Genomic DNA, 56,328 nt, shown 5'->3' on the forward strand with positions numbered 1-56,328 from the left:
CCAGGAGGCGAGCATCGAGATCCGGCGTCTCGAGGCCAGCGGCCCGCAGCACCGCCGCCACGCCGCGTCGCGCCGCCCCGATCGTGTCGCCGGCCGCGACCGTCACGAGATCCATGCGACCCACAGGCGGTGGATGGCGCCGAGCTGGCCGGTCCAGTAGAGCGCCGCGATCAGCACCGCGGTCGCCACCGCGAGCTGAAGCGACAGGCCCAGCAGGGTGCGCGGTTTCAGCATCCGAAACAGCCGGTGACGCCAGCGGAGCGGAAATCGCGGCTTGTGCATTGTCACATCCGATTTCCTTCGGTTGCGAGAGGCATCGGGCCGCTCGGCGCCGCGCGTCGCGTCAGGCGGCTCCGCTCTCGGCGGCGAGCAGCGCCGCGTTGTGCTCCGTCACCAGCGCGTCGACGATCTCGCCGAGCGCCTCGCCCTCCATCACCTGCGGCAGCTTGTAGAGGGTGAGGTTGATGCGGTGATCGGTGACGCGCCCTTGCGGAAAATTGTAGGTGCGGATGCGCTCGGAGCGATCGCCCGAGCCGACCTGGCCGCGCCGCTCGGCGGCGCGCTCGGCGTCGCGCTTCTGCCGCTCGATGTCGTAGAGCCTGGCCCGCAGCATCGCCATCGCCTTGGCGCGGTTGCGATGCTGCGAGCGCTCCTCCTGGACGAAGACGACGATGCCGCTCGGCACATGGGTGATGCGGATCGCCGACTCGGTCTTGTTGACGTGCTGGCCGCCGGCACCGCCCGCCCGCATGGTGTCGACCTTGAGGTCGGCCTCGTTGATGGCGATGTCGACGTCCTCGACCTCGGGCAGCACCGCGACGGTGGCGGCCGAGGTGTGGATGCGGCCGGACGCCTCGGTGTCGGGCACCCGCTGCACCCGGTGGACACCCGACTCGAACTTCAGCCGGGCGAACGCACCGGCCCCGCGGATCTCGGCGACGATCTCCTTGTAGCCGCCGACCGTGCCCTCGCTCGCCGACAGGATCTCGGTCTTCCAGCCGCGGGTGGCGGCATAGCGCTCGTACATCCGGAACAGGTCGCCGGCGAACAGCGACGCCTCGTCGCCGCCGGTGCCGGCGCGGATCTCGAGGATGACGTTGCGCTCGTCCATGGCGTCCTTGGGGATCAGCGCCAGGCGGATGTCGTCCTCGAGGGTCTTGCGGGTGTCGTCGAGCGCCGCCTTCTCGGCGGCGGCGATCTCGCGCATCTCGGAGTCGCTGGCCGGGTCGGCGGCGATCGCCGCGACGTCGTCGATCTCGCGCAGCAGGTCCTCGTAGCGCGTCACCTTCTCGACGATCGGCGCCAGCTCGGCGAGCTCGCGCGACAGCCGCGCGAACGCCTCCGGCGCCAGCTTGCCGGTGAGTTCCGCCTGGAGCGCCGCGTGGCGCGTCACCAGGGTGTCGAGTTTCTGTCGGGGCAGCATCGGGACGTTTCGAGCCCGGTTGGTGTCACAGGGTCAAGCCCTCGTCTTCGGCGAAGGCGGTCAGCTTGGCGCGGATCGAGGCGGTGCCGAGCGGCAACCCCATCAGGCCGGAGACCAGCCGCTCGGCCTTGCCGGCATCGAGATCGAGCAGCATCGCCTTCACCGGGCCGACCGAGGAGGGCAGCACCGAGAAGGAGCGGAAACCGATGGCGATCAGCGCCAAGGCGCCGATCGGCTTGGAGGCGAGCTCGCCACACAGCGTCACCGGCTTGCCGTGGGCGCGGCCGCGCTCGACGATCAGCCTGAGGGCGCGCAGCACCGGCACCGACAGGGGATCGAAGCGGTTGGCGACGCGCGCATTGCCGCGATCGGCCGCGAACATGAACTGCAAGAGGTCGTTGGAGCCGACCGACAGGAAGTCGACGCGGTCGAACAGCTCGTCGAGCTGGAACAGCAGCGACGGGACCTCCATCATGGTGCCGACCTCGACCCGCTCGGGCAGGCGGTGGCCGTGCCGGCGCAGATGGGTCAGCTCGCGCTCGACCAGGCCCTTGGCGTCGTCGAACTCCTGCACGGTGGCGACCATCGGGAACATGATGCGCAGCTCGCGTCCCGCGGCGGCGCGCAGCATGGCGCGCACCTGGCTGCGCAACAGGCCGGGGCGGTCGAGGCCGAGGCGGATGGCGCGCCAGCCGAGCGCCGGATTCTCCTCCTCGTAGTTGCGCATGTAGGGCAGCACCTTGTCGCCGCCGATGTCGAGCGTGCGGAACACCACCGGCCGGCCGCCGGCGGCGTCGAGCACGTTGCGGTAGAGCGACAGCTGCTCGCTGGTGCGCGGGAACTGCGCCGCCACCATGAACTGAAGCTCGGTGCGGAACAGGCCGATGCCGGCGGCGCCGGTCTCGGCCAGATGGGGCAGATCGACCGGCAGCCCGGCATTGATCATCAGCGTGACCGGCTGGCCGTCCTTGGTGACCGACGGCTTGTCGCGCAGGCTGAGATATTGGAGCTGCCGGCGGGCCCGCAGCCGCACCCGCTCCACATAGGCCGCCTCCATATCGGGGGTGGGACGGATGTGGACGTCGCCGGTGACGCCGTCGACGATGATGCCGTCGCCGGGGTCGGCCAGGCCGGTCGCGTTCGGCACCTCGCCGACCGCCGCGATGCCGAGCGCGCGGGCCACGATGGCGACGTGCGAGTTGGGGCCGCCCTCTTCCAGCACCAGGCCGCGCAGCCGGTTGCGGTCGTAGTCGAGCAGCGCCGCCGGCCCCATCGAGCGGGCCACCAGGATGGCGTGCTCGGGGAGCTTGTCGCGGGTCGGTGCGTGGTCGTAGCCGAGCAGCTGACGTTGCAGCCGATGGGCGAGGTCGTCGAAATCGTGCAGGCGCTCGCGCAGATAAGGATCGGTCTGGCGCAGCATGCGGGCGCGGGTGTCGGACTGCACGCGCTCGACCGCCGCCTCGGCGGTGAGGCCGGTCAGCACCGCCTCCTCCAGCTTGTGCACCCAGCCGCGATCGTGGGCGAACATCCGGTAGGCTTCGAGCACGTCGCGGTGCTCGCCGCTCTCGGCCACCTCGCCGCTCTCCAGCATCAGGTCCAGCTCGGCCCGCAGCGTCTCGATGGCGGCGCTGAGGCGGCGCAGCTCTTTCTGGACATCGTCGGCGATGAAGTTGGTGATGACGACGCGCGGTTCGTGCAGCACCACATGGCCGAGCGCGATGGCATCGGTGAGCGCCGCGCCGCTGACATGCACGGGCCGGCGCACCGCCGGCTCGGCCCCCGGCTTGGCGAGCGACAGCAGCTCGCCGGAGGCGATCATCTCGGCCAGCACCATCGCGGTGGTCTGGAGCGCCTCGACCTCTTCCTCGGAATAGGTTCGTCGCGCCCGGTTCTGCACCACCAGCACGCCGAGCGTGTTGCCGGCCCGCAGGATCGGCACGCCGAGGAAGGAGCGGTAGATCTCCTCGCCGGTCTCCGGCCGGTACGAGAAGGCCGGGTGGGCCTGGGCGTCCGACAGGTTGATGGCGCTGGCCTCGGTGGCCACCAGGCCGACCAGGCCCTCGTCGGACCGCATCACGGTCAAGTGAACGGCCTGCCGGTTGAGGCCCTCGGTGGCGTACAGCTCGAGCGTGCCGTCGACGCGGAGCACGTAGACGGAGCAGACCTCCGCCACCATGTTGGCGGCGATCAGCACCACGATCTTGTCGAGGCGTTCCTGCGCGCTGACCGGCTCCGCCATCACCTCGCGGAGGCGGCGCAGCAGCACGCGCGGACCGCCCAGCGCACCGCGCATCGCGTGGGGTCCTTCGGATCGTATCCACCAGGGCCGGCCGGGACGGCGAGGTCGGGGCCGGTTCGAAGCATCGTGCCGGGGCGGGCCGGATGCGCGACGCCAAGACGGCTATACAGAATGCGCCGTGTGCGCTGCAAGCGAAAGGCGTGCTGCGCCGCAGCTCTTTTCCTTATTGTCCAACGCTTTGCAGCAGCGCCGGCGAGACCGCCGGACCCTCCTCCGGGGTGGCCCCTTCCGGCAGCGTGAAGCACCGGCCGGGCGGGGCACGATGCTTCGAACCGGCCCGATGCCGGGCGGGCCGGCGACCGCGCCCGACGGGCCGGCGGATGTCGGCGGCGCCGCTCAGCTCTTGTCGAGGCCGTAGAGGCTGTGCAGCGTGCGCACCGCCAGCTCGGTGAAGGCGGCGTCGATCAACAGCGAGAACTTGATCTCCGACGTCGTGATGGCGCGGATGTTGACGCCGCGCTCGGCGAGCGCCCGGAAGGCGCTGGCCGCCACCCCGGCATGGCTGCGCATGCCGACCCCGATGACCGAGACCTTCGACACCTCGGCGGCGGTATCGAGGCGGGCGAAGCCGATCGAATCACGCGCCTTCTCGATGGTGGCCTTGGCCCGCTCGAAGTCGGCCGCCGTCACCGTGAAGGTGAGGTCGGTGGTCTTGCCGTCCGGCGACACGTTCTGGACGATCATGTCGACATTGATGTTGGCGTCCGACAGCGGGCCGAAGATGGCGGCCGCGATGCCGGGGCGGTCGGCGACGTTGCGGATCGCGATCTGCGCCTCGTCCCTGGAGAAGGCGATGCCGGTGACGACCTCGTGTTCCATGATCTCGGTCTCGTCGCAAATCAGGGTTCCGGGAGGGGGCCGGTGCGGATCGATGTCCTCCGGCTTGTCGAAGCTCGACCGCACGAAGATGCGGACATTGTGGGTCATACCGAGCTCGATCGAGCGCACCTGCATGACCTTGGCGCCCAGCGACGCCATCTCCAGCATCTCCTCGAAGGCGATCTTGTCGAGGCGGCGCGCCTTCGGCACCACCCGCGGGTCGGTGGTGTAGACGCCGTCGACGTCGGTGTAGATGTCGCAGCGGTCGGCCTTGACGGCGGCGGCGAGCGCCACCGCCGAGGTGTCGGAGCCGCCGCGGCCGAGCGTCGTGATCCGGCCGGTCTCCTTGTGGATGCCCTGGAAGCCGGCGATCACGGCCACCTGCCCGGCCTCGAAGCACGCCACCAGCCGGCTGCCGTCGATGTCGAGGATGCGGGCCGAGCCGTGCTGGTCGGAGGTCACGATCGGGATTTGCCAGCCTTGCCAGGAGCGGGCCGGGATGCCGAGCGCCTGGAGCGCGATGGCGAGAAGCCCCGAGGTCACCTGCTCGCCCGAGGCGACCACGGTGTCGTACTCGCGCTGGTCGTGCAGCACGGCGGCGGCGCGACAGAACTCGACGAGCTTGTTGGTCGCGCCCGCCATGGCGGAGACGACGACGGCGACCTGATGGCCGGCGTCGACCTCGCGCTTGACGTGACGCGCCACGTTCTGGATGCGATCGATGTCGGCGACGGAGCTGCCGCCGAATTTCATCACGAGGCGGGCCATGGCGGATGGGTGGTCCTTATGAGAAACATCGGCACGGGACGGATCGACAAGGCTCGCTTGGTCGAGGCTTGCATCGCCCTGATCCCGGCGCGAAAAAGCGCGTATACATAACGGCGGGGAACCGCGAAGGCAACGGCCGGTCCGAGAGGCCAGCCGCCCGCGGGGCTCCGCCAGACCCATCCGTTTCAGGAACCCGGACCGATATCGGCATGAGCATCGATCTCGACAGATCCACCACGGTCGACGCGGCCGAAATCGCCCGTTTCGAGGCCCTCGCCGAGACCTGGTGGGACCCGCGCGGCAAGATGGGGTCGCTGCACAAGTTCAACCCGGTGCGGCTGGCCTGGGTGCGCGACGCCGCCTGCGCCCGCTTCGGCCGCGACCCCAAGCGGATCGATGCGCTCGCCGGGCTGCGAGTCCTGGATATCGGCTGCGGCGGCGGCATCCTGTCGGAGCCGCTGGCCCGGCTCGGGGCCGCGGTGGTCGGGGCGGACCCGGCGGTGCCCAACATCGAGGTGGCCAAGCTGCACGCCGCCAAGAGCGGCCTCACCATCGACTATCGCAACACCACGGCGGAGGCGCTGGCGGCGGCCGGCGAGCAGTTCGACGTGGTGCTGGCCATGGAGGTGGTCGAGCACGTCGCCGACGTGCCGCTGTTCGTCTCGGTGTGCGCCGGCATGGTGAAGCCCGGCGGCCTGCTGGTCGCCGCCACCCTCAACCGCACCCTCAAGAGCTGGGCGCTGGCGATAGTCGGCGCCGAATATGTGCTGCGCTGGCTGCCGATCGGCACTCATCAGTGGGACAAGTTCGTCACCCCGCAGGAGCTGGAGAGCGCGCTGGAGCGGGCCGGCCTGACGGTCTGCGGCGAGAGCGGCGTCGTCTATAATCCGCTCGCCGACCGCTGGCAGCTCTCCCGCGACATGGACGTCAATTACATGGTGTCGGCCGAGAAGCCGGCCTGATCGGCGGCGCGCTTCGTTCGCGGGGACCACCGGACGGCGCCCATCACGCGCCGCTCGGTCCCGCGCCAAGATCAGCAGCCATCGGTACGAGAGAGCATGCCGTGAGCCTCGTGCCCCGGACGCGGCACGCAGTGCCGCGAGCCGGGGCCCAGAGCCGCAAGCTCCGCAATCGCCGCCCCTGGGTCCCGGGTCTCCGGCGCGTCGCGCCTCCACCCGGGACACGCGACCTCCAACCAGATCATAAGCACTCTCGGACTGCCCCTCCGTCATGGCCGGCACAAGGCTGGGCACGGCGAGTCAACATCAGCAGCCATCGGTATCGGTCCCGCGCCAGCGGAACTTGGCATTTCTTCAAACAGAGCCTTTGCGCGGCGCCTCCTGGTCCCGTCCCCGCGGGGACGAGCGGGGGAGCGTCTCGGCCTGCGCCGTCGCAGGACCAAGGGGGCGCGATCGGAGCCCCGACGGTCTCCCAAAACGAAACCGGCCCGCGCGAGGCACGGGCCGGTTCGTGTGTTGCGATCGGTCGGACGCGATCGGTCCGCCCAGAGCGGAATCCGATCCAACTGGATCGGACCCCGCTCTGGAAGTCCTTGCGTGATCGCATTTTCTACGGCGAACCGGGAGTCCACTTCGCCGGAAAATGCTCTAAGCGGGCTCGATCACTCAGGCCCGCGTGGTCTTGGTGCCCTGACCGGGCGTCTCTTCCGGCGGATGCTTCACGTCGTGCCAGACCTTCTCGTACGTGAAGTACATCAGGCCGGTGAGCACGAGCAGGAAGATCATCACCTGGAAGCCGAGCCGCTTGCGCGCCTCGAGATGCGGCTCCGCCGCCCACATCAGGAACGCCGAGACGTCCTTGGCGTACTGCGCGGTGGTCTGCGGCGAGCCGTCCGCGTAGGTCACGACGCCGTCCGCGAGCGGCGGCGGCATGGCGATCGCATGGCCCGGGAAGTACTTGTTGTAGTTGGAGCCGTCCGGCAGCTTGAAGTCGGCGGGCGTGTCCTCGTAGCCGGTCAGCAGCGCCGTGATGTAGTCGACGCCGGCCTCCTGGTACTGCGTGAAGATATCGAACACGAAGGTCGGGAAGCCACGCTCGTAGGTGCGCGCCTTGGCGATCACCGACAGGTCGGGCGGCGCCGCACCGTTGAACGCGAAGGCCGCCGCCTGAGCGTTCGGATAGGGCGACGGGAAGCGATCGGCCAGCCGGCCGGGCCGCTCGAACATCTCGCCCTGATCGTTGGGGCCGTCCTTCACCTTGGCCTCGGCCGCGACGGCCGCGGCCTGCGCGGTGGTGAAGCCCGGGCCACCCGGCTCCGCGAGATTGCGGAACGACAGCAGCGACAGGCCGTGGCAGGCGGCGCAGACCTCCTTGTAGACCTGGAAGCCGCGCTGGAGCTGGGCCCGGTCGAAGGTGCCGAACGGCCCCGAGAACGACCAGGTGAGCTGCGGCGGCTTCGGGGTCTCGCCGGCCGCCTGGGCGGTCCGGGTCGAGGTCGACAGGCCGACCAGCATGGCCAGCGCCGCCACGGTCGCGGCGATCACCTTCTTCTTGGCGCCGTGCTTGGCCAGCGCGTCGGCGGTGATCGACTCGGGCAGCGGCAGCGGCTTCTCCATCAGCCCGATCACCGGCAGCACCACGATGAAGTGGAGGAAGTACCAGGCGGTGAGGATGCGGGTCGCGATGAGATAGCCACCCTCCGCCGGCTTGGCGCCGAGCCAGCCGAGCAGGAGGCAGTCGGCCACGAAGATCCAGAAGAAGACCTTGAACAGCGGCCGATAGCGCCCCGACTTGACCTTCGAGGTGTCGAGCCAGGGCAGGAAGGCGAGCACGATGATCGACGCGAACAGCGCGATGACGCCCATCAGCTTGTCGGGAATGGCGCGCAGGATCGCGTAGAACGGCAGATAGTACCACTCGGGCACGATGTGGGCCGGCGTCACGCTGGGATTGGCCGGGATGTAGTTGTCCGCGTGCCCGAGGTAGTTCGGGACGTAGAACGTGAACCACATGTAGATCAGCATGAACGCGACGAACCAGAACAGGTCCTTGAGGGTCGCGTAGGGCGTGAACGGAACCGTGTCCTGATCGGACTTCGGCTCGACGCCGGCCGGGTTGTTCTGGCCGACGACGTGGAGCGCCCAGACGTGCAGCACCACGAAGGCGACGATCACGAACGGCAGCAGGTAGTGCAGCGAGAAGAACCGGGTGAGGGTCGGGTTCCCCACCGAGTAGCCGCCCCACAGCCAGGTGACGATGGTCTCGCCGAAGATCGGGATGGCCGAGAACAGGTTGGTGATGACGGTGGCGGCCCAGTAGCTCATCTGGCCCCACGGCAGCACGTAGCCGAGGAAGCCGGTCGCCATCATCAAGAGATAGATGATCACGCCGATGATCCACAGCACCTCGCGGGGCTCCTTGTAGGAGCCGTAATACATGCCGCGGAACATGTGGATGTAGACGGCGAAGAAGAACATGGCGGCGCCGTTGGAGTGCAGGTAGCGCAGCAGCCAGCCATAGTTCACGTCGCGCATCAGGTGCTCGACGGAGTTGAACGCCAGGTCGACGTTCGGGGTGTAGTGCATGACCAGCACGACGCCGGTCACGATCTGGATGATCAGCAGGAACGACAGGATCGCCCCGAAGGTCCAGAGGAAATTCAGGTTCCGTGGCGTCGGATACGACACGAAGGAATCGTACATCAGCCCGATGATGGGCAGCCGCGCCTCGAACCACTTGAGGGCGGGATGTCGCGGCACGAACTTGGAAGGTCCACTCATGGATGTGTCTCTGTCCGGAGGGCGCTGCGGTCCGGAGGCCGCGTCAGCCGATCTCGATCTTGGTGTCGGAAACGAACCGATAGGGCGGCAGCGGCAGGTTGGCCGGTGCCGGTCCCTGACGGATGCGGCCGGAGGTGTCGTAGACCGAGCCGTGGCACGGGCAGAACCAACCGTTGTACTCGCCCGACTTGGAGATCGGGATGCAGCCCAGATGGGTGCAGATGCCGATGACGACGAGCCACTGGTCGTGACCCGCCTTCACCCGGTCCTGATCGGACTGCGGATCGGGCAGGGCGCTCAGCTTCACCGACTGCGCCTGCTCGATCTCCTGCTTGGTGCGATGGGAGATGAAGATCGGCTTGCCGCGCCAGGTCACCTTGATGACCTGTCCTTCGGCGATGGGGGTCAGGTCGACCTCGATCGGCGCACCGGCCGCGATGGTGGAGGCGTCCGGGTTCATCTGCGCGATCAGAGGCACCATCGTGGCCGCCACACCGATCGCGCCGACCGCACCCGTGGCGATGAAGAGAAAATCGCGCCGGGTCGGCTCGGCTCGCAATGACGGATTGGTCACAGTCTTCGATCCCTTTCAATCGATGGGGCGGGCAAGCCGGAGGGGGGGCCAACCCGAGCAAAGCCGGCGGCGGATCGGACGCGGCGCGAACTCGCGGGAGGCGCACTCCATGCCACCTTAAATCTCCTATTGGCACCGTTTGGGCGGGGAGCGCAAGCCCGTCGGGTTGCCGAATGCGGCTGATGGCAAATAGGATGAGGCGCGGCCGGTGCGGCATGCGTTCGTGCGCATGCGTCGGTCCGGGGCGGAGGGGCGTGGAGGTGGCGGATGCGGGCGCAGGCGCGCCGGGGCGGCACGGTCGTCGGTCCCAGGGCCGACGATCGCACACGCCTCCCGACGCCGGTCGGCGGCGCCGACGAGCGAGCCACTGAAGCATGCGCATCGCTCTCTTCGAGCCGGACATCCCGCAGAACACCGGCACCATCATGCGGCTCGCGGCCTGCCTCGGCGTCGCGGTGGATCTCGTCGAGCCCGCCGGCTTTCCCACCACGGATCGGGCCTTTCGTCGTGCCGGCATGGATTATCTCGACCGGGTGCGGCTCACCCGCCACGCCTCGTTCGACGCCTTCGAGGCGTTCCGGGCCGCGCGCGGGCTGCGCCTGGTGCTGTTCACCACGGCGGCCGCCACGCCGTTCCTGGAGCACGCCTTCACGCCCGACGACGTGCTGATGTTCGGGCGCGAAACCAGCGGCGTGCCGGAGCACGTCCATGCCGCCGCGGCCGCCCGCCTCGTCATCCCGCTGCGGCCCGGACTGCGCTCGCTCAACGTCGCCATGGCGTGCGCCATGGCGGTCGGCGAGGCGTTGCGCCAGACCGGCGGTTTCACGGGTCCTGCGCCGGCGCGTCGGGAGTCTCCCGTCGCCGCTTCCGATTTAGTCTTTCGAGATTAGTCACCGAGGATATGATGCCGAACCACAACGGGCGGCGCACCGGCCGCCTGCGGACGGCCCGCACCACACGACGATATGCAGGCCCCTCGTCCGCGAGACCTCCGCAGGCCAAATCCCCGCGCGAGACCCGGAGCTGATCCATGGCCACCCCCGCCCCCGTTTCGTCCGCCTCGCCGCTGCCCGATGCCGCCGTGCTCGATGCCCGCAAGCACGAGGCCCGCGCCTGGTTCGAGCGGCTGCGCGACGACATCTGCGTCGCCTTCGAGGCGATCGAGGATGCCGCCCCGCCGGCGCTCTACGGCGAGCCGGCCGGTCGCTTCGAGCGGACGCCGTGGCGCCGCACCGACCACGCCGGCCACGATGGGGGTGGCGGCGTGATGGCGATGATGCGCGGCCGTGTGTTCGAAAAGGTCGGCGTCCATGTCTCCACCGTGCACGGCGAGTTCGCGCCGGAGTTCCGCAAGGACATTCCGGGCGCCGCCGACGATCCGCGCTTCTGGGCCTCCGGCATCTCGCTGATCGCCCATCCGTCGAGCCCGCATGTCCCGACCGCCCACATGAACACGCGGTTCGTCGTCACCACGCGGGCGTGGTTCGGCGGTGGCGCCGACCTCACCCCGATGCTCGACGCCCGCCGCACGCAGGACGACCCCGACACGGTGGCGTTCCACGCCGCCATGCGGGGCGCCTGCGCGGCGCATCCGGCGGTGGCCGCCTACGACCGTCTGAAGGCGTGGTGCGACGAGTACTTCTTCCTGAAGCACCGCAACGAGCCGCGCGGCGTCGGCGGCATCTTCTACGACTGGCTCGACTCCGGCGACTGGGCGGCCGACTTCGCCTTCACGCAGGACGTCGGCCGCGCCTTCCTCACCGTCTATCCGCGCCTCGTGCGCGAAAACCTCGCGACGCCGTGGAGCGAGGCCGAGCGCGACGCCCAGCTCGTGCGCCGCGGCCGCTATGTCGAGTACAATCTGCTCTACGACCGCGGCACCGTGTTCGGCCTGAAGACCGGCGGCAATGTCGAGTCGATCCTCTCCTCGATGCCGCCGCTGGTGAAATGGCCATGAGGTCCGATGCCGATCCGTGAGGTCGCCGTCGCGGGCTATCGATCGCTGCGCGCCATCCGCTTTCCCGTCGGGGCGCTCACCGTGTTCGTCGGGGCCAACGGGGTCGGCAAGAGCAACCTCTATGGGGCGCTTCAGCTTCTCCAGGCGTCCGCCGCCGGCACGCTGGCGCGCGCGCTCGCCGCCGAGGGCGGCATGCAGTCAGCCCTGTGGGCCGGTCGGCGGCCGACCGGCAAGCCGGCCCGGATCAGGCTCGCGGCCACCATCGAGGTCGACGGGCTCGGCACCGACTATGTGGTCGAATGCGGGCTGGCCCCGCCCACCGGGGCGGCGTTTCCGTTCGAGCCGCAGATCAAGGAGGAGAGCCTGGTGCTCCACACCGGGCGGCGGCCGCTGACGCTGCTGGAGCGGCGCGGGCCGCGGGCCACGGTGGCCGGCGAGGCGGGGCGGGCGCGGCCGCTGGGGCTGCCGTTGCTCGCCTCCGAGACGGCGCTCGGCGCGGTGCGCGACCTCGCCGGCTGTCCCGAGCTCGATGCGGTCCGCCGCGCCATGCTCGACTGGCGCTTCTATCACGACCTGCGCAGCGACCGGGCCTCGCCGTTACGTCAGCCCTGCCTCGCCGTGACGACGCCGACGCTGTCGTCCGACGGGGCGGACCTCGCCGCCGTCTTCGCGACCCTCGTCCATGTCCGCCAGGACACCATCGACCTCGACCGGGCCATCGACGACGCCTTCCCGGGCGCCCGCCTCGTCGTTCCGGAGCCCGGCCGGTGCGCCTCCTTCGGCATGATCTTCCCGGATTACCCGAAGCGGCTGTTCGAGGCCGGCGAATTGTCCGATGGGACGCTGCGCTATCTGGCGCTCGCCGGCGCGCTGCTCGGCTACCGGCTGCCCGGCTTCGTCGCCCTCAACGAGCCGGAGGCGAGCCTGCATCCGGACCTGCTGGCGCCGCTCGCCCGCCTGATCGTGCAGGCGGCGGAGCGCACCCAGGTCTGGGTGGTGACCCATTCGGAGCGGTTGGCCGAGGCCCTCGCCGCCCATGGGCGGGTGACGCCACGGACAGTGGTCAAGCGCGACGGTGCCACCTGGATCGAGGGATTGCGGCTCGGCGGCGAGTTCGACGAGGACGAGGCGAGCGGCGCAGGCGAGGCCGATTGACCGCCGCCGGTCGTCAGCCGGCGGCGTCCGGCGCGGCGGCCGAGGCGCGCGCGACGGCCGCCGTCACGATGGCGTCGAGCGTCCCCCGGTCGGCGGGGAAGTCGGCGGCGATCCAGGCCGCCTCGGCGTCCCGCATGGCGGCGCCGACCGCCGGCCCGGCGAGGCCGCGCGTCATGAAGGCGTCGGCGCGCAGCGGCGAGCGCGGCACCGCCCACCGCTGCGGCAGGGTCGTCAGGGTGCGCCACGCATTCGCCGCCGCCGCCGCGTCCGGGGCGGCGCGGCTCCAGGCGAGCAGCACGCGGTCGGTGAACGACACCGGCCCGAGCCGGTAGAGCAGCGCGCGCGCCTCCGGCTCCGTCGTCGCAGGCCCGAGCCGCCACCAGCCCGTCGCCATGGCGGCGAGCCGGCGGTGCTCGGCATTGGACAGCCGCAGCCGCTCGCGCAGCCGCTCGGCGTCCTCCTCCACCAGCACCGCCAGCGCCGCCAGCCGGCGCACCGGGTCGGGCGGCAGCCCCAGCGCCGCCTCGCGCGCCGCCATGGCGGCGAAGTCGACCGGCAGCCCGACGCCGCCGAGCACGAGCTGGAGGATGCCGGTGTCCGACATCGCGACCAGCGTCGAGGCGGCGACCGGCGCCACGAGGAGCTTCAGCATCTCGCCGCGCACCCGCTCGCGCGACAGGTTGCGCAGGCTCTCGCGGGCGACGATGCAGGCATGGAGGCTCGGCCCGTCGAAGGCGCCGTTGCCGTAGGCGGCATGGAAGCGGAAGAAGCGCAGGATGCGCAGGTGGTCTTCCTCGATGCGCCGTTCCGGCTCGCCGATGAAGCGCACCCGCCGCGCCGCGACGTCGTCGAGGCCGCCGACCGGATCGTGCAAGGTGCCGTCCGGCGACACCGACAGGGCGTTCATGGTGAAGTCGCGCCGCTCCGCGTCGCTCTGCCAGTCGCGACCGAACGCTACCTTGGCCTTGCGGCCGAAGGTCTCGACATCGGTGCGCAGCGTCGTCACCTCGAACGGCCGTCCGTCCGCCACCACCGTCACGGTGCCGTGGTCGAGGCCGGTCGGCACCGTCTTGAAGCCGGCCGCCGCGGCCCGCCGCACCACCTCGTCGGGGAGCGCCGTGGTGGCGATGTCGATGTCGCCGGGCGCTTCGCCGATGAGCGTGTTGCGCACTGCGCCACCCACCACCCGGGCCTCCTCGCCGTCGCGGTCGAGCACCGCCAGCACGGCGGCGAGCGGCTCCGCGGCGAGCCATGCGGCGTCGAGACGGCGTTGCGGGACCTCGGTCATTGCGTGGTGCCCGGCACGAAGCGCCCGTTCTCCATGTGGGCCGGCACGTAGACGGAGTTCGGCGGCGCGCCCCCGAACTCGGCCATCACCACGAAGCTGACCACCACCAGGGCGAGGGCCGCGAGCGTCAGCCAGGCGACCGTGGACCAGCGCCACGAGTCGGGGTGGAGGACGCCGGCGCGTGTCGCCATCAGAAACACGGCGTAGAGCACGAACGGCGTCAGGAACAGGGCGAGTTCGGTGAGGATCGGGCGGATCATGATCTCAATCGGTTGATGCGGAGCCCGGCGGGCGGCGTCATCGCGCATACACCCGATCGTACAGGTTGCGCAGGATGCCGGCGGTGACGCCCCAGATGTACCGCTCCTGATAGGGCATCACGTAGAAGCGCCGCCGCAGGCCCTTCCAGTCGCGGCTGTGCAGGGCATGGTTCTGCTTGTCCATCAGGAATGCCAGCGGCACCTCGAAGGCGTCCTCCACCTCGGCCTCGTTGAGCACCAGCGTATAGCCGGGGGCGACGCGGGAGACCACCGGCAGGATGCGGAACCCCGAGAAGGTGCAGTAGAGGTCGAGATAGCCGATCGGGTCGACGAGGGCGCGGTCGAGCCCGATCTCCTCCTCGGCCTCGCGCAGCGCGGCGTCGAGCGGGGTGGCGTCGATGGGATCGATCTTGCCGCCCGGAAAGGCGATCTGGCCGGCATGGCTGGGCAGGCTGGTGGTGCGCTGGGTGAGGATGACGCCGGGCTCCGGCCGGTCGACGACGCCGATCAGCACGGCGGCGGGCCGCGCCGGGATGACGCCGGCCTGCGCCCACAGCTCGGGGTCGAGATCGATGTCGCCGCGGGTCGCCGGCTGCGACGGGTCGGTGAGGGCGGCCGGCACCGCCATGTCGAGCCGTGCCCGGGCGCGGTCGAAGAAGGCGTGGCCGAGGGCGAGCGGATCGGCGCGCTCGGTAGCTGTCATTTCGGTCAGCCCCCCACCCCCGACCCCTCCCCGCCACGCACTTCGCGCGCGGGGGGAGGGGAGCCGAAGCGCCTCGACTCCCCTCCCCCCATGTGCGTCAGCAAATGGTGGGGAGGGGTCGGGGGTGGGGGGCAACTTACACCAATCAGCATCATGAAACGTCTTTCAGCTCCTCGGCTGGGGCCATCGGGAAGAAGGCGGTGCCGGAGGCGATGCCGAACATCCGGCAGCCGTCGATCGCGCGCTCCTCCCCGAGACTGACCAGATCGTAGTAGAGCGGCCGCACCAGCCGGGCCCACAGGCCGCGGCGGACATGCAGGTAGGGCTTGAGGCCGCCGGTGCCGGGCTCCGGCTCGAAGCGCAAGGCGTGCTCGGCGTCGCAGCTGACCCAATCGTCCACATTGGTGCGGAAGCGCAGCAGCGGTGCGGCACCGGCCCCATCGTCATCGGCGGCGCCGGTGGCGGACGGAACTGGCTCGCGCACCATCTCGACCGCCAGGAAGGGCACGTCGTCGACCGTGATGCCGCACTTCTCGACCGGCGTCACCAGCACGTAGCGATCGCCGTCGCGGCGGAGCACCGAGGCGAACAGCTTGACCAGCGCGGGCCGGCCGATCGGCGTGCGCTGGTAGAACCAGGTGCCGTCGGCGGCGATCCGCATGTCGATATCGCCGCAGTCGGGCGGATTCCACAAATGCACGGGGGGCGGCCCGCGGCGGGCGGCGTCGCGCGCCGCGCTCGCCAGCGCCTCGAAGCCGGTCGCGCCGGTCTGCCCTTCGTTCGCCACGGTTCGACCCGACCCTCCGGGCGACGCGCGCCCTCATGGTTGCTGCGGCCCCGACGATCGGGTCGCGATTTCGTGAAGGGGCGTTGCCCCGCCCCGACTCATCTCGATAGCCTATGGTGCATAGGTGTGAGAGGAAACGGCCGGACGCAACGGCCAGTGGCGCGGTCGATGCATGTCGATCCGACCGCCCCTCGCAGGGCGGCGGTCCCCCACGAGGTCCGGATGGAGTCCCGAATGGCGTCGAGCGGCGAGAGCCTGGAAAAGCTGGAAGACATGATCGTCCGCGCCGCCGAGACCACGGCCGGGCATGTGCGCGCCGCCCGGGCGGCGGTCGGCACCGTCATCTTCGGCCAGGACCGGGTGGTCGAGCACGCGATCGTGACGATCCTGGCGGGCGGGCACGCGCTCCTCGTCGGTGTCCCCGGCCTCGCCAAGACCAAGCTGGTCGACACCATGGGCACCGTGCTCGGCCTCGACGCCAAGCGCATCCAGTTCACCCCCGACCTGATGCCCTCCGACATTCTCGGCAGCGAGGTGCTGGAGGAGAGCCCGGGCGGCAAGCGCAGCTTCCGCTTCATTCCGGGGCCGGTGTTCGGCCAGCTCCTGATGGCCGACGAGATCAACCGGGCGAGCCCGCGCACCCAGTCGGCGCTGCTCCAGGCCATGCAGGAGCAGCACGTCACCGTCGCCGGCGCCCGCCACGACCTGCCGAAGCCCTTCCATGTGCTCGCGACCCAGAATCCGCTGGAGCAGGAGGGCACCTATCCGCTGCCGGAGGCGCAGCTCGACCGCTTCCTGATGGAGATCGACGTCGACTATCCCGACCTCGAGGCGGAGCGACGCATCCTGTTCGACACCACCGGGGCCGAGGAGAGCAAGGCGAAGCCCGCCATGACGGCCGACGACCTGATGGCGGCGCAGCGCCTGGTCCGCCGCCTGCCGGTCGGCGAGACGGTGGTGGAGGCGATCCTTCGCCTCGTGCGCTCGGCCCGTCCGGGCGCCGAAGGTCCCGAGGGCAAGCTGATTGCCTGGGGGCCGAGCCCGCGCGCCAGCCAGGCGCTGATGCTGGCGGTGCGCGCCCGCGCCCTGCTCGAAGGCCGCTACGCGCCGTCGGTCGACGACGTGCTGGCGCTCGCCGAGCCGATCCTCAAGCACCGCATGGCACTGACCTTCGCGGCGCGCGCCGACGGCGAGACGGTTCCGGGGATCATCGGCCGGCTCAAGAGCCGGATCGGATAGGCCCAATGGCGGCACCCCCCTCCGCCGTGTCGGCCCCCGCGTCGGCCGCCGATCGCGCCGCCTCCGACCGGGCCGTTCTGGATCGGGCCGGCGCATCGAGTCGGGCGCTCGCCGCCTTGATGCCGCGCCTGGTGCTGGAGGCGCGCCGCGTCGCCGCGACGGTGATTCACGGCCTGCACGGCCGCCGCCGCGCCGGGCCGGGCGAGAATTTCTGGCAGTATCGCCGCTTCGTCTCCGGCGAGTCCTCGGCCCGGGTCGACTGGCGCCGCTCCGCCCGCGACGAGCACCTCTATGTCCGCGAGCGTGAATGGGAGGCCGCCCATACGGTGTGGATCTGGCCCGACCGCTCGCCCTCGATGGCGTTCCGCTCGGCGCTCGCCCGCGACAGCAAGCTCGACCGCGCCCTGGTGATGGGGCTGGCGCTGGGCGAGGTGCTGGTGCAGGGCGGCGAGCGCGTCGGCATCCCCGGCCTGATGACGGTGACGGCCAACCGCAACGTCATCGACCGCATGGTGCAGGCGATCCTGCACGACGCCGCGGCGCCCGCCAGCCTGCCGCCGGCCTTCGCGCCGTCGCCGCTCTCCGAGGTGATCCTTTTGTCCGACCTGTGGAGCCCGATCGCCGAGATTCGCACGATGCTGGCACGGCTCAGCGCCGCGGGTGCTCACGGCCATGTGGTGCAGATCGTCGATCCGGCCGAGGAGACGTTTCCGTATGCGGGGCGCGTCGAGTTCGTCGAGCCCGAGGGCTTCGGCTCGATCACGGCCGGCCGCGCCGAGGCGTGGCGCGACGACTATGCGGCGCGCATCGCGCTCCACCGGAGCCAGATCCGCGCCGAGACCGACCGCATCGGCTGGAGCTTCGTGGTTCACCGCACCGACCGTCCGGCGACCGAGCTGATGCTTCAGCTTCATGCGCGGATGTCGGCCGGCCGCGGCGCGGCGCCACCGCCGCGCGGCGACACCACGCTCGATGCCGCGGACGCCGAGATCCGCGATGTCGAGATGCTCGAGGCCGGGCCGAACGCCGCCGTCGGCGACGCGAGGCCCGCATGATCCCCGGCCTGCCGCTCGCCTTCGCCCAGCCGCTGGTGCTGCTCGGCCTGGTCGCGCTGCCGATCCTGTGGTGGCTGCTGCGGCTGGTGCCGCCGCGGCCGCGCCGCGTCAGCTTCCCGCCGACGCGCCTGCTCGCCGATATCGCCCCCAAGGAGGAGACGCCGGCCCGCACGCCGTGGTGGCTGACGCTGCTGCGGCTGCTGCTCGCCGCGCTGGTGATCCTGGCGGCGGCCGGGCCGATGTGGAACCCGCCGGTGTCGACCGCCTCGGCGCGGGCGCCACTCGTCGTGCTGATCGACGACGGCTGGTCGGCGGCGGCGAGCTTCGACACCCGCCTGCGCGCCGCCGGCGAGCTGGTCGCTCGCGCCCAGGCGGACGGCCGCGGCATCGCCCTGGTGCCGCTGTCGGAGCCGACCCGCGATCTCTCCGTCGAGACACCGGACGCCGCCGCGGCGCGGCTGCGGCTGATCCGGCCGAAGCCGCATGCGGTCGAGCGCGCCGATGCCCTGCCGGCGATCGGCCGCCTCCTCGCCGCAACCCCGGAAGCCGAGGTGATCTGGCTCGCCGACGGCGTCGATCTCGGCCGCGGCGCCGAGTTCGTCTCTGGGCTCGCGCGCCTCGCCCAGGGACGTCCCGTCACCGTCGTCACCGGCGGGGTGCGCCCGGCGCTGGCGCTCGCGGCCGCCGACAACGCCGCCGGTGGACTCTCCGTGAAGGTCCTGCGGGCCGACGGCGACGAGGCCGGCGCCGGCACCGTGCGGGCGCTCGACCTGCGTGGCCTGCCGCTCGGCGACGCGACCTTCGCGTTCGGCGGCAGCGATCGCGAGACCGAGGCGCGCTTCGACCTGCCGGTCGAGATCCGCAACGACATCGCCCGCCTGGAGATCGCCGGCGAGGCATCGGCCGGCGCCGTGCAGCTGCTCGACAAGCGATGGCGGCGGCGCACCGTCGGGGTCGTCACCGGCTCGACCGCCGAGACCGCGCAGCCGCTGCTGGCCTCGACCTTCTATCTCGGCCGGGCGCTCGCCCCGTTCGCCGACGCCCGCATCGCCGAGCGCGGCGCCCCCGCCGAGGCGGTCGCCCAGTTCATCGACCAGCGCCTGCCCATGATGGTGCTGGCCGATGTCGGCAATGTCGCCGGCGAGGCCCGCGAGCGCCTGGCCCGCTGGGTCGACGACGGCGGCGTGCTGGTGCGCTTCGCCGGCCCGCGGCTCGCGGCCGCCGACGACGATCTCGTGCCGGTGCGGCTGCGCCGCGGCGGCCGGGTGCTCGGCGGCAGCCTGAGCTGGGAGCAGCCGCAGCGCCTCGCCAGCTTCTCGCATGACGGCCCGTTCGCCGGCCTGCCGGTGCCCGACGACGTCACGGTGACGCGCCAGGTGCTCGCCGAGCCGGACTCGAGCCTCGGCGATCACACCTGGGCGGCGCTCGCCGACGGCACGCCGCTCGTCACCGCCGCCAAGCGCGGCAAGGGGATGGTGGTGCTGTTCCACGTCACGGCCGATACCCGCTGGTCCGACCTGCCGATGTCCGGCGCCTTCGTCGAGATGCTCCGCCGCATCGTCGGCCTGTCGGGCGCGACCGTCGGCCCCGATGGCGGACCGACGCCGCAGGGCAGCGGCGAGACGGTGGCGCCGACCCGCATCCTCGACGGCCATGGCGTGTTCGGGCCGCCGCCGCCGACCGCCCGGCCGGTCGCCGCCGGCTATGCGGGGCGGGCCACCGCCGACAACCCGCCCGGCTTCTACGGTCCGCCCGAAGGGCTCGTCGCGGTCAACACGCTGACCGCCGCCGACCGGCCGAGGCCGCTCGATCTCGCGCCGCTCGGCGCCCGCGTCGAGCCCTACCGGGCGGCCGAGCCGCAGGACCTGCGCGGCCCGGTGTTCCTCGGCGCCGTCGCGCTGGCGCTGATCGATGCGCTCGTGGTGTTCTGGCTCGCCGGCGGCCTCGCCCGGCTGACCGGCTGGCAGCGGGCGCCCGCCGCGCTGCTCCTCGGCGCCACGCTGGCGCTCGCCGCGGCGGTGCCGCCGCCCGCTCATGCGGCGGAGCCCACCCGCGCCGCCGACCCGGCGGCCGACGACTTCGCCGCCAAGGCGACGGCCGGCACCCGGCTCGCCTATGTGACCACCGGCAACGCCGAGGTCGACGCCATCAGCAAGGCGGGGCTCCAGAGCCTCACGGTGTTCCTCGGCCAGCGCACCGCGCTCGAAGCCGGCGAGCCAATGGGGCTCGACATCGGCCGCGACGAGCTCGCCTTCTTCCCGATCATCTACTGGCCGATCGTGCCGGACGCGCCGAAGCCGTCGGCCCAGGCGCTCGCCCGCGTCGACGCCTACATGAAGCAGGGCGGCACCATCCTGTTCGACACCCGCGACGCCGTCGAGGCGACGCCCGGATCGGAGACCGCGAGCCCCGGCATGAAGGCGCTGCGCGACATCCTCGGCGCGCTCGACATCCCCGAGCTGGAGCCGATCCCGCGCGAGCACGTGCTGACCAAGACGTTCTTCCTGCTGCGCGACTTCCCGGGCCGCTTCACCGCCGGGCGGCTGTGGGTGGAGGCGATGCCGGTCGCCGATCCGGACGGACCGGAGGAGCGCCGCCCGGCGCGCGCCGGCGACGGCGTCTCGTCGATCCTGATCACCTCGAACGATCTCGCCGGCGCGTGGGCGACGCGGCCCGACGGGCAAGCGCTGCTGCCGCTGGTGCCGGGCGAGCCGCGCCAGCGCGAGCACGCCTTCCGGGCCGGCGCCAACATCGTCATGTACGCGCTCACCGGCAACTACAAGGCCGACCAGGTCCACGTCCCGGCGCTGCTGGAGCGGCTGGGGCAATGAGGCACGGCGCCGCGACGTGCTGGTCATTCCGGGACGGCGCCAGGCGCCGGACCCGGAATCCAGCCCCATGCTTTGAACTCGCGGCTGGATTCCGGGCGCGCGCCGGCGGCGCGCCCCGGAATGACGACGCGACAACCTTGGATTCCGCATGACCTTCGGCCTGTCCTTCGCGCCCCTGGTTCCCGACGCCGTGCTGTGGGCGGTCGCGGTGGCGGCCGTCGTGGTGGCGGCGCTGCTGCTCGTCGCCCGCACGCGCGGGGCCTGGGTGCGGGCGGCCGCACTCGCGCTCCTCGTCCTGGCGCTCGCCAATCCGTCGCTCACCCGCGAGGACCGCGAGCCGCTGTCGTCGGTCGCCGTCCTCGTCGTCGACAAGAGCGCCAGCCAGGGCTTCGGCGACCGCGCCGCGCAGACCGAGGCGGCGCGCGCCGCGCTGACCGAGCGGCTCCAGCGGATTCCCGGGCTCGAGCTGCGCACCGTCGAGGCCGGCCACGCCGACGGCGAGACCGACGGCACGCGGCTGTTCTCGGCGCTGTCGGCGGCGCTCGCCGACGTGCCGCCCGAGCGGGTCGCCGGGGCCGTGATGATCACCGACGGTCGCGTCCACGACGTGCCGGCGGATACCTCCGGGCTCGGCTTCGCGGCGCCCGTCCATGCGCTCGTCACCGGCTTCCCGGGCGAGCGCGACCGCCGCGTCGTGCTCACCTCGGCGCCGCGCTTCGGCATCGTCGGCCAGCAGCAGAGCGTGACGTTCCGGGTCGAGGACACCGGCGCGCCGCGCGGCGTCGCCGAGGTTCGCATCAGCCGCGACGGCGAGACGGTCGAGCGCCGCACCGTGCGCACCGGGGACGCCGTGCGGGTGCAGGTGCCGATTCCGCATCCGGGCCAGAACATCGTCGAGATCGAGACGTCGCCGCTCGACGGCGAGCTGACGCCGCTCAACAATCGCGCGGTCGTGTCCATCGACGGCGTGCGCGACAAGCTGCGCGTGCTGCTGGTCTCCGGCGAGCCGCACGCCGGCGAGCGGACGTGGCGCAACCTGCTCAAATCCGACGCCAACGTGGACCTGGTACACTTCACCATCCTGCGCCCGCCCGAGAAGCAGGACGGCACGCCGATCAACGAATTGTCGCTGATCGCCTTCCCGACCCGCGAGCTGTTCCAGCAGAAGATCCACGAGTTCCAGCTCATCATCTTCGACCGTTATGCCCGCCAGGGCGTGCTCCCGATCATCTATTTCGACAACATCGCCCGCTATGTGCGCGACGGCGGCGCGGTGCTGGTGGCGGCCGGCCCCGACTACGCCAGCAACACCAGCCTGTGGCGCACGCCGCTCGAATCGATCCTGCCGGCGGAGCCGAGCGGGCGCGTCACCGAGCAGGCGTTCCGTGCGGCGCTGACCGATCTCGGCAAGCGCCATCCGGTCACCCGCACGCTGGAGGGCGCCAAGGCCGAGCCGCCGGCGTGGAGCCGCTGGTTCCGCCTGGTCGATGCGCGGGCCGGCGACGGCATGACGGTGATGAAGGGGCCCGACGACAAGCCGCTGCTGGTGCTCGCCCGCGAGGGCGAGGGCCGCGTCGCGCTGCTGCTGTCCGATCACATCTGGCTGTGGGCGCGCGGCTACGAGGGCGGCGGGCCGCACATCGATCTGCTGCGGCGGCTGTCGCACTGGCTGATGAAGCAGCCCGATCTGGAGGAGGAGGCGCTGCGTCTGTTCGCCCGCGGCCGCGACCTCATGGTGCAGCGGCAGACCATGGGCGAGACGGTGGCGCCGATCACCCTGACGGCGCCGTCGGGGGCGACCCGCACGGTCGAGCTCGATGCCGCCGACCCGGGCGTGTGGCGCAAGTCGATCGAGGCGAACGAGCTCGGCCTGTGGCGGGCCACCGACGGCACCCTGACGGCGCTCGTCAATGTCGGCCCGCCCAATCCGCGCGAGTTCGCCGAGGTGACGTCGACCACCGACGGGCTGGCGCCGCTGCTCGACGCCACCGGCGGCAGCGCCCGCCGCCTGGCGGCGCGCGCCGGGGCGGATGTCGACGTGCCCCGCATCGTGCCAGTGCGCTCCTCCGAGACCTATCGGGGCGATAGCTGGATCGGCCTCAAGATGCGGGAGGCGAGCGTGGTGCGCGGCGTCGGCGTGCTGCCGATGTTCGCCGGCCTGCTCGGGCTTCTGCTGCTGGTCGGCAGCCTGGCCGCCACCTGGGCGCGCGAGGGGCGGTAGCGCGGGGCGTCGGACGCGGTGCGCGTCCGTCCGGAGCGGGGATCAGAAGCCGCCGCCGGTGCGCCAGCCGCCGCCACTCCCGCCACCACGGTCACCGCCCGAGTCCCGGTCGGACCCGCCGCCGGAGCCACCGCCCCACGGCCCGCCGCCCCACGGGCCGCCCGGCCACGACGGCCCCGAGCCGCGGCCGCCGAAGTCGGGGTCCGAGCGCCGCGGCGGGCCGCGCCAGCCGCCGCGCAGCACGCGGTCGAGATCGGCCCCTTGGAGCACCCCCTTGAGGATGCCGCCGACGATGTCGCCGATGATCTCGGTGCCGCCGTCGAACCGGCCGCGCGGGTCGTCGTAGCCGGAGCGCCGGGCGCGCTCGCGCGCCTGCTCCAGCTCGCTGCGGCGGGCCGCGGTGTCGCGGATGGTGTCGCGCAGCCGCGTCAGCTCCGCCTCGACCGACTGCAACTGCCGGCGCGTCTCGGTGATGGCGCCGACCGCCTGGTCGTCGGCCGGCGACGGGGTGCGCCGAGCGCCGTCGTAGAGATCGCGCAGGTCGCGCGCCGCCAGCGCCTGCGCCAGCATCTCGACCGCCTCGTCGTAGACGGCGCGATCGCCGGCCCCGACCGCGCGGTCACGCTCCTGGTCGAGCCCGGCGAGCGTGGCGCCGGCGGCCGCCACCGCCGCGTCCGCCGTCTGGGCGGCGGCGCGGGCGGTCTCGACCGACGCTTCGACCGGCGCGATCCCGTCGGCCACCAGGGCGGCGCGCTCGATCGCCGCCAGCGCGGCGGTGCGCGCCTCGACCTCGCGCTGCTTGTTGTCGGCGTGCTCGCGCAGCCGCAGCGGGATCTCCTGGAGCATGGCGTAGTTGGCGCGGGCGTCGCGGTAGCCGACCAGATCCGCGACCCAGCGGTCGATCGTCCGCGCCAGGCCGCCGCTGCGGTCCTCCGCCTGATCATGGCGGCGATCCCACAGATACATGAACAGCGGATCGCTCTCGTAGGGCTTGCGCTTCTCGGCCAGATCCCGCTCGGCCTGCGCCGCCTTGTCGGCGGCCGCGCCGGCGATCTCGCGGGCCGCGTCGAGCACCGCCTTGGCCTGCTGCCACGCCGTGTCGCCGGCGATGCGCCGCATGGTGGCGTGGCGGGCGTCGTCGAGCCGGTCGAGCGCGTCGGCGAGGCTCTGGTCGGCGGTGCGCTTGGCCGCCTCGGCCCGCTCCAGCGCCTGCCGCGCCGCCTCGCGGCGCTGCGCCAGGTCGGCAAGGCGGCGCCGGTGCTCCTCGATCATCGCCAGGGCGGCGCTCTCGCTGGCGTCGAGCGTGCCGATCAGCCGGTCGCGCGTCGCGGCGTCGAGCTTGACCCGGGCGAGCCGGCGGAAGCCGTCCGCCTCGGCCCGCCGCAGCATCGCGGCCTGCTCCATGGCGGAGCGTAGCGCCGAGTCGAGCTGTCCCTCGTCGGCCCGCACCCGGCCGATGGCCTGCTCGACGGTCGTCATCGCGTCGCGGCCGGAGATCATGACGGTCCTCACCAGGCGGTGATGCGGCCTTCGAGCACCGGCATGCGATAGACCGGGTCGAGGGCGCCGCGGCGCTTCTCGGCGAGCCGCGTGTTCTGGACGATGCCGTTGCGCTGCTTGTCGTCGCGCACCGCCTCGTAGGTCGACTGCGGCACCCGCACGGCGAAGCGGCTGACGGTCTCGGTGGCGTTGGTCTCGTCGTTGCGGATCGGCAGCGGCACCGGCCGGCCCTGCGGGTCGACGGCGTCGACGACGACGAAATAGGCGCGGCCGCGGAAGCTCGGATGCTCGCGCCAGATGCCGGTGCGGTCCTCCGGTCGGCCGGCGATGCGCAGCACGTAGTCCTGGCGGAGCTGGGCCGCGAGGGCGTCGAGCTCGGCCACCGTGGCACGCGCCTCGGCGACGTCGCCGCGGTCGAGCGCGGCACGGCCGCGGGCCGCCAAGGCGTCGGCGCGCTGCCGCACCGCCTCGTCGAGCGCCTCGGCCCGCACCGCGTCGCGACCGGCGGCGAGCCGGCGCGGCAATGTCTCGGCGAGCTCGACACGGGCTGCCTCGGCCGCCTTTTCACGCGGGCGCACCACGGCGAGGTCGTAGGCGCCGTAGCCGACGAGCGCGACGGCGAGCGCCGCCGCCACCCGCTTGCCCCAGCGGCCGCGCGCGACCCAGGCGAGCGCCAGCGTCCGCCGCCAGCCCGGCGCCGGCGGCGTGTAGACGAAGCGGCTCTCCTTCAGCGCCTTGACGCCCTGCGCCAGGATGCTGTCGGGCACCGCGATGCCCTGGCCCTGGTAGATCGCGCGGAGCCGCTCGATCAGCGCCTGCTCGCGGGTCTCCTCGGCGAGCTCGCGCTCGACCATGACGTCGCGATGCCGCAGCGTGTCGACGACGTCCATGGCGAGCATCAGCTCGTCGAGGGTGCCGGCGGCCCGCGGCGCCGCGGCGGGGGCCGTCGCCGTCGGGGCCGCCCCGGCGGGCGCGGTCGGGTTGGTCGGCGCGGCGGCCATCAGAGCGGCAGCGCCTTCCCGTCGGCCACCAGCTTGGCGATGCGGCGCTTGCCGTCCTCGACGGCGTCGCGAATCTCCTCGGAGTTCTTCGTCGCCATCGTCCGCATCTCGTCGATGATCCGCTGCGAGCGCTCCTGGAAGTCGACCACCGAGTCGACCAGCTTCTTCACCGCGTCGGCCCGCACGGTCGGGCCGTAGCCCGATCGCACCGCCGCCTCCTGCACCTTGTCGCCGATCTCCGACAGCGTCTCCAGCGACTTCGACATGCCCTCCTTCATGGCGTCGAGGGTGGCGGTCGATTCGTGCAGCCCGAACATGCCGGTGAACGACGCCTTGAGAGCGGTCAGCACCGTGTCGTTGGTGGTGAAGAAGGTGATCGACTGCGCGTAGATGCGCTCCTTGGCGTTGGTGGTCTGCTGCAAGCGGGCCATCACCACCTCGGAGGTGTTGTACGAGATGGTCAGGTTGTCGGCGAGGTCCTTGGCGATCTGGTAGCGCTTCTCCTCGTCCTGCACGCGGCGGAGCTGCTCGTCGCGGGCGAGCTCGAGCTTGGCGCGTTCGGCCGGCTCGCTGCCGGCGAAGCCCGCCACCTTGGCAGACGCCTCGGTCAGCGCCTTGCGCTCGCGGTCGAGCGCCGCCGTGGCGGTCGCCAGCACCTCCAGCGCCATCACCTCCGACTGCTTCAGGGCACCGCGGAAGTCGCGATAGGCTTCGAGGATGGTGTGCTCGCGGTCGATCTGGCCCTTGGTGTCCGCAGTGACGTCCAGATAGATCGCCTTGATCTTGTCGAAGCGGTCGGCGATGTCGCCGCGCGCGATCTTCATCCAGACGTTGGTGGCGCGCTCCATCAGGTCGAGGCGGCTGTCGGCGATCTGGTCGACCATGCGCTTGGCGTCGTCGCGGATCGAGTTGAAGCCGTTGGTGATGTCCTCGTAGCGCCGGCCGATCTCCATGCCGGCGATCTGCTCGCGCACCACCTCGTTGAACAGCGACGCCTGGCCGAGCGTGCGGGCGATCACCTGGATCTTGTCGGGCGCCAGCACGGAGATCTTTTCCAGGAGCGCGTTGATCGGGGCCGGCTCGGTCTTCTCCGGCACCAGGCCGACGTCGCGCAGGGCGCCCACCGCCCGGTCGAGATACTGCATCGAGGTCGGAACGGTCGGTTCGGCCATGACGATGTCTCCGTCTCGGTTGCCGTCGCCGGTCGGGCCGCGGGGCGCAGCCATCCGGATGCTGCGCGCTGTCCGGGAACGGGCGCGGTCGCGCGCGGCAGTCTAGTGTGTGGGCGGCCGCCCGCCAATCCGATCGGATTGTCGTCGTCGACATTTCACGGGTCGACATTCAACCGGCTCGTCGTGCCCGACAGCGGACGCGGCACCGAAGACGACACGCCTCGCGTGCTTCCAAAGAGAATTGTCACGGGAACGTGTCGAGACGGAGGGCCGACGCGGCGCGATCGCGCCGCGCGGCTGGGCGAACGACGCGCCGCCTGACGAGGCCCTCAGGCGTGTCCCGCCTCGCTCGACAGCATGCCGAGATGAATGCCGATCTTCTCCAGGGCGCGATCGTACTTGCGGTCGTTGTCGGCCCCGAAGATCAGGTCGGAATCGGCGGTGCAGTGCAGCCAGCCATTGGCCTGGATCTCGGTTTCGAGCTGGCCGGGTGCCCAGCCCGCATAGCCGAGCGCCAGCACGGCCGAGAGCGGGCCGTCGCCGCGGGCGATCGCCTTGAGGATATCGAGGGTGGCGGTCAGGCAGATTCCGTCGTCGATCGGCAGGGTCGAGTTCTCGATGAAGAAATCGGCCGAGTGCAGCACGAAACCGCGGCCGGTCTCCACCGGGCCGCCGCGCAGCACTTTCACGGAGCCGGCCCGTGGCGGCAGGATGATCAGGTCGGAGGCCGGGATCACCTCGAGCTGCACCAGCAGGTCCGCGAAATTGATGTTGGGGGCGGGCTGGTTGACGATGATGCCCATGGCCCCTTCCGACGAGTGCGCGCAGACATAGATCAGGCTGCGGGCGAAACGCTCGTCGCGCATGCTCGGCATCGCGATCAGCATCTGCCCGTCGAGGTAGCCCCGCCTGGTCTCGTGGTCCTCGCTGTCGCGGGTCTTGGCGGTCTTTCTTGCGGCTTTCATCGCTGTAAGACTACTCCGAGCGGCGCGGGTTCGGCAACGCATCGCGCCTGCGGTCCGCGGTAGCCGGCCTTGCTCACCGCCGGCTCGACGGCCGCCACGATACGACGAGACGAGAGACTGACGGATGAATGGACCGACATTGCGACGCCTCGCTTGCGCATTCGTGATCTTGCCCGCGCTGGCGGTGATCGCGCCGGCGGCGGACGGGCCGCCGTCCGCCTCGCCCTGGGACGGCGACGCCCGCGCCGCCGTTCGTCTCGTCGGCGGAACGCCGCCGCCCAGCGCCGCGTTCCTGATCGCCGGGGTGGAGATCCGTCTTGGTCCCGCGTGGAAGACGTATTGGCGGTACCCCGGGGATTCCGGCGTGCCGCCGCGCTTCGACTTCGCCGGCTCGGTCAACGTGAAGGCGGCGCGCCTGCGCTGGCCGGCGCCGATGCGCTTTGCGGACGGCGGCGGCACCGCCATCGGCTACGCCGGCCGGGTGATGTTCCCGGTGGAGGTGGAGCGCATCGATCCCGAAAAGCCTGCGACACTCTCGCTGGCGCTCGACTACGCCATCTGCGAGCGGCTGTGCGTGCCGGTCACCGCGCGGGCGCGCCTCGATCTGCCGGCCGGCGACAGCGAGGCAGCCGCGGTGGCGGCGGCCCGCGCCCGGGTGCCGGAGCGGACGGCGCTGGGTGACGGCGGCCCGCTCGCCATCCGCACCGTCACGGTCGCGGAGGCCGGACCGAAGCCGCGCCTCGTCGTCACGGTCGCGGCCCCGCCGGGGGTCGTGCCCGACCTGTTCGCCGAGGGGCCGACCGACGACTGGGCGCTGCCGGTCCCGGAGCCGGCCGGCGAGGGGCCGGACGGCACCCGGCGGTTCATGTTCGTCCTCGATGGCGTGCCGCCGCGCGCCGAATCGCGCGGTGCGACACTCAGGCTCACGCTGGTGGCGGGCGACCGCGCCATCGAGACGACGGCCCGGATCGACTGACCGCCCCGCCCGTGCGTCGCCGGCGCGCCCGGGGCGTGCCCGAAGCGCCGAAACCCTCTACAGTCTCCCGGCCGGCCGTGCCGGCACCCCCATTCATCGAGCAGCGCAGCGAGAGCGAGACACCCATGCCCATCCAGGTCGGCGACCGCATCCCCGAGGCCAAGTTCCGCATCCTGACCGAGAGCGGGCCGGCCTGGGCCACCACCGACGAGATCTTCAAGGGCAAGACCGTGGTGCTGTTCGCGGTGCCGGGCGCCTTCACGCCCACCTGCCATGCCAACCACCTGCCGGGCTTCCTCAAGCATGCCGACGCCATCAAGGCCAAGGGCGTCGACACCATCGCGGTGACCGCCGTCAACGACGTGTTCGTGATGACGGCCTGGAAGCAGGCGACCGGCGCCGACGGCAAGATCGAGTTCCTGGCCGACGGCAACGGCGACTTCGCCAAGGCAGTGGACATGACGCTCGACGTCACCGCCGGCGGCCTCGGCCTGCGCTCCAAGCGCTACGCCATGCTGGTCGAGGACGGCGTGGTGAAGACGCTGGCGGTCGAGCAGGAGCCCGGCAAGGCCGATCTCACCAGCGCCGACGCGATGCTGGCCGCGCTGTAGGGGTTTCGGCGGAGCGGGACCCGGCTCACGGTCGCGCCGTTGTCGGGCCCGCCTCGGCCGTGGCAGGGTGGGAGCGGGTCCCGCCCGCCCCGGAATGCATGGTGAGGCGGGCTCCACCCGGGAAATGCATGGTGAGGCGGGCTCCGCCCGCCCTGGAATGCAATGGTCTGGAGTGCATCGTCTTGACGAGTGTCGCGTCGCCATCCGCCCTGTCCGCCTCGCGCTGGCGCCGGCTCCAGGCCGCCACCGACGCGGTCCACCGGGCGCTCGACGCCCGCATCATGGCGGCCGATCCGTTCCGCGACCGCGACCGCTACGGCCGCTTCCTGGCCATGCAGCACGCCATCTTCCGCGATGTCGACGCGCTCTATGCCGATGCGGCGCTTCGCGCCGTCTTCCCCGATCTCGCCGAGCGCCGCCGCCTGCCGCTGGCCGAGCAGGATGCGGGCGATCTCGGCCTCTCCCTCGATCCGCCCCAGCCGGCCCTTTTGCCGCCGATCGATCCGCCGACCGGCATGGGGTGGCTCTACGTGGTCGAAGGCGCCGATCTCGGCTCGCCCTTCCTGCTCCAGGAGACCGCCAAGCTGGGCATCGACGAGAATTTCGGCGCCCGCCACATGCGCGGCCATCCGCAGGGGCGCGGCCTGCACTGGCGCCACTTCACCGAGGCGCTCGACGCCGCTCCGCTGAGTGAGGCCGAGGAGGCCCGCGTGGTCGCCGGCGCCGAGGCGGCCTTCGCCCGGGTGAACCGGCTGTTCGAGCGGGCCGGTCTCGCCACACCGGCGCCCTGAGGCTGCGTCTCTGCGTCGTCTTATCCCCACACCTCGGGCGGAACCGCTGCGGCCGCGAATAGTTACGACATATCAGTGACGTTCTCTCCGCCGCCGCGGTCGACCTCGTGGCGCATCATTGCGGTTCTTGAATACCCCCGAGGGTCTCGTGCTCGTCTTGGTGCTCCGTCCACTCGGCTGGCCGGTCGACTGCTCCCGCCGCCCCTGTCCTGGCTCCGTCGGGTCTGCGACCTGTCGCGCGTGGACGACCGCGGTGCTCACGAGGTGTCCATGAGCGCGCCGCCCGAGCATGCCGCAGGCGCGGCCGGCGCGGTGACGCCGGACTCGGCCACCGGGCTGCCTCCGGGCGCCAGCGCGGTCGACTGTGCGGCCGAGCCGATCCATGTGCCCGGCAGCATCCAGCCGCACGGCGCCCTGCTGGTGGTCGATCCCGAGACCCTGCGGGTGGTGCAGGCGGCCGTCGGGCCGGGCGGCGTCGCGGCGGTCGCCGGTGATCCGCTCGGCCAGCGTCTCGTCGACGTGCTGCCGACCAGTGCGGCGCCGCTGATCCGCGACCTGCCGGCCCGCCTGCCGGAGACCGGCGTCACCCATCTGGGAATGACGCGCACCGGCGACGCCGTGCACCACCTGCTGGGCCACCGGAGCGACGGCGCCCTGGTGATCGAGCTCGAGCGTGCGCTCGTCGGCGAGCCGGGCTCTTTCGACGAGGTGTATCCGCACGTCCGCGAGCTGATCGACGAGATCCACCGGGTCGGCGACATCGCGGCCCTGTCGGCGCTCGCAGCCCGCGCGGTGCGCCGCATCACCGGCCTCGACCGCGTGCTGATCTACCGCTTCGATGCCGACTGGAACGGCGAGGTGATGGCGGAGGACCGCAACGAGCGGCTGCCGTCCTATCTCGGCCTGCGCTTCCCGGCCGCCGACATCCCGGCGCAGGCGCGCGAGCTCTACCGCCTCAACCGCCTGCGGCTGATCGCCGCCGCCAGCTATGCGCCGACCCCGATCGTGCCGGCCGAAAACCCACTCACCGGCCGCCCCATCGACCTGGCTTTCTCGGTGCTGCGCAGCGTCTCTCCCGTGCACCTGGAATACATGCGCAACATGGGCACCGGCGCCTCGATGTCGATCTCGCTGATGCGCGGTGACCGGCTGTGGGGGCTGATCGCCTGCCACAACCGCGAGCCCGTCTCGGTGCCGTATCACGTCCGCACCGCCTGCGACTTCATCGGGCAGGTGCTGTCGCTCCAACTCGCCGCCACCGAGGCGTCGGCCACGGCCGACCGGCGCAACAAGTTGCGGGCGGTGCACAACCGCCTGCTGACCCGGATGGCGGCGGCCGAGCATCACGTCGATGGCCTGGTGGAGTCCGAGGAGGACCTGCTGGCGCTCGCCGGTGCCTCCGGGGCCGCCGTGGTGGCGGGCGGTACCGTCCTTCGTCTCGGCGCGACGCCGTCGGAGCGCGACGTGCTGCGGATCGTCGCGTGGCTGGCCGACCGCGAGCGCCTGGACGTAACGGCGACCGACAGCCTCGCCGACACCATGCCGGGTGGCGAGGCCCTGAAGGACACGGCGAGCGGCGTGCTCGCCATCTCGATCTCGCAGATCCACGACAGCTTCGTGCTGTGGTTCCGGCCCGAGGTGCTGCGCACGGTGACCTGGGGCGGTGACCCGCGCCGCCACGCCGAGCCGTCCGCCGACGGGCAGCGGCTGCATCCGCGCCGGTCGTTCGCGGCCTGGCAGGAGACGGTGCGGCTGCGTGCGCCGCCGTGGCAGCCGGCCGAGATCGACGCGGTGGTCGAGCTGCGCACCGCCATCATCGATATCGTGCTGCGCAAGGCGGAGGAGACCGCGGCGCTCTCCGACCGGCTCACCGCCATCAACAAGGAGCTGGAGGCGTTCTCCTACTCGGTCAGTCACGACCTGCGGGCGCCGTTCCGCCACATCGTCGGCTACGCGCAGCTTCTCAAGAAGTTCGAGGGCGACAAGCTGAGCGAGCGCGGCAATCGCTACATCGACACCATCGTCGAGTCGGCGATCTCGGCCGGCGAGCTGGTCGACGATCTGCTCGGCTTCTCGCAGATGGGGCGCGCCGCGCTCACTCCCGTGACCATCGACATGAACGCGCTGGTCGCCGATCTGCGCCGGCGCACCGAGGCGGACACCCACGGCCGGCGGGTCGAATGGCACGTCGCACCGCTGCCCGAGGCGCGGGCCGACCCGATGATGATCCGCCTGGCGATGCAGAACCTGATCGAGAACGCGGTGAAATTCTCGCGCGATCGTGACCCGGCCGTGATCGAGATCGCCGCCACCGAGACGCCCGACGAGACCATCTACCGGGTGCGTGACAACGGCGCCGGCTTCGACATGGCCTATGTGGGCAAGCTGTTCGGTGTGTTCCAGCGGCTGCACCGGGCCGAGGAGTTCGAGGGAACGGGAATTGGCCTCGCCAACGTGAAGCGGATCGCCGAGCGGCACGGCGGCCGGGTGTGGGCGGAGGGACGTGTCGACGGCGGTGCCACCCTCTTCTTCGCGTTACCGAAACGATGAGGCTGATTGCATGGCCGACCTGAAACCCATCCTGCTGGTCGAAGACAGCCCCAAGGACATCGAGCTGACCTTGGCGGCGCTCGAGCAGTGCCAGCTCGCCAATGGCGTGGTGATCGCCCGCGACGGTGCCGAGGCGCTCGACTACATGTTCGCGCGCGGTGCCTATGTGAGCCGCAACACCGCCGATCCGGTGGTGGTGCTCCTGGATCTCAAGCTGCCCAAGATCGACGGGCTCGAGGTGCTGGAGCAGATCAAGCGCGACCCGGCGCTGCGCCACACGCCGGTCGTCATGCTGACCTCGTCGCGCGAGGAGCGCGACCTGCTCCGGAGCTACAGCCTGGGGGTCAACGCCTTCGTGGTGAAGCCGGTGGGATTCGAGCAGTTCTTCCAGGCGATCCGTGATCTTGGCATGTTCTGGGCGGTGCTCAACGAGCCGCCCCCGCTCGGCGGCAGCCCGACGGGGGGATCGTGATCGGCGGGCGCGAGACGGAACGGGTCGTGCGGGTTCTGCATCTGGAGGACGACACGCTGGATGCCGGGCTGGTGCACGAGTTCCTGCGTCTCGGCGGGCTCGATTGCCGGATCGATCGGGTGTGGACGCGGGTCGACTACACCGAGGCGCTCGCCTCCGGTGGCTACGACATCGTGCTCGCCGACCATCAGCTTCCGGACTTCGATGGCGTCGCGGCGCTGGCGATCGCGCGGGCACGGGCGCCGGCGCTGCCCTTCATCTTCGTGTCGGGCGCCTTCGGCGAGGAGCTCGCCGTCGAGGCGATGCGCCACGGCGCCACCGACTATGTGGTCAAGCAGCGGCTGGAGCGGCTGCCCGCGGTGGTGCGCCGGGCGCTGGCCGAGGCGTCGGAGCGGATCGAGCGGGTGCGGGCCGAGGCGGCGTTGCGCGCCAGCGAGGAGCAGTTTCGCACGCTCGCCGACAACATCCATCAGTTCGCCTGGATGGCCGACGCCTCCGGCTCGATCTACTGGTACAACAGGCGCTGGTTCGACTACACCGGCACGACCTTCGAGACCGTGCGAGGCTGGGGCTGGCAGTGCGTCCATCATCCCGATCATCTCGACCGCGTGCTGCGTGAGTTCCGCCGCTGCGTCGAGACCGGGGAGCCGTGGGAGGACACCTTCCCGCTGCGCGGCGTCGATGGCGACTATCGCTGGTTCCTGTCGCGGGCGCGGCCGATCCGCGACGCCGACGGCCATATCGTCCGCTGGTTCGGCACCAACACCGACGTGACGGCGCAGCGCGAGGCGGAGGCGGCGCTGCGCCGCCTCAACGAGACGCTGGAGCAGCGCGTCGTCGATGCCATCACCGAGCGCGAGGCGATGCTCGCCAAGCTGCACGAGGCGCAGAAGCTGGAGACCATCGGCCACCTCACCGGCGGCTTCGCGCACGACTTCAACAATCTGCTGACCCCGATCATCGGCAATCTCGATCTTCTGCGCCGCCGGCTCGGCGACAACGACCGCGCCCAGCGTCTGATCGCCGGCGCCCTTCAGGGCGCCGAGCGGGCCAAGACGCTGGTGCAGCGGCTGCTCGCCTTCGCGCGCCGCCAGGTGCTGGAGCCGCGGCCGGTCGATGTCGGGCGTCTGGTCGAAGGCATGCGCGACTTCGTCGGCCGCTCGATCGGGCCGCAGATCCGGCTCGAGGTCGCCGTGCCGGCGGGCCTGCCGGCCGCGCGGGTCGATCCGACCCAGCTCGAGCTGGCGCTTCTCAATCTCGCCGTGAACGCCCGCGACGCCATGCCGGACGGCGGCACGCTCACCATCGCGGTCGATTGCGAGAGGGTCGGCCGCGACCACCCGTCGGGCTTGCGCCACGGCGACTTCCTGCGCGTCGCGGTCTCCGACACCGGGACCGGCATGAGCGCCGCGGTGCTGGCCCGCGCCATCGAGCCGTTCTACTCGACCAAGGAGATCGGGAAGGGCACCGGGCTCGGTCTGTCGATGGTGCACGGGCTGGCGGCCCAGTCGGGCGGCACGCTGACGCTGGCGAGCACGCCGGGCGCCGGCACCCGGGCCGAGATCTGGCTGCCGGTGGCGAGCGAGCAGGCCGAGACGCCGACCCCCTCGGCCCGGGACGAGCCGGTGCGCAGCCGGCCGGTGACCATCCTGCTGGTCGACGACGAGGCGCTGGTGCGGCTCACCACCGCCGGCATGCTGACCGATCTCGGCCACCAGGTGATCGAGGCCGCTTCCGGGGCCCAGGCGCTCGCATGCCTGGAGAGATTGTCCGACGGAGCCTGCCCGGATCTCGTCATCACCGACTTCCTGATGCCGGCGATGAACGGGGCCGAGCTCGCCCGCGAGATCCGGGCCCGCCATCCCGATCTGCCGATCCTGCTCGCCACCGGCTATGCCAGCCTGACCGGCAACGCCATGGCGGACCTGCCGCTGCTGCCGAAGCCGTTCCAGCAGGCCGAGCTCGCCGCCACCATCGCGCGGCTCATCGCCGGCCGGGCGGAGCGGCACCCGGCGTAACCCGTCGCGCCGCCGGCGGGCGGCGGCACCGGGCCGAGCCCTCGCCGGGGTTCCCTCGCCGACCCCCGCGCGCCTATATAGGGGCCGAACGGAGCCATCCATGACCGAAAAGATCCCCGTGACGGTCCTCACCGGCTACCTCGGTGCGGGCAAGACCACTCTTCTCAACCGCATCCTGTCGGAGCCGCACGGCTACCGCTTCGCCGTCATCGTCAACGAGTTCGGCGAGATCGGCATCGACAACGACCTCGTCGTCTCGGCCGACGAAGAGGTGTTCGAGATGAACAATGGCTGCCTGTGCTGCACGGTGCGGGGCGACCTCATCCGCATCATCGAGGGCCTGATGCGGCGGCGCGGCAAGTTCGACGCCATCGTGGTGGAGACCACCGGCCTCGCCGACCCGGCCCCGGTGGCGCAGACCTTCTTCGTCGACGCCGATGTCGGCCGCGCCGCCAAGCTCGACGCCGTGGTCACCGTCGCCGACGCCAAATGGCTGCGCGACCGCCTGAAGGACGCCCCCGAGGCGAAGAACCAGATCGCCTTCGCGGACGTCATCCTGCTCAACAAGACCGACCTCGTCGACGCCGACGCGCTCGCCGACGTCGAGGCCCATGTGCGCGCCATCAATCCCTACGCCAGGCTCCACCGCACCGAGCGTTGCGGCATCCCGATCGGCGAGGTCTTGGGGCGCAACGCCTTCGATCTCGACCGCATCCTGGAGATCGAGCCGGCCTTCCTGGAGGCCGACGGCCACGGCCATCATCACGATCATGATAATGCCCACGACCATCATCATGATCACGGGCATGGCCACGATCACGATCACCACGGTCATGATCACGACGCCGGCCAGAGCGGCCTGAAGCACTATCACGACGAGCACATCCAGTCGCTCGCCCTCGACACGACGCAGCCGCTCGACCCGGAGAAGTTCTTTCCCTGGATTCAGAAGCTGGTCGCCGAGGAAGGCCCGAAGATCCTGCGCTGCAAGGGCATCCTGGCGTTCAAGGACGATCCCGACCGCTTCGTGTTCCAGGGCGTCCACATGATCCTCGACGGCGACCACCAGCGCCCCTGGCGCGACGACGAGGAGCGCCGCAGCCGCCTGGTGTTCATCGGCCGCGAGCTGCCGGTGGATCTGATCAGGACGGGCTTCGAGGCGAGCAAGGCGTGAGCCGGCGATGACCGACACCACATCTCCATCCGCCTCGCTGGCCGATCGCACCCACACGATCGCGGCCGGCGGTCCAGTGGTGGCGATCGCGTTTCTCGGACCCAAGGGACGCGAGACCGCCGCCTTCGCGCTCGGCGAGGAGACCGTGCTGCTGGTCGATCCGGCCGGCACCGAGCGGCACGTCACGGCGCATCGCGGCGGCATCCTGTCAGCGGCCGCCGACGGCACGCGGCTCGTCACGGGCGGCGACGACGGCCGCATCGTCTCCACTGCGGCGGACGGCACCACGACCGAGATCGCCACCGATCCGAAGCGGCGCTGGATCGACCAGGTCGCGGTGCATCGCGACGGCGTCGTCGCCTGGTCGGCCGGCAAGCAGGTGTTCGTGAAGCCCGCCAAGGGCGAGCTGCGCTCCACCGAGGTGGCCTCGACGGTCGGCGGCCTCGCCTTCGCGCCCAAGGGCCTGCGGCTCGCGATCGCCCACTACAACGGCGCCTCCCTGTGGTTCCCCAACGCCGCGGCGCCGCCCGAGCGGCTGGAGTGGAAGGGCTCGCACCTCGCCGTCACCTTCAGCCCCGACGGCCGCTTCCTGGTCACCGCCATGCAGGAGCCCACCCTGCACGGCTGGCGGCTCGCCGACGGCAAGCACATGCGGATGTCCGGCTACGCCAACAAGGTGCGCGCGATGTCGTGGACCGGCGATGGCCGCGCATTGGCCACCGCGGGCGCCGACACGCTGGTGATCTGGCCGTTCGCCGGCAAGGACGGGCCGATGGGCCAGCAGCCGCGCCTGCTGGCACCGACCGACACGCTGGTGACCGCGGTGGCCTGCCATCCGGCCGAGCCGGTGGCGGCCGTCGGCTATGCCAACGGCATGGTGCTGCTGACGCGGCTGGAGGATGGCGCCGAGATCGTCGTTCGCCGGCCCGGCGCCGCGCCGGTCTCGGCCCTCGCCTGGACGGCAGCCGGCAGCCGGCTCGGCTTCGGCACCGAGGACGGCGCCGCCGGGCTGCTGGCCCTGTAGGCCCGGCGACCGACGCAACGCGCGGCCGGCGCGGCCGCGTTACGGATACGCGCCGGCAGGCGCCACCGGCGCGTCCGGCAGGCCGAGCTCGTCGAGCGCCCGACGCACCAGCCCGGACGCCTTCGCGTCCTCGACGAAGGCGCTGACCAGCCCGACCGCCCGCAGCCGCCCCCTGGGCACCGCCACCGCCGTGGTGGTGGTGAAGAACGTGCCGTCGAGAATGCGCGAGCCCTCGATCAGCGAGGCGACGGCGCGGAGCGATTCGCGGCCGAGCGCGATCACGTCGGCGCTGCCGCCATGCATGAGAGCGACGGCGTCGTCGGGGCTGGCGACCGTGATGTGGGTGGCGCGCGGCGAGGCGCGCAGCGAGCCGCGCAGGGCGGCCCCGCCCGCCAGCCCGACGATCCGCACGCCCGGCGCATCGGCGTCGCCCACCCGCTTGACGGGCGATCCGGCCGGGACCAGGTAGGCGCAGTTGAGGATGTGATAGGCGGCGCCGAACGTGACCGCCCTGCGGCGCTCGTCGTCGGCCGGCAGCAAGGTGACGTCCCACATGCCGCAGCCCGCCGTCAGCTCGATCTCGCCGACCCCGAGAAACGGCACGATGTCGAGCGGCAGGGCGAGCGAATCGGCCAGCGCCTGGAACAGCACAACCGGCACGCCGCGCAAGCCGCCACTCTCCGGATCGCGCACCGCCGCGAAGGCAGAGGGCGCGAGGCCGACCACCATGGCGACGCGCAGGCGGCCGGTCGGGGCCAGCTCGTCGACCGCGGTCGGCTCGCCGGCGCCGGTAGCCTGCGCGAGCAGATCGGCCGCGGTGGTCGTCGGCAGCATTCGGCTGCCCGTCAGGTCGGCCCTTTCGTTGCAATTCATCTCGGCTCTACAGGATGGTGCCCTGACCCGTCCGACCACCGAACCGAAAAGCACCGGGCCGCAACCAGCGAACCGTGGACGCGCCGTCCGGTGGAGCCTCGCCGCTCGCGGCCGGGGCCGCCACGGTCCGAGTCCCAACGGCCGAGACGCCGCAGCTCAAGTCATCACGGTGCAGATCATCATGGTCCAAGTCGTCACGCTGCAAGTCGTCACGTTACAGGTCGTCACGCTACAAGTCGTTGCGGTCCACGGTGGACGGCAGGTCGGGCAATGAAAATCGATGGGTGAAGCACTTGGTCTCGTATCGAGATCGATCGGCTCGTCCGGTCGCAGTCGGCCCTCCCTTGCCGGCGGCGCGACGCGCCGCTGCCCCGTGCCCGCGCAGACGGTCCATGTCCCTCACCGAGCAGCTCGTGCCGAGCAGCTCGCGTGAACCGATCCGCGACCCGACGCGCCGGGTGCGGTCGGGTGGACCGCGACGCAGTGACGTTCCACTATGACACGGTTCCGTCACGAGGACGACTAGTCCGTGTAAACCCCTTTCGGGGTATCCTCGCGACTCCACGCCGCATCCGGCGCGCCCCGGCGCCCGGCGCGGTGGCCGGTCGTCCTTCCACGAGACCGCCCCTCCGCGATCATCCTTCGGAGCGATTGTCCTTCGGGGGCGATCGCTCGGGTCCATGGCGGGGACGAGGCCGGCGGCCGCGTGCCACCCGTGCGGTCCCTTCGGTTCGGAATCACCATGCGCTTCCCTGCCCCCCTGATCCCGGCCACGCTGGTGCGCCGTTACAAGCGGTTTCTGGCCGACGTCGCATTGCCCGACGGAACCGTCGTGACCGCTCATGTGGCCAATCCGGGCAGCATGCTGGGCCTGGCGGTGCCCGGCGTCCGGGTGTGGCTGTCGCGCTCCGACAAGCCGGGCCGCAAGCTCCCGTGGTCGTGGGAGCTGGTCGAGGTCGACCTCGGCGCCGGGCCGGAGCTGGTCGGGGTCAACACGGCGCATCCCAACGGGATCGGGGCGGCCGCCATCCTGGCGGGGCAGATCCCGGCGCTCGCCGGCTACCCGGGGCTGCGGCGCGAGGTGCGCTACGGGGCGGCGTCGCGCTGCGACCTGCTGCTGGAGGGGCCCGGCCGGCCGCCCTGCTGGGTCGAGATCAAGAGCGTGACCCTGATGCGGCGGCCTGGCCTCGCCGAGTTCCCGGACGCCCGCACGACCCGCGGCGCCCGCCATCTCGACGAGCTGGCCGGGCGGGTCGCGGCCGGCGAGCGGGCCGTGATGCTGTTCCTGGTGCAGATCGGCTCGGCCGCCCGGTTCGACATCGCCCGCGACATCGACCCGGCCTACGGGCTGGCGTTCGACCGGGCGCGGGACGCGGGCGTGGAGGCGATCGCCGCCCGCTGCGCGGTCACGCTGGACGGGATCGCGGTCGCGGGCCCGGTTCCGGTCGCCGCGCCGTGACGATTGATTCGGCGCCGCAAATGCCTAGATTTGGGCCATCCGCGACGAGGCCCGAGACCTGATGACCTATATCGATGCGGCGGCCGCACCGCTGCGCAAGAACGGACAGATCAAGATCTACGGCCCGGAGGCGTTCGAGGGCATGCGCAAGGCGGGCCAGCTCGTCGCCCGCTGCCTCGACATGCTGGTGCCCGAGGTCCAGCCCGGCGTGCCGACCGATCGCATCGACCGGCTGGTGTTCGAGTTCGCCATGGACCACGGCGCCTATCCGGCGACGCTGATGTACCGCGGCTACCCGCGCTCCACCTGCACCTCCATCAACCATGTGGTGTGCCACGGCATTCCCAACGACAAGCCGCTGCGCGAGGGCGACATCGTCAATGTCGACGTCACCCTGATCCTCGACGGCTGGCACGGTGATTCGAGCCGGATGTACGGGGTCGGCGAGATCCCCCGCAAGGCCGAGCGGCTGATCGAGGTCACCTTCGAGTCGATGAACCGCGGCATCGCGGCGATCCGCCCCGGCGCCACCGCGGGCGACATCGGCTTCGCCATCGAGAGCTTCGTCGAGGGCCACAACATGAGCGTGGTCCGCGATTTCTGCGGCCACGGCCTCGGCCGGCTGTTCCACGACGAGCCCAACATCGTGCACGCCGGCCGCCGCGGCGAGGGCGTGCCGCTGCGCGCCGGGATGCTGTTCACGGTGGAGCCGATGATCAATCTCGGCCGGCCGCACGTGAAGGTCTTGTCCGACGGCTGGACCGCCGTCACCCGCGACCGCTCGCTGTCGGCGCAGTTCGAGCACACCGTCGGGGTCACCGAGACCGGCGTCGAGGTGTTCACCTACTCGCCCATGGGGCTCGACAAGCCGCCGGTGATCTCCGGCCGGCACTGAGCACCGGGCCGGATCACGCCGGATCAGGCGGGCTCGCGCCAGAACAGCGCCACCACGGTCGCCATCCCGGTGATCACCGCCACCACCATGGCGACCGTCGCGGGCCAGCCGCCGGCCGCCCAGGCGAGACCCGGCAGCGACGCCCCGGCGCTGCCGCCCACATAGAACACCGTCATGTAGAGGCCGACCGCCGACGAGCGGCCGACCGTGGCCGTCGCCGTGACGGCGCCGGTCGACACGCCCTGGCACATCATCCCGCAGGTGGCGCACAGGGTGAGGCCGAGCAGGATGCTCCACAGCGGCCCGGTGAGCAGCAGCAGGGCCCCCGCCACCCACACGGCCAGCACGCCCAGCACGAAGCGCCGCCGGCCGAAGACGGCGACGGCGCGGCCGATCAGCGGCACCGTCACCGAGCCGGCCAGGAAGGTGAAGAACACCATGCCGAGCATCGCCGGCGTGAAGAAGTACGGCGCCGCCGCCAGATGGAAGTTCACATAGGTGAACACCGCCATGAAGTTGAACAGCACGCCGAAGCCGACGGCGTAGATCGGCACCAGGCGCGGATCGACCACGTGGCGCACCATCTGGCGCAGCGAGGCCATCACACCTTCGGAGCGAACGAAGTGCCGCTCACGCGGCATCATCACGGCGAACGCCGCCGCGCACGCGACGGTGATGAGCGCCAGCGTGCCGATGGCGGGCCGCCAGCCGACGAGGTCGGTGAGCAGGCCCGGAATGAGCCGCCCCGAGAAGCCGCCGAGGCTGGAGCCCATCATGTAGATGCCGGCGACGCCCGGCACCTCGGCGGGCGGCCACTCGTCGCCCACATAGGCGAGCGCGGTGGTGAACACCGGCGGCAGCGCCAGCCCCTGCACGAAGCGCCAGGCGATGATCTCGCGCACATCGGCGGCGAGCGCCACCATCAGGGTCGGCAGCGCCACCGCCAGCATGGCGATGACGATCACCCGCTTGCGGCCGAGGAGATCCGCGATGGCGCTGGTGAACGGTCCGGTAAGGGCGATCGAGAAGGTACCGGCCGTCATCACGGCGCTGATCTCGGCGGCGGTCACGCCGAAGTTCTGGGCGAGCGCCGGCAGCAGGGCCTGCGGGGCGTAGAGATTGAGGAAGGCGCAGTATCCCGCGAGGGCGACGCCGACGCGGCGGGGGTCGATGGTCATGCGAAGGCTGTTCCGGATCGGGGCTTACAATGATGGCACGGCGGGCATGGCCGCGTCGCGAGTCGCCGGCAGCAGGACGGCGGCGCGCGCCCGCGTCTCGGCCGGCGTTCCTCCAGCGTCCACCACGGGCCAATCGAGGCGGCCGAGATCGTAGCTGTCCTGGCGACGGGCGACCGCCGCGTCGGCATCCGACGCATCGGCCCGGCGGCCGTCGACCCGTGCCAGCCGGGTGGCGAGATCGGCGACGAGGAACAGGCCGCGGAACGGCACGCCGGCCTCACGCGCCGCGGCCGCGATCGCGTCGCGCTCAGCGGGCGTGGCGAACACCGCGTCGGCCACCACGCCGTGGCCGGCCGCGAGCGCCCGCCCGGCCCGGGCGACGAGCTCGGCATAGACGCGCGCGGTCGTCTCCGCCGTGTAGGCGTCCGCCGGCAGCCGGGTGGTCTCGCCGACGCCGGCGAGCACCTTGCGCAGCACGTCGGAGCGCAGCACCACCGCCCCGGGCGCCGGCAGGAGGTCGGGCGCCAGCGCCCGCGCCAGCACCGACTTGCCGGTGCCCGACAGCCCGCCGACCGCGACCAGCATCGGCGGTGGCGGCGCGATCAGGGCACAGGCGAGGGCGAAATAGGTGCGCGCCGCCGCGTCGCGGGCGGCCGCGCGGCCGGCGGGCACCGGCTTCGCCGCCGTCACCTTGGCCCGGATGGCGGCGCGCAGCGACAGGAACAGCGGCAGCGCCGCGAGCGCGTCGAGATCCTCCACCCGCCCGGTCTCGGCGAGCCAGCGGTCGAGCACCGCATGGGCGGCGGCGCACAGGCCGCGCTCCCACAGGTCCATCAGCAGGAAGGCGAGGTCGTAGAGGACGTCGCCGGAGGCGACCAGCGGGTCGAACTCGAGCGCGTCGAACGGCACCGGCCGGTCGTCGATCAGCGCGATGTTGCCGAGATGGAGGTCGCCATGGCCACGCCGCACCAGCCCGGCCGCGCCGCGCGCCGCGAGCAGCGGCGTCAGCCGGTGGAGCGCCGCCGCGGCGGCCCGCGTCAGCCGCTCGGCGGCGGCCGCGTCGAACAGCTCGGGCCGCTCCGCGAAGGCGGCGGCATTCTGGGCCACATAGTCGCCGAGCGCCGCGATCCACGGCGCGGCGTCGACCACCGGGGCGCGGGCATGGGCGGCCGCCACCACACGCCCGAGCGTGTCGGCGAGATCGAGGCCGATGCCGTCGCGGTCGGCGACAAGATCGAGAGTGCGGGTCTCGTCGAAGCGCTCCATCACCACGACCCACTCGACCGGCTCGCCGGTGCCGCCGAAGGCGAGCTGGCCGTCCGCCTCGCGGGTGATGGCGACGACGCCGCGATAGAGCTCCGGCGCGAACGGCCGGTTGGCGACGATCTCGGCCTCGCAGGCGGCCCGGCGGCGGTCGAGCGTCGAGAAGTCGAGGAACGGGAAGCGCACCGCCCACTTGATCTTGTAGGCGCGAGCGCCAGCCAGAACCACCACCGCCGCATGGGTGTCGATGCGAACGACGGCGGTCCCGCCGTGGGTGGACGGGTCCATCAGGAACGCCAGCACGGAGTCCTGCGCAGTGTCCGGCCGATCGGGGCGGCGGCTGCTCATCGATGCGTGCGGCTCCTTTCGGGACGCCGGCGGCCCTGCCGCGACGCCGCAACAGCGCGACACCGTGGCTGATCCGCAAGTCCAGGCTGCCGACACGATCCAGATCAAGGGACGGGCGTGCGCGGCGCGCGAGAATCATAATACGGGCGGCGCGCGATGTCGCCGACCGGAGGAGCCGAGAGGAGCCGCCATGACCCAGCTGCCGCACACGTTCAAGCGCATCCGGATGAATCTCGCCCGCTCCAAGGCGTTTCCGCTCGGCTCGGCACGGCACGGCTACGAGTTCGTGGCGCCACTGCGTCCGGACGGCCACATCGATGCCGAGCTGTGGCACAAGCACCGCGACCGCTGCCGGGTGCGCCGCTTCTGGGGCGAGGACGAGGAGATCGGCCGGCTGGTCCACAAGCCGGGCGGCAAGGAGCACGCCCGCTGGGTGTTCGACTACGACCAGACGGCCGAGACCGACGACGAGGCCGGCTACCGCTTCGGCGCCCACGCCTTCGAGCCCGGCGAGTATGTCTCGATCCGCGACGAGGACGGCGAGCTGCACACCTTCCAGGTGGTCACCGTGGAGGCGGCAGGGTAGCGGGCGGTGGGCTCGTGACGATGGGTCTCAGAACAAGGACGCGAGATCGCGGCGACCATCCACGATGCCGACCACCTCGATCCAGTCGACCGGACCGTCGTCGGTGTCGGGATGGAGCTCGTAGAACGAGATGATGGCCTTCGACGAGCACGCGGGCCGCCGGCCGGATATCGGGACGCCGGGGACCGAGGCGCGGATGGCGTCGCAAGCTCTCGATCCTGTCCATCAAGGCGATCAGGATGCGATCCGCAGCCGACTCGTTCTCGGCCGCGACATGGCGCCAGACGGCACGGATGTCGGCGTCGGCCCGGCGAGTGTAGACGAGGCGAATCACGATCGGCCGGCTTTTCGCGCCTTCTCCTCGGCGATCACCGTCGCGGCATCCCGTGCACCGGCGAGTCCGCTGGCCTTGCCGTCGTCCCAATGTCGCCGCAACAGCTCGGTCTCGCGCACCCGCCGCTGCTCCCAGACCCGGAGCGCATCGCTCAGGACCTCGCTCGGCGAGGAATACTCACCCGTCGCGACAGCGGAGCGAACCGCGTTCGCCTGGGATGCGGGCAGCGCGACGGTCAGTCGTTCCAGATCGGCCATGGCGGACTCCTGAGATACTCAAGGTAGGGCGGCGTCGCCGGTCCCACAACCCTGTCGGCTGACCGCGCCCCGCGCCCCGGGTCCCGGGTCTCCGCACGACGCGCCGCGTCGCGCTCCGCCCGGGACACGCCGCCGGGCGCCGCCCTCACAAGAAGCTCATCGGATCGATGTCGATCTCGCGGGCGAGGTCGCCGGTCACCTTCGGAGCGACGGCGAGCCAGTCGCGCACATAGCCCGACAGGTCGAGGCCGCGCGGCGCCTTCAACAGCAGGCGGAAGCGGTGGCGGCCGCGCAACAGCGACACCGGCGCCTCGGCCGGGCCGAGCAGCCGCACCCGCTCGTCGCGCGGCGCCGCCGCGGCGAGCTTTCGCGCATACGCCTCGGCGGCCGGGCGCGTCGCGGCCGAGACGATGACGCTGGCGAGCCGCCCGAACGGCGGATAGCCGGTGCGCTCGCGGGTGGCGATCTCGCTCGCATAGAACGCCTCGCGGTCGCCGGCGATCAGCGCCCGCATCACCGGATGCTCCGGCTGGTGGGTCTGGATCAGGCCGACGCCCTGCCCCTCCTCGCGCCCCGCCCGCCCGGCCACCTGGGCGAGGAGCTGGAATGTGCGCTCGGCGGCGCGCGGATCGCCGTTGGCGAGGCCGAGATCGGCGTCGACGATGCCGACCAGGTTGAGGCGCGGGAAATGATGCCCCTTGGCGACGAGCTGCGTCCCGATGACGATGTCGACACGCCCCTCCTCGATCGAGCGCAGCTCCTCGCGCAGCGTGTCGACGTCGGTGAGGAGATCGCTCGACATCACCAGCACACGCGCCTGCGGGAACAGCGTCCCGACCTCCTCGGCGAGCCGCTCGACCCCGGGGCCGCAGGCGACGAACGAGTCGGTCGCCTCGCAGTTCGGGCAGGCGGCCGGATGCCCGGTCGAGAAGCCGCAATGGTGGCAGACGAGCTGCCGGCGGAAACGGTGATCGACCAACCAGGCGTCGCATTGCGGGCAGGCGAAGCGATAGCCGCAGCCGCGGCACAGGGTCAGCGGCGCGTAGCCGCGGCGGTTGAGGAACAGCAGCGCCTGCTGCCGGCGCTCGATGGCGAGCTTCACCGCCTCGGCGAGCCGCGGCGCGATCCAGCGGCCGCGCGGCGGCCCCTCGCGCGACAGATCGATCGCCTCGACATGCGGCAGCGCCTGGCCACCGAACCGCTGCGGCAGCGGCAGCCGCCGGTAGCGCCCCTTGCGGGCGTTCACCTCGGTCTCGACCGACGGTGTCGCCGAGGCGAGCACGATTGGAATCTTCGCGATGCTGGCCCGCACCACCGCCATGTCGCGGGCGTGGTAGCGCACCCCGTCCTCCTGCTTGTAGGCAGGGTCGTGCTCCTCGTCGACGACGATCAGGCCGAGATCCCGGAACGGCAGGAACAGCGCCGAGCGGGCGCCTGCCACCACCGGCACCTTGCCTTCGGCGACCGCCTGCCAGGTGCGGGCGCGACGACGCGGCGACACCTCCGAGTGCCACTCGGCCGGACGCACCCCGAAGCGGGCCGCGAAGCGGTCGAGCGATTGGGTGGTGAGGGCGATCTCCGGCATCAGGATCAGGCTCTGGCGGCCGCGGCGCACCGCCTCCGCCACCGCCTCGAAATACACCTCGGTCTTGCCCGAGCCGGTGACGCCGTCGACGAGTAGCGCCGAGAAGTCGGCGGCTGCGACCGCCTCGCGCAGCGCCGCCGCGGCGGTCGCCTGGGCGTCGGACAGCGCGGGCGGCCGGAAGCCGGGGTCGGGCGCGCCGGCGATCGGATCGGGCGGCAGCACGACCGTCGCCAGCGTGCCCTCGTCGATCAGCCCGTCGACGACGCCGGCCGACACCCCGGCCTCGCGGGCGGCGTCGCCCTTGGCACGCACCAGGCCGTCGGCGAGGAGGGCCAGCAGGCGGGCGCGCGCCGGCGTCATCCGCTCGGGCGGCGGCCCGGCGAGCCGCACCCCGACCCGCTCGCGCGCCGGGCCGAGCCCCTCGCCCATGCGCAGCGCCATCCGCAGCACCATGCCGCGCGGCGCCAGCGTGTAGCCGGCCACCCAGTCGACCAGCCGGCGCAGCTCGGGGTTGAGCGGCGGCACGTCGAGCTTGGCGGCGATCTCCTTGATGCGGTTGTCGAGGCGCGGGTCGGGCGCGGCGGTGTCGCCCCACACGACGCCGGTGCATTCGCGCCGGCCGAGCGGCACCCGCACGACATCGCCGGCGGCGACCGGCAGGTCGCCGGCCGCGTAGGAGTACGGGTGGTCGAGCGCGACCGGAACCAGCACGTCGACGATGCGGCGGGCCATGCGCACGAACCCCGGCGGTTGACGAAAGGTGAACGATCCGCCCCGAATATGGGGCCATGTCAAGGCGAGCGGGGACCGCGATGGCGAGGACGAAGGCGAGCGGGGCACCGCCAAGCGGGGCACCGCCCAGCGAGGTGCAGCCGGACGGGATCGACCTGCCGTTCGCAGCGCCCGAGGTGTCGGTCGCCTATGGGCGCTGGCTCGTCCATCTCGGCGCCGAGCGGCGGATGTCGCCCAAGACGGTCGAAGCCTATGGGCGCGATGTCCGCCAGGTGCTGGCCTTCCTGGCCGAGCATCTGGGCGGGCGGGTGACGCTGGCGGCGCTCGGTCGCCTGACCACCGCCGACATCCGCGCCTTCCTGGCGGCCCGCCGCAGCGTGGGCGTCGCCGGCCGCTCGCTGATGCGCTCGCTCGCCGGGATGCGCTCCTTCGCCCGCCTGCTCGCCCGCGACGGGCTGGCCGAGATCACGGCGCTCGCCGCGGTGCGCGCCCCCAAGGTGGAGAAGACCCTGCCGAAGCCGCTCGCCATCGGCGACGCCCGGCGGATCACCGACGTCGACCTGCGCGCCGGCGAGGCCCGCGAGCCGTGGGTGCTGGCGCGCGACGCCGCGGTGCTGGCACTGCTCTACGGCTCGGGGCTGCGCATCTCCGAGGCGCTGGGGTTGAGGCGGCGCGACGTGCCGGCGCCCGGCGCCGGCGACGTCGTCGTGGTCACCGGCAAGGGCAACAAGCGCCGCATGGTGCCGGTGCTGCGCCCGGTGCTCCAGGCGGTCGCCGACTACGTCGCGCTGTGCCCCTACGCGCTGCCCGACACCGGGCCGCTGTTCGTCGGCGCCAAGGGCGGGCCGCTGTCGCCGCGCATCATCCAGCTCGTCATGGAGCGGCTGCGCGGCGCCCTCGGCCTGCCCGACACCGCCACCCCGCATGCGCTGCGCCACTCCTTCGCGACCCACCTGCTGATGCGCGGCGGCGATCTGCGCGCCATCCAGGAGCTGCTCGGCCACGCCTCGCTGTCGACCACCCAGATCTATACCGGCATCGACAGCGAGCGCCTTCTGGAGGTGTACCGGGCCGCCCACCCGCGCCGGTAGCGGCACCCGCCGCGACCCCCGGTCCATGGACACCTCTTGCACCCGCCGCCGGGTCCGCTACATGCGTGCGGCACGTCACGCCGGAGGGGGACACACCGCATGGGCTCGCACGAGACCCTGGAGCACCACGAGCACGCCGAGCACGCCGCCGGCCACAACAAGCAGATCGCCCTCCTGATCGCGGTGATCGCCCTGTTCCTGGCGTTCTCCGAGACGCTCGGCAAGAGCGCCCAGACCGAGGCCATCGGCCTCAACATCAAGGCGTCCGACACCTGGAACTTCTTCCAGGCCAAGACGGTGCGGCAGACCTCGCTGCGCGCCGCCGCCGAGGCGATGGAGCTGCAAGTGGCGGTGGCCCCGACCGAGGAGCAGAAGGCGGCGCTGCGCAAGCAGATCGACGCCTGGCGGGCCACGGTGGCGCGCTACGAGTCCGACCCCAAGGAGAAGGACGGCCGCAAGGAGCTGCGCGCCCACGCCGAGAGCCTGGAGCACGAGCGCGACACCGCGCTCGCCCGCTATCACCATTACGAGGTCGCCTCGGCGGCGTTCCAGATCGGCATCGTGATGTGCTCGGCCGCGGTGATCACCGGCATGATGGCGCTGGCCTGGGCGGCCGGCGGCATCGGGGTGCTCGGCATCGTGTTCATGGGCATCGGGCTGTTCGCGCCGCATGCCGTGCATTTCGTCTGACGGCGACGCCGGGACCGACGCTGCCGCCGGCGTCACTCGACGACGAGCTTCACCTGATCGCCCGGCCGCGGTGTGTCGGCGGGCCCGAGGCCGTTGAGCACCCGGAACCGCTCGACCTGGCGGTCCGGCAGCGCCATCCGGGCGGCCAGCCGCTCCACCGTGTCGCCCGGCCGCACGGTGACCACCGCGAGCCGCGTCGGCTTGGCACTGCGCGCCTCGGCGAGCGACAGCCGGCGCACCGAGTTGGCCGACTCGCGAAACGCCCGGTCGGCCTCCGGGGTGCGGGTCTTGGCGGCGAAGACGAAGCGGTAGACCTCGGCGCCGTTGCGGATCAGCACGACCCGGAACCACCACGGGTCGCCCTTGGCGGTCGCGGTGACGGCCGGGAAGCCGCCCGCCGTGGTCTCCTCGATCGAGCCCGTGTCGATGTTCTCGATCCAGCCCGACGTCAGATAGGCGGTGAGCGACGGGTCCCCGGCCGGCCGCACGATGTCGAGCCGGAGCGCCTGGTCGCCCCCCTCGCGGCTGCCGATGACGGCCTGGGCGGTGTTCTCCAGGGTGAAGCCTTCCGGCGCCGTGAAGCCGAAGCCGAGCTTGGGATGCAGGAAGCGGCGCCCGCGCACGAAGCCCTCGACCGGGTCCTCGCCGTACACCATGCCGTCGACGGCGGCCAGGAAGGCGGCGCGGTCGCGGCTGCCGGCGGCATGCTGGCGGGCGTTGGCCAGGGCGTTCTCGATGCGCTCCGGGGTGGCCGGATGCGACGACAGGAAATCGAGCGAGCGCGCGTCGGTGCCACCGGCCGAGCGCAGGGCGGCGAAGCGGCCCATGGCCGACAGGATGCGCGGGGCGCCGTGCGGGTCGAAGCCGGAGCGAGCCGCGATGCCGACCCCGATGCCGTCCGCCTCGAACTCCTGGGCGCGCGAGAAGCTGGCGATGGCGAGCTTGGTGCGGGCGAGCGCCAGCGCCCCGGTGGTGTCGGCCGGGTCGCCGGAGGCGAGGGTGGCCGAGGCGACGCGCCGGGCCTGATCCTCGCGGATGGCGGCGTGGCGCGCCAGCACATGCGCCATCTCGTGCGACAGCACGGCGGCGAGCTCGGCATTGTCGTTGGCGAGCGCCACCAGGCCGCGGGTGACGTAGAGATCGCCGGTCGGCAGCGCGAAGGCGTTGATGGCGGGCGAATCGAGGATCGTCACCTTGTAGCGGAGGTCCGGCCGCTCCGAGGCGGCGACCAGCCGGTCCACCATGGCGGCGATCATCGCTTCCAGCCGGGCGTCCCGGTAGGCACCCCCATAGGAGGCGAGGATGCGGCGGTGCTCGCGCTGGGCCGGAGTCGACGGCTCGCCGCTCTTGCGCGGCTCGCGCGGCACGCTGCCAGTCTGGTCGAGGCCGGCGATCCACGAGGAGCAACCCGCCACGGACCCCGCCAGGCCGAGCACCACGGCGAGCGCCGCCACGGCGCGCCGTGGCCGGCGCACCTGCCCGCCCGCCACCGCGGCACCGCCCTGCCGGCTGTCCCGGCCTCCGTGGCCCGACCCCACCGCTCCTCCTCTCGCGCAACCGGAGGGCGTGTCGTCCGCCTCACCGTCCGCCGTCTTGCCGTCCATCCGCCGAAAGCTGCTCCGGGCGGGCCACCGCGATGCGTGGCGCACCGCCCCGCTGCTCGACGATGCCCCGCACCTCGACGGTCCGCCCGGCGAGCCCCGGAAGATCGAGTCCGGCCGCCTGGAAGCTGGCGGCCGCCCGCTTCGGAACCGTCGCCGCGAACGCCTCGGACCACCGGCGGCCGAAGTTCAGGTAGACGGTGCCGCCGCTCTCGCGCACCGACTCGACCCGGCCGCGAATCACCCCGAACGCGCCGCGGCGGCGCAGAATCTCGGCCGGCAGCCCGGCCGGCAGCGCAGCATAGTCGGGGTGCGACCACAGGCCAAGATCGGCCCGCCGGGCCTCCCGCTCGGCCTCCCGCAGTCCGGCCAGGCAGGCGGCCTCGTCGACGCGCCCGGCCACCCAGGCCAGCCCGGCGGCGAGCTGCCGGTGCTGGAGCGCCTGCCTGTCGCCGTCGAGGGCGTCGCCCTCGACGAACGCCCAGGCGACCAGCCGGCCCCAGCGGTCCGGTCGCGGCGCCGCCTGACGCAGCACGACGCTGCGGCCCGCGGCCGCCGCCGCCAGTCCGTCACGGGCCGCGATGCCGGCAGGCGGGGCGGCGGGCGACGCGGTGCCCGCTGTCGCGAGGGAGGTGTCCTCCACGGGCGGGACCTCGATGCCGGCGAGCAGCACCTCGCGGCCGTCGGCGAGGCGGAGCGTCCGCCCGTCCACGGCGGCCGCGACGACGCCGCGGCCGATCTCGTCGAGGACACAGCCGGCCGGCGCCGGCGGCCCGCGACGGGCTGGCGGCGGCGTCGGCCGCACCTCCTGGCCGGTGGCCGGGAGCACCGCCGAGATGAGCAGCGCGGCGACGGCGAGGCGCGCCGCGCCGGGGCGAAGGCGCCGCCCGCGCGGAATGTCCTGCACCCATGATCGTCGTTCCGGCATCCCGCTCCCGCAACCGGGCGGCCCCACCCGGACGATCCTGCCGCGTGCCGCCGCCGTCGGCCCGGCTCCGTCACGTCCGGCAGGGGCGCGACGGGATGCGAAGCGGCGTCGATTGTGCTAGTCGAGGCACGGCACGGTCCCGTAGCTCAGCAGGATAGAGCAGCGGTTTCCTAAACCGAAGGTCGCAGGTTCGAGTCCTGCCGGGACCGCCAGCCGTCCCCCACGCAGGGTCGGCGCTCCCCCACCCGATGGCTCGGCGGCGGGACCTCGCCCTCACAGGGCCGCAGCCGCCCGCTATTGGGTCAGAAACAGCAGCGCCGCGATGGCGACCGAAAGCAACACCGCCGTGACGGCGCCGGTGGTCCGCACCGCACCGATCCAGCGCAGCGCCACCGCGAAGCCGATGATGATCGGTGTGGCGACCATGAGGCCGAGCTGCGCATCCGTCATCACGGGACTCCGTCGAAGCTCCGGCGGCGTCGCCGCCCACCGTGCCGTGCCGTGCAGGCGGACCGGCCGCCGCACTCCGTCGAGCCGCCACTCTAGACCGATGTCGCGGCGCCGCCTTTGCGCGCCACCAAACAACCGGGCGAATGGCGGCGCTCCCCGGCGCCCCCTGTTTGCCGATGCGCAAAGACCGTCGTTCCGCGTCCGCCTATGCGAGGAGGTGGGGCGACGCGGGAGCGCGACATGACGGTTTCGAGCGACGCGACGCACGACACCTCCGGCTGGGGCGTGCTCGACGATCTGCCGGGGCACCCGATGATGTGGGTGCTGATCTTCAGCGAGCTCACCGCCTTCGGCCTGCTGCTCGGCACCTTCGCGGTGGCGCGCGCCGTCGATCCCGCCGGCTTCGCGGCCGACCAGACGCGGCTCGATGTCGGCCTCGCCGGTCTCAACACCCTCGTGCTGATCGCCAGTGGCTGGCTCGCCGCCCGCGCCGCGACCGCGGCCCGGAGCGGCCGCCGTACCGCGGTGCGCGGCCTGACGGCCGGCGCCATCGCGTTGGGCGCTCTGTTCATCGGGATCAAGCTCGTCGAGTACGGGCACGAGATCGCCGGCGGCGCCGATCCGGAGACCAGCATCTTCTTCACGCTCTATTTCCTGCTCACCGGCTTCCATCTGCTGCATGTCGGCCTCGGCATGGTCATTCTGGCCGTGGTCGGATGGCGCGCCGCAGCCGACGACGTCGAGACCGGCGCCGCCTTCTGGCACATGGTCGACCTCGTCTGGCTCGTGATGATGCCGTCGCTCTATCTGATCAGGTGACGCCGTGCCGGCCTCCTCGTCCCGCCGCCTTGATATCGCGCTGGCGATGTTGCTCATTCTCGCCGTCGTCAGCCTGATGCTACCGCCGCTCCTGCCGGTCGCGTGGATCGCCAACACGGTGCTGGTCGCCTGTGCGGCCGCCAAGGCCCGCCTCGTCGTGCTCGACTTCCTCGGCCTGCGGGCGAGCACGCCGTTGTGGCGCGGCATCGTGGGTGCCTGGGTGTGGCTGGTCGTGAGCACCACGTTCCTCGGCGCCGCCGTCACGCCCCTGCTCCACTGATCGCGCCGCACGGCCTGCTCCGCAGGTTCGTTCCGCAGGACCCGTTCAGCGGTATTGCTGCGCGGCGGGCCTCGCGCATCTCCGACGATGCGGCGCGATCCGGCAGCTTGCTTGCGTATCGACAAAGACCCTTGTCCGACGCTGCCGCTAGCGTCGCGGCGCATCACCACTTCCACGCGACCGCTCGAAAGGACCCGCAATGGCTGAACGCCTCACCAAGTCGGCGGCTCGGAACGTCTTCTACGGCGGTTCGGCCTTCTTCTTCGCCATCTTCGTCGGCCTCACGGCCCACAGTCACTGGTACATGGTCAACACCTCGACCGACAAGGCGACGCTGACGCCGAGCGTGGCCCGCGGCAAGCATGTCTGGGAGAAGCACTCCTGCATCAACTGCCACACGCTGTTGGGTGAAGGCGCCTATTTCGCCCCGGAGCTGGGCAATGTCTGGGTGCGCTGGGGCGGTCGCGAGGACCCGGCGGCGGCCCGCGACATGGTCAAGGCGTGGATGCAGTCGCAGCCGTCCGGCGTGCCGGGCCGCCGCCAGATGCCGCAGTTCAATCTCAGCGACCAGGAGCTGAACGACCTCGCCGACTTCCTGGAGTGGACGAGCCGCATCAAGACCCAGAGCTGGCCCCCCAACAACGCCGGCTGACCGCCGCCCGTGCCCGCCAACGCAACCGAGATCCGATCATGACGTATCAGAGCCAGAAGGTCGCGCTGCTGTACTTCTACGGCGCGCTGACGCTGTTCCTCGCCCAGGTGCTGTTCGGCGTGCTCGCCGCCACCATCTACGTGCTGCCCAACACCCTGTCGGAGCTGCTGCCCTTCAACATCGTTCGGATGATCCACACCAATTCGCTGATCGTGTGGTCGCTGATGGGCTTCATGGGCGCCACCTACTTCCTGCTGCCGGAGGAAACCGAGACCGAGCTGTACAGCACGACGCTCGCCAAGGTGCAGTTCTGGCTGTTCTTCGCCGCGGCCGGCATCGCCGTCGTGGGCTACCTGTTCCAGTATCACGAAGGCCGCGAGTTCCTGGAGCAGCCCTTCGCCATCAAGGTCGGCATCGTGATCGTGTGCCTGATGTTCCTGTTCAACATCACCATGACGGCCCTGAAGGGACGCAAGACCACCGTCACCAACATCCTGCTGTTCGGCCTGTGGGGCGTGGCGATCTTCTTCCTGTTCGCCTTCTACAATCCGATCAATCTCGCGCTCGACAAGATGTACTGGTGGTACATCGTTCACCTGTGGGTCGAGGGCGTGTGGGAGCTGATCATGGCGTCGGTGCTGGCCTATCTGATGATCAAGCTCAACGGCATCGACCGCGAGGTGGTCGAGAAGTGGCTCTACGTCATCATCGGCCTGGCGCTGTTCTCCGGCATCCTCGGCACCGGCCACCATTACTACTGGATCGGCGCGCCGGGCTACTGGCAGTGGATCGGCTCGCTGTTCTCGACCCTCGAGGTGGCGCCGTTCTTCGCCATGATGGTGTTCACCATCCACATGACCTGGAAGGCCGGCCGCAAGCACCCGAACCACGCGGCGCTGCTGTGGTCGATCGGCTGCTCGGTGATGGCGTTCTTCGGCGCCGGCGTGTGGGGTTTCCTGCACACGCTGTCCTCGGTGAACTACTACACCCACGGCACCCAGGTGACGGCCGCGCACGGGCACCTCGCCTTCTTCGGCGCCTATGTGATGCTGAACCTCGCCGTGATGGCCTACGCGATGCCGCAGCTCCGCGGCCGGGCGCCCTACAACCAGTGGCTCAGCATCGCCAGCTTCTGGCTGATGACCACCGCCATGTCGGTGATGACCTTCGCGCTCACCTTCGCGGGCGTCGTCCAGGTTCATCTCCAGCGGGTGCTCGGCCAGGGCTACATGGACGTGCAGGGCCAGATCGCGCCGTTCTACTGGGTGCGGCTCGGCTCCGGCGTCGTGGTGCTGATCGCCGCTCTGATGTTCGTCTGGGCCCTGCTGGTGCCGGGGCGCGAGAAGCTCACCCCGGCGGCGACCGGCGGCCGCCTCCAGCCCGCCGAATGAGATACGGCACCTGAGACCTGTGCGGCCGCGCCCGGCGCGGCCGCCCGCCCCCCGAACCGCCCGGAGACCACCATGAAGCCCGCCGTCCACGCCCTCGGTGATCCGCTCGCCACCGCGCCGTTCTATGCGCCGGCCGGCAACGAATGCGCCCTGTTCGAGCTCGCCTGGCGCCGCGGCCTGCCGCTGCTGCTGAAGGGCCCCACCGGCTGCGGCAAGACCCGCTTCGTCGCCCACATGGCGGCGCGGCTCGGCCTGCCGCTCCATACCGTGGCCTGCCACGACGACCTCACCGCCGCCGATCTCACCGGCCGCTACCTGCTGCGGGGTGGCGACACGGTGTGGACCGACGGGCCGCTGACCCGGGCGGTGCGCGAGGGCGGCATCTGCTATCTCGACGAGGTGGTCGAGGCCCGCAAGGACGTCGCCGTGGTGCTGCATCCGCTCACCGACGACCGCCGCATCCTGCCGCTCGAGCGCACCGGCGAGGAGCTCGCCGCCCCCAAGAGCTTCATGCTCGTGGTGTCCTACAATCCCGGCTATCAGAGCCTGCTGAAGGCGCTGAAGCCGTCGACGCGGCAACGCTTCGTCGCCATCGAGTTCGACTTCCTGCCGGCCGCCCAGGAGGTCGCCGTGGTGGCGACCGAGAGCGGCCTGCCGGCCGAGCGGGTGCGGCCGCTGGTGACGCTCGCGGGCCGGCTGCGCGCCCTCAAGGGCCATGATCTCGAGGAAGGCGTGTCGACCCGGCTGATCGTCTACTGCGCCAGCCTGATGATGGCCGGCCTGCCGGCCGCCGAGGCGGTGCTGGCGGCGATGATCGAGCCGTTGACCGACGAGCCCGACGTTAAGGCGGCGCTGATCGAGGTGGCGAAGGCCGTGGTGGGCTGAGGCGGCCTCGCGGCGTCGGACAGCGGGCCGGCGCAGGGCCTGTCGGCTCGCCCCTCGCGACGACGGCCGAAAGCTGGTGTGACGATCATGCTCGACTTGCTCGAACTCGAAGAGACGGTCGGCCGCGCCTGGCACCGCCTGGTCGGCGGCGCGGCGAGCTATCCGAGCCATCCGGAGGCCGCCGCGACGCTCGCCGAGATGCGCGGGCCGCTCGCCGTGATGTTCCGCGGCCTCGGCGGCGCCCCGGGCGTCCAGCTCGCCGGAGCCGGCGCCCGCCGCTCCGGCCACCGCCTCGGCTGGCGCCAGCGCATCGGGCTCGGCGAGGAGCGCCTGGAGCAGCCGGGCCGCGACACCGCCACCCTGTTCCTGCCGGAGCGCATCGCGCTCTATCCCGACGCCACGCTGAACCGGGCGCTCTACCGCTGGCTCGCCGCCTGGTTCGCCACCGTGCCGGTGGTGACGCTGGTCGAGACCGATCCGCTGCGCCGCGATCTGCGCCTGCTGCGCCGCGCCCGCGAGACCGTCGCGGTGACGCTCGGCCGCTTTCCCGGGCTCGCCGCGCCCTACCAGCATCTGTGCATCGCCACGGCGGCGGCGCGCCCGGTGCGCAGCCTGCCGGCGATCGAGCGCGAGATGGAGCGCATCGTCCTCGCCCTGC

The 56,328-nt window shown here is 71.9% G+C and carries 51 protein-coding genes and 1 tRNA gene (2 of these 52 only partly in view); 28 read left to right on the forward strand and 24 right to left on the reverse strand.

Going from position 1 to position 56,328, the window contains the following annotated elements:
* The 5 genes from prmC to ACFQUV_RS17590 all read right to left on the reverse strand — a co-directional run.
* Positions 1-115, reverse strand: partial view of a peptide chain release factor N(5)-glutamine methyltransferase gene (prmC, locus tag ACFQUV_RS17570; protein ID WP_129611301.1) — the 5' end (the start) only. The gene continues 776 nt to the left of window position 1, outside the view; 115 of the gene's 891 nt are visible here — the first part of the coding sequence; its start codon is at positions 113-115; its stop codon lies off the left edge, out of view.
* A complete protein-coding gene (locus tag ACFQUV_RS17575; protein ID WP_111384323.1) occupies positions 103-282 on the reverse strand; it encodes a hypothetical protein in 180 nt (59 codons plus the stop codon). The genes prmC and ACFQUV_RS17575 overlap by 13 nt, the downstream gene beginning before the upstream one ends.
* Before the next feature lie 61 nt (positions 283-343).
* A complete protein-coding gene (prfA, locus tag ACFQUV_RS17580) occupies positions 344-1,423 on the reverse strand; it encodes a peptide chain release factor 1 (RefSeq protein WP_129611300.1) in 1,080 nt (359 codons plus the stop codon).
* A gap of 25 nt (positions 1,424-1,448) precedes the next feature.
* Positions 1,449-3,716 carry a phosphoenolpyruvate--protein phosphotransferase gene (gene ptsP / locus ACFQUV_RS17585; protein WP_111384321.1) on the reverse strand — a complete coding sequence of 756 codons (2,268 nt, stop codon included), beginning with the start codon at positions 3,714-3,716 and terminating at the stop codon, positions 1,449-1,451.
* 342 nt (positions 3,717-4,058) lie between these two features.
* Positions 4,059-5,309, reverse strand: coding sequence for an aspartate kinase (locus ACFQUV_RS17590; protein WP_111384320.1), 1,251 nt, complete (start codon positions 5,307-5,309; stop codon positions 4,059-4,061).
* A gap of 209 nt (positions 5,310-5,518) precedes the next feature.
* Here ACFQUV_RS17590 and ubiG point away from each other — a divergent pair, with 209 nt between their 5' ends.
* A complete protein-coding gene (gene ubiG / locus ACFQUV_RS17595; protein ID WP_129611299.1) occupies positions 5,519-6,271 on the forward strand; it encodes a bifunctional 2-polyprenyl-6-hydroxyphenol methylase/3-demethylubiquinol 3-O-methyltransferase UbiG in 753 nt (250 codons plus the stop codon).
* Positions 6,272-6,934: 663 nt separating this feature from the next.
* Here the strand turns inward: ubiG and ACFQUV_RS17600 are convergent.
* Entirely contained in the window at positions 6,935-9,049 is a 2,115-nt protein-coding gene (locus ACFQUV_RS17600; RefSeq protein WP_129611298.1) for a cytochrome c1, read from the reverse strand.
* A gap of 43 nt (positions 9,050-9,092) precedes the next feature.
* On the reverse strand, positions 9,093-9,623 hold the full coding sequence (gene petA, locus ACFQUV_RS17605) for a ubiquinol-cytochrome c reductase iron-sulfur subunit (RefSeq protein ID WP_129611297.1): 531 nt from the start codon (positions 9,621-9,623) through the stop codon (positions 9,093-9,095).
* Positions 9,624-9,997: 374 nt separating this feature from the next.
* Between petA and ACFQUV_RS17610 the strand changes: the two genes are divergently transcribed.
* The 3 genes from ACFQUV_RS17610 to ACFQUV_RS17620 all read left to right on the forward strand — a co-directional run bounded on the left by ACFQUV_RS17610 (position 9,998) and on the right by ACFQUV_RS17620 (position 12,735).
* Positions 9,998-10,513 carry a tRNA (cytidine(34)-2'-O)-methyltransferase gene (locus tag ACFQUV_RS17610; protein WP_129611296.1) on the forward strand — a complete coding sequence of 172 codons (516 nt, stop codon included), beginning with the start codon at positions 9,998-10,000 and terminating at the stop codon, positions 10,511-10,513.
* A 140-nt stretch (positions 10,514-10,653) separates the two neighbouring features.
* On the forward strand, positions 10,654-11,580 hold the full coding sequence (gene hemF, locus ACFQUV_RS17615) for an oxygen-dependent coproporphyrinogen oxidase (protein WP_129611295.1): 927 nt from the start codon (positions 10,654-10,656) through the stop codon (positions 11,578-11,580).
* A 6-nt stretch (positions 11,581-11,586) separates the two neighbouring features.
* Positions 11,587-12,735 carry an AAA family ATPase gene (locus ACFQUV_RS17620; RefSeq protein WP_129611294.1) on the forward strand — a complete coding sequence of 383 codons (1,149 nt, stop codon included), beginning with the start codon at positions 11,587-11,589 and terminating at the stop codon, positions 12,733-12,735.
* Positions 12,736-12,748: 13 nt separating this feature from the next.
* Here ACFQUV_RS17620 and ACFQUV_RS17625 read toward each other — a convergent pair whose 3' ends face one another.
* From ACFQUV_RS17625 to ACFQUV_RS17640, 4 genes are all read right to left on the reverse strand, one after another.
* Positions 12,749-14,023: a CCA tRNA nucleotidyltransferase gene (locus ACFQUV_RS17625; protein WP_129611293.1), complete on the reverse strand. Its 1,275-nt coding sequence runs from the start codon at positions 14,021-14,023 to the stop codon at positions 12,749-12,751.
* Positions 14,020-14,283: a DUF6111 family protein gene (locus ACFQUV_RS17630; RefSeq protein ID WP_111384312.1), complete on the reverse strand. Its 264-nt coding sequence runs from the start codon at positions 14,281-14,283 to the stop codon at positions 14,020-14,022. Before ACFQUV_RS17630 ends, ACFQUV_RS17625 begins: the two co-directional genes overlap by 4 nt.
* 37 nt (positions 14,284-14,320) lie before the next feature.
* Complete coding sequence (locus tag ACFQUV_RS17635; protein ID WP_111384311.1) at positions 14,321-14,986, reverse strand: CoA pyrophosphatase; 666 nt, start codon at positions 14,984-14,986, stop codon at positions 14,321-14,323.
* A gap of 151 nt (positions 14,987-15,137) precedes the next feature.
* Positions 15,138-15,773, reverse strand: a complete 636-nt coding sequence (locus tag ACFQUV_RS17640; RefSeq protein ID WP_129608412.1) for a DUF1285 domain-containing protein — start codon at positions 15,771-15,773, stop codon at positions 15,138-15,140.
* A gap of 234 nt (positions 15,774-16,007) precedes the next feature.
* Between ACFQUV_RS17640 and ACFQUV_RS17645 the strand changes: the two genes are divergently transcribed.
* From ACFQUV_RS17645 to ACFQUV_RS17660, 4 genes are all read left to right on the forward strand, one after another.
* The gene (locus ACFQUV_RS17645; RefSeq protein WP_111384309.1) at positions 16,008-17,012 is read left to right on the forward strand and encodes a MoxR family ATPase; all 1,005 of its coding nucleotides are present in this window, start codon (positions 16,008-16,010) and stop codon (positions 17,010-17,012) included.
* Between the two features lie 5 nt (positions 17,013-17,017).
* Positions 17,018-18,067, forward strand: coding sequence for a DUF58 domain-containing protein (locus tag ACFQUV_RS17650; RefSeq protein ID WP_129608411.1), 1,050 nt, complete (start codon positions 17,018-17,020; stop codon positions 18,065-18,067).
* Positions 18,067-20,898 (forward strand): DUF4159 domain-containing protein, encoded by a 2,832-nt coding sequence (locus tag ACFQUV_RS17655; RefSeq protein WP_165363826.1) that lies wholly within the window; start codon positions 18,067-18,069, stop codon positions 20,896-20,898. Before ACFQUV_RS17650 ends, ACFQUV_RS17655 begins: the two co-directional genes overlap by 1 nt.
* A 148-nt stretch (positions 20,899-21,046) precedes the next feature.
* Positions 21,047-23,119 (forward strand): hypothetical protein, encoded by a 2,073-nt coding sequence (locus ACFQUV_RS17660; RefSeq protein ID WP_129608409.1) that lies wholly within the window; start codon positions 21,047-21,049, stop codon positions 23,117-23,119.
* Positions 23,120-23,161: 42 nt separating this feature from the next.
* Here the strand turns inward: ACFQUV_RS17660 and ACFQUV_RS17665 are convergent, their stop codons facing one another.
* From ACFQUV_RS17665 to ACFQUV_RS17680, 4 genes are all read right to left on the reverse strand, one after another.
* Positions 23,162-24,619 carry a hypothetical protein gene (locus tag ACFQUV_RS17665; RefSeq protein ID WP_129608408.1) on the reverse strand — a complete coding sequence of 486 codons (1,458 nt, stop codon included), beginning with the start codon at positions 24,617-24,619 and terminating at the stop codon, positions 23,162-23,164.
* Between the two features lie 8 nt (positions 24,620-24,627).
* On the reverse strand, positions 24,628-25,620 hold the full coding sequence (locus ACFQUV_RS17670; RefSeq protein ID WP_207211417.1) for a DUF6384 family protein: 993 nt from the start codon (positions 25,618-25,620) through the stop codon (positions 24,628-24,630).
* Positions 25,620-26,792 carry a cell surface protein gene (locus ACFQUV_RS17675; protein WP_129608407.1) on the reverse strand — a complete coding sequence of 391 codons (1,173 nt, stop codon included), beginning with the start codon at positions 26,790-26,792 and terminating at the stop codon, positions 25,620-25,622. Before ACFQUV_RS17675 ends, ACFQUV_RS17670 begins: the two co-directional genes overlap by 1 nt.
* Positions 26,793-27,121: 329 nt before the next feature.
* Entirely contained in the window at positions 27,122-27,757 is a 636-nt protein-coding gene (locus ACFQUV_RS17680) for a YqgE/AlgH family protein (RefSeq protein ID WP_111388554.1), read from the reverse strand.
* Between the two features lie 163 nt (positions 27,758-27,920).
* Here ACFQUV_RS17680 and ACFQUV_RS17685 point away from each other — a divergent pair, with 163 nt between their 5' ends.
* The 8 genes from ACFQUV_RS17685 (at position 27,921) to ACFQUV_RS17720 (ending at position 37,373) form a co-directional block, all read left to right on the forward strand.
* Positions 27,921-28,733, forward strand: coding sequence for a protein-disulfide reductase DsbD domain-containing protein (locus ACFQUV_RS17685; protein ID WP_244601510.1), 813 nt, complete (start codon positions 27,921-27,923; stop codon positions 28,731-28,733).
* Positions 28,734-28,858: 125 nt separating this feature from the next.
* Positions 28,859-29,344 carry a peroxiredoxin gene (locus ACFQUV_RS17690; RefSeq protein WP_129608405.1) on the forward strand — a complete coding sequence of 162 codons (486 nt, stop codon included), beginning with the start codon at positions 28,859-28,861 and terminating at the stop codon, positions 29,342-29,344.
* Positions 29,345-29,526: 182 nt separating this feature from the next.
* Positions 29,527-30,135, forward strand: coding sequence for a biliverdin-producing heme oxygenase (locus tag ACFQUV_RS17695; protein WP_244601509.1), 609 nt, complete (start codon positions 29,527-29,529; stop codon positions 30,133-30,135).
* 270 nt (positions 30,136-30,405) lie between these two features.
* Positions 30,406-32,685 (forward strand): ATP-binding protein, encoded by a 2,280-nt coding sequence (locus tag ACFQUV_RS17700; protein ID WP_129608403.1) that lies wholly within the window; start codon positions 30,406-30,408, stop codon positions 32,683-32,685.
* A gap of 10 nt (positions 32,686-32,695) precedes the next feature.
* Complete coding sequence (locus tag ACFQUV_RS17705) at positions 32,696-33,157, forward strand: response regulator (protein WP_111387165.1); 462 nt, start codon at positions 32,696-32,698, stop codon at positions 33,155-33,157.
* Positions 33,158-33,183: 26 nt separating this feature from the next.
* Positions 33,184-35,175 (forward strand): response regulator, encoded by a 1,992-nt coding sequence (locus ACFQUV_RS17710; RefSeq protein WP_129608402.1) that lies wholly within the window; start codon positions 33,184-33,186, stop codon positions 35,173-35,175.
* 100 nt (positions 35,176-35,275) lie between these two features.
* Positions 35,276-36,349: a GTP-binding protein gene (locus ACFQUV_RS17715; RefSeq protein ID WP_129608401.1), complete on the forward strand. Its 1,074-nt coding sequence runs from the start codon at positions 35,276-35,278 to the stop codon at positions 36,347-36,349.
* 7 nt (positions 36,350-36,356) lie between these two features.
* Positions 36,357-37,373, forward strand: a complete 1,017-nt coding sequence (locus ACFQUV_RS17720; protein ID WP_129608400.1) for a WD40 repeat domain-containing protein — start codon at positions 36,357-36,359, stop codon at positions 37,371-37,373.
* A gap of 39 nt (positions 37,374-37,412) precedes the next feature.
* On the opposite strand, the gene ACFQUV_RS17725 is transcribed toward ACFQUV_RS17720, so the two are convergent.
* The gene (locus ACFQUV_RS17725) at positions 37,413-38,207 is read right to left on the reverse strand and encodes a transporter substrate-binding domain-containing protein (RefSeq protein ID WP_165363824.1); all 795 of its coding nucleotides are present in this window, start codon (positions 38,205-38,207) and stop codon (positions 37,413-37,415) included.
* Positions 38,208-38,988: 781 nt separating this feature from the next.
* Here ACFQUV_RS17725 and sfsA point away from each other — a divergent pair.
* A complete protein-coding gene (gene sfsA / locus ACFQUV_RS17730; protein WP_129608398.1) occupies positions 38,989-39,705 on the forward strand; it encodes a DNA/RNA nuclease SfsA in 717 nt (238 codons plus the stop codon).
* Positions 39,706-39,766: 61 nt separating this feature from the next.
* Entirely contained in the window at positions 39,767-40,600 is an 834-nt protein-coding gene (gene map / locus ACFQUV_RS17735; RefSeq protein ID WP_111385880.1) for a type I methionyl aminopeptidase, read from the forward strand.
* Positions 40,601-40,623: 23 nt separating this feature from the next.
* Here the strand turns inward: map and ACFQUV_RS17740 are convergent, their stop codons facing one another.
* Complete coding sequence (locus tag ACFQUV_RS17740; RefSeq protein WP_129608397.1) at positions 40,624-41,778, reverse strand: MFS transporter; 1,155 nt, start codon at positions 41,776-41,778, stop codon at positions 40,624-40,626.
* Between the two features lie 24 nt (positions 41,779-41,802).
* Positions 41,803-43,389: an AAA family ATPase gene (locus ACFQUV_RS17745; protein ID WP_129608396.1), complete on the reverse strand. Its 1,587-nt coding sequence runs from the start codon at positions 43,387-43,389 to the stop codon at positions 41,803-41,805.
* A 190-nt stretch (positions 43,390-43,579) separates the two neighbouring features.
* On the opposite strand from ACFQUV_RS17745, the gene ACFQUV_RS17750 reads away from it, so the two are divergent.
* A complete protein-coding gene (locus tag ACFQUV_RS17750) occupies positions 43,580-43,975 on the forward strand; it encodes a hypothetical protein (RefSeq protein WP_129608395.1) in 396 nt (131 codons plus the stop codon).
* Here ACFQUV_RS17750 and ACFQUV_RS17755 read toward each other — a convergent pair.
* The 3 genes from ACFQUV_RS17755 to ACFQUV_RS17765 all read right to left on the reverse strand — a co-directional run bounded on the left by ACFQUV_RS17755 (position 43,953) and on the right by ACFQUV_RS17765 (position 46,883).
* A complete protein-coding gene (locus ACFQUV_RS17755; protein WP_244601508.1) occupies positions 43,953-44,309 on the reverse strand; it encodes a type II toxin-antitoxin system RelE/ParE family toxin in 357 nt (118 codons plus the stop codon). The two genes, ACFQUV_RS17750 and ACFQUV_RS17755, sit on opposite strands and share 23 nt — an antisense overlap.
* The gene (locus ACFQUV_RS17760; RefSeq protein ID WP_129608394.1) at positions 44,306-44,566 is read right to left on the reverse strand and encodes a type II toxin-antitoxin system ParD family antitoxin; all 261 of its coding nucleotides are present in this window, start codon (positions 44,564-44,566) and stop codon (positions 44,306-44,308) included. The genes ACFQUV_RS17755 and ACFQUV_RS17760 overlap by 4 nt, the downstream gene beginning before the upstream one ends.
* Before the next feature lie 145 nt (positions 44,567-44,711).
* Positions 44,712-46,883: a primosomal protein N' gene (locus tag ACFQUV_RS17765; RefSeq protein WP_129608393.1), complete on the reverse strand. Its 2,172-nt coding sequence runs from the start codon at positions 46,881-46,883 to the stop codon at positions 44,712-44,714.
* An 80-nt stretch (positions 46,884-46,963) separates the two neighbouring features.
* Between ACFQUV_RS17765 and ACFQUV_RS17770 the strand changes: the two genes are divergently transcribed.
* Together ACFQUV_RS17770 and ACFQUV_RS17775 are read left to right on the forward strand one after the other, a co-directional pair.
* Positions 46,964-47,974 (forward strand): tyrosine recombinase XerC, encoded by a 1,011-nt coding sequence (locus tag ACFQUV_RS17770; RefSeq protein WP_129608392.1) that lies wholly within the window; start codon positions 46,964-46,966, stop codon positions 47,972-47,974.
* 99 nt (positions 47,975-48,073) lie between these two features.
* The gene (locus ACFQUV_RS17775) at positions 48,074-48,664 is read left to right on the forward strand and encodes a DUF4337 domain-containing protein (RefSeq protein WP_129608391.1); all 591 of its coding nucleotides are present in this window, start codon (positions 48,074-48,076) and stop codon (positions 48,662-48,664) included.
* A 32-nt stretch (positions 48,665-48,696) separates the two neighbouring features.
* Here ACFQUV_RS17775 and ACFQUV_RS17780 read toward each other — a convergent pair whose 3' ends face one another.
* Complete coding sequence (locus ACFQUV_RS17780) at positions 48,697-50,154, reverse strand: M48 family metalloprotease (protein ID WP_244601511.1); 1,458 nt, start codon at positions 50,152-50,154, stop codon at positions 48,697-48,699.
* 88 nt (positions 50,155-50,242) lie between these two features.
* The gene (locus tag ACFQUV_RS17785) at positions 50,243-51,193 is read right to left on the reverse strand and encodes a thermonuclease family protein (RefSeq protein ID WP_129608389.1); all 951 of its coding nucleotides are present in this window, start codon (positions 51,191-51,193) and stop codon (positions 50,243-50,245) included.
* Positions 51,194-51,328: 135 nt separating this feature from the next.
* On the opposite strand from ACFQUV_RS17785, the gene ACFQUV_RS17790 reads away from it, so the two are divergent.
* Positions 51,329-51,405: transfer RNA gene (locus ACFQUV_RS17790), tRNA-Arg, on the forward strand.
* A gap of 82 nt (positions 51,406-51,487) precedes the next feature.
* Here the strand turns inward: ACFQUV_RS17790 and ACFQUV_RS17795 are convergent.
* The gene (locus ACFQUV_RS17795; RefSeq protein WP_165363823.1) at positions 51,488-51,643 is read right to left on the reverse strand and encodes a hypothetical protein; all 156 of its coding nucleotides are present in this window, start codon (positions 51,641-51,643) and stop codon (positions 51,488-51,490) included.
* Between the two features lie 240 nt (positions 51,644-51,883).
* On the opposite strand from ACFQUV_RS17795, the gene ACFQUV_RS17800 reads away from it, so the two are divergent.
* The 6 genes from ACFQUV_RS17800 to ACFQUV_RS17825 form a co-directional block, all read left to right on the forward strand.
* The gene (locus tag ACFQUV_RS17800) at positions 51,884-52,462 is read left to right on the forward strand and encodes a cytochrome c oxidase subunit 3 (protein ID WP_129608388.1); all 579 of its coding nucleotides are present in this window, start codon (positions 51,884-51,886) and stop codon (positions 52,460-52,462) included.
* Between the two features lie 46 nt (positions 52,463-52,508).
* The gene (locus tag ACFQUV_RS17805; protein WP_111387667.1) at positions 52,509-52,742 is read left to right on the forward strand and encodes a cytochrome C oxidase subunit IV family protein; all 234 of its coding nucleotides are present in this window, start codon (positions 52,509-52,511) and stop codon (positions 52,740-52,742) included.
* A 199-nt stretch (positions 52,743-52,941) separates the two neighbouring features.
* A complete protein-coding gene (locus ACFQUV_RS17810; protein ID WP_111387669.1) occupies positions 52,942-53,394 on the forward strand; it encodes a cytochrome c in 453 nt (150 codons plus the stop codon).
* Between the two features lie 38 nt (positions 53,395-53,432).
* Entirely contained in the window at positions 53,433-54,785 is a 1,353-nt protein-coding gene (locus ACFQUV_RS17815; RefSeq protein ID WP_111387671.1) for a cbb3-type cytochrome c oxidase subunit I, read from the forward strand.
* Positions 54,786-54,857: 72 nt separating this feature from the next.
* Positions 54,858-55,670, forward strand: coding sequence for a CbbQ/NirQ/NorQ/GpvN family protein (locus ACFQUV_RS17820; protein ID WP_129608387.1), 813 nt, complete (start codon positions 54,858-54,860; stop codon positions 55,668-55,670).
* A gap of 87 nt (positions 55,671-55,757) precedes the next feature.
* Positions 55,758-56,328, forward strand: partial view of a nitric oxide reductase activation protein NorD gene (locus ACFQUV_RS17825; RefSeq protein WP_129608386.1) — the 5' portion only. Its footprint extends 1,346 nt past the window's final position; the window shows 571 of its 1,917 coding nt (coding positions 1-571); its start codon is at positions 55,758-55,760; the stop codon falls past the right edge of the window.

The sequence above is a fragment of the Rhodoplanes sp. P11 genome (genome assembly GCF_964266735.1).
GTDB classification, from domain to species: domain Bacteria; phylum Pseudomonadota; class Alphaproteobacteria; order Rhizobiales; family Xanthobacteraceae; genus Rhodoplanes; species Rhodoplanes serenus.

Bases quoted from the DNA above. Each gene is read 5' to 3' on its own strand.
- ACFQUV_RS17660 (WP_129608409.1), top strand. From the start codon at position 21,047: ATGACCTTCGGCCTGTCCTTCGCGCCCCTGGTTCCCGACGCCGTGCTG.
- ACFQUV_RS17700 (WP_129608403.1), top strand. From the start codon at position 30,406: ATGAGCGCGCCGCCCGAGCATGCCGCAGGCGCGGCCGGCGCGGTGACG.
- ACFQUV_RS17705 (WP_111387165.1), top strand. From the start codon at position 32,696: ATGGCCGACCTGAAACCCATCCTGCTGGTCGAAGACAGCCCCAAGGAC.
- ACFQUV_RS17720 (WP_129608400.1), top strand. From the start codon at position 36,357: ATGACCGACACCACATCTCCATCCGCCTCGCTGGCCGATCGCACCCAC.
- ACFQUV_RS17635 (WP_111384311.1), bottom strand. From the start codon at position 14,986: ATGACAGCTACCGAGCGCGCCGATCCGCTCGCCCTCGGCCACGCCTTC.
- ACFQUV_RS17715 (WP_129608401.1), top strand. From the start codon at position 35,276: ATGACCGAAAAGATCCCCGTGACGGTCCTCACCGGCTACCTCGGTGCG.
- ubiG (WP_129611299.1), top strand. From the start codon at position 5,519: ATGAGCATCGATCTCGACAGATCCACCACGGTCGACGCGGCCGAAATC.
- ACFQUV_RS17590 (WP_111384320.1), bottom strand. From the start codon at position 5,309: ATGGCCCGCCTCGTGATGAAATTCGGCGGCAGCTCCGTCGCCGACATC.
- ACFQUV_RS17630 (WP_111384312.1), bottom strand. From the start codon at position 14,283: ATGATCCGCCCGATCCTCACCGAACTCGCCCTGTTCCTGACGCCGTTC.
- ACFQUV_RS17765 (WP_129608393.1), bottom strand. From the start codon at position 46,883: ATGGCCCGCCGCATCGTCGACGTGCTGGTTCCGGTCGCGCTCGACCAC.
- ACFQUV_RS17725 (WP_165363824.1), bottom strand. From the start codon at position 38,207: ATGCTGCCGACGACCACCGCGGCCGATCTGCTCGCGCAGGCTACCGGC.
- ACFQUV_RS17770 (WP_129608392.1), top strand. From the start codon at position 46,964: ATGGCGAGGACGAAGGCGAGCGGGGCACCGCCAAGCGGGGCACCGCCC.
- ACFQUV_RS17795 (WP_165363823.1), bottom strand. From the start codon at position 51,643: ATGACGGATGCGCAGCTCGGCCTCATGGTCGCCACACCGATCATCATC.
- ACFQUV_RS17645 (WP_111384309.1), top strand. From the start codon at position 16,008: ATGGCGTCGAGCGGCGAGAGCCTGGAAAAGCTGGAAGACATGATCGTC.
- ACFQUV_RS17750 (WP_129608395.1), top strand. From the start codon at position 43,580: ATGACCCAGCTGCCGCACACGTTCAAGCGCATCCGGATGAATCTCGCC.
- ACFQUV_RS17600 (WP_129611298.1), bottom strand. From the start codon at position 9,049: ATGAGTGGACCTTCCAAGTTCGTGCCGCGACATCCCGCCCTCAAGTGG.
- ACFQUV_RS17610 (WP_129611296.1), top strand. From the start codon at position 9,998: ATGCGCATCGCTCTCTTCGAGCCGGACATCCCGCAGAACACCGGCACC.
- map (WP_111385880.1), top strand. From the start codon at position 39,767: ATGACCTATATCGATGCGGCGGCCGCACCGCTGCGCAAGAACGGACAG.
- ACFQUV_RS17820 (WP_129608387.1), top strand. From the start codon at position 54,858: ATGAAGCCCGCCGTCCACGCCCTCGGTGATCCGCTCGCCACCGCGCCG.
- ptsP (WP_111384321.1), bottom strand. From the start codon at position 3,716: ATGCGCGGTGCGCTGGGCGGTCCGCGCGTGCTGCTGCGCCGCCTCCGC.
- ACFQUV_RS17620 (WP_129611294.1), top strand. From the start codon at position 11,587: ATGCCGATCCGTGAGGTCGCCGTCGCGGGCTATCGATCGCTGCGCGCC.
- sfsA (WP_129608398.1), top strand. From the start codon at position 38,989: ATGCGCTTCCCTGCCCCCCTGATCCCGGCCACGCTGGTGCGCCGTTAC.
- ACFQUV_RS17760 (WP_129608394.1), bottom strand. From the start codon at position 44,566: ATGGCCGATCTGGAACGACTGACCGTCGCGCTGCCCGCATCCCAGGCG.
- ACFQUV_RS17815 (WP_111387671.1), top strand. From the start codon at position 53,433: ATGACGTATCAGAGCCAGAAGGTCGCGCTGCTGTACTTCTACGGCGCG.
- ACFQUV_RS17625 (WP_129611293.1), bottom strand. From the start codon at position 14,023: ATGACCGAGGTCCCGCAACGCCGTCTCGACGCCGCATGGCTCGCCGCG.
- ACFQUV_RS17800 (WP_129608388.1), top strand. From the start codon at position 51,884: ATGACGGTTTCGAGCGACGCGACGCACGACACCTCCGGCTGGGGCGTG.
- ACFQUV_RS17805 (WP_111387667.1), top strand. From the start codon at position 52,509: ATGTTGCTCATTCTCGCCGTCGTCAGCCTGATGCTACCGCCGCTCCTG.
- ACFQUV_RS17690 (WP_129608405.1), top strand. From the start codon at position 28,859: ATGCCCATCCAGGTCGGCGACCGCATCCCCGAGGCCAAGTTCCGCATC.
- ACFQUV_RS17775 (WP_129608391.1), top strand. From the start codon at position 48,074: ATGGGCTCGCACGAGACCCTGGAGCACCACGAGCACGCCGAGCACGCC.
- ACFQUV_RS17745 (WP_129608396.1), bottom strand. From the start codon at position 43,389: ATGAGCAGCCGCCGCCCCGATCGGCCGGACACTGCGCAGGACTCCGTG.
- ACFQUV_RS17785 (WP_129608389.1), bottom strand. From the start codon at position 51,193: ATGCCGGAACGACGATCATGGGTGCAGGACATTCCGCGCGGGCGGCGC.
- ACFQUV_RS17740 (WP_129608397.1), bottom strand. From the start codon at position 41,778: ATGACCATCGACCCCCGCCGCGTCGGCGTCGCCCTCGCGGGATACTGC.
- ACFQUV_RS17810 (WP_111387669.1), top strand. From the start codon at position 52,942: ATGGCTGAACGCCTCACCAAGTCGGCGGCTCGGAACGTCTTCTACGGC.
- ACFQUV_RS17680 (WP_111388554.1), bottom strand. From the start codon at position 27,757: ATGAAAGCCGCAAGAAAGACCGCCAAGACCCGCGACAGCGAGGACCAC.
- prfA (WP_129611300.1), bottom strand. From the start codon at position 1,423: ATGCTGCCCCGACAGAAACTCGACACCCTGGTGACGCGCCACGCGGCG.
- ACFQUV_RS17665 (WP_129608408.1), bottom strand. From the start codon at position 24,619: ATGATCTCCGGCCGCGACGCGATGACGACCGTCGAGCAGGCCATCGGC.
- ACFQUV_RS17575 (WP_111384323.1), bottom strand. From the start codon at position 282: ATGCACAAGCCGCGATTTCCGCTCCGCTGGCGTCACCGGCTGTTTCGG.
- hemF (WP_129611295.1), top strand. From the start codon at position 10,654: ATGGCCACCCCCGCCCCCGTTTCGTCCGCCTCGCCGCTGCCCGATGCC.
- ACFQUV_RS17650 (WP_129608411.1), top strand. From the start codon at position 17,018: ATGGCGGCACCCCCCTCCGCCGTGTCGGCCCCCGCGTCGGCCGCCGAT.
- ACFQUV_RS17670 (WP_207211417.1), bottom strand. From the start codon at position 25,620: ATGGCCGCCGCGCCGACCAACCCGACCGCGCCCGCCGGGGCGGCCCCG.
- ACFQUV_RS17675 (WP_129608407.1), bottom strand. From the start codon at position 26,792: ATGGCCGAACCGACCGTTCCGACCTCGATGCAGTATCTCGACCGGGCG.